The organism is Sunxiuqinia elliptica (genome assembly GCF_900113005.1).
Lineage (GTDB): Bacteria > Bacteroidota > Bacteroidia > Bacteroidales > Prolixibacteraceae > Sunxiuqinia > Sunxiuqinia elliptica.
This window is the reverse complement of record NZ_FONW01000014.1, coordinates 57,672-109,545: the sequence shown is the minus strand read 5'-3', so window position 1 is coordinate 109,545 and position 51,874 is coordinate 57,672. Positions and strand designations below refer to the sequence as shown.

Here is a 51,874-nt window from a genome sequence, read left to right as displayed (position 1 = left end):
GACACCGGAGGTTCATCCCGCTACTGCCGGATTCCTCCATCTTATTTACAGCATGCAGAACGATAATTAGGCCGATGTTCTGCTTCTCGGCACACCAAGTTGTCGTTGCGGATTTCGGAGCGCGTTCCTGTCCGGCAGGACGGAACGATGTTGCGAGAATCCAGCGAACGACACACCACACCCCCCGCAATGCAATTTACAATTTGTTATGTGCTGGCTTTTATATCTTGTCATATTCTGAATTCAATAAATTCTTATGTTCTCTTTTATTGAGAACCTTTTGATACTTCCACAAAATTTGCTTTATGGTATGAGCTTTAATTTTTTCATCATCGTCGTTTTCATCCGCGAAAATGTACTCATCTCGTTTGTAATCTATCAGCTTGCTAATTATCGTTGGTTTTATAGCTTTAAATACATTAATATCTAACTTCTCAAGTTCTTTAAATATTTTGTTTGCAATTGTCTTTTGCAGAAATTTGTCTTTTCTCGAGAAGTCACAATATATTACCAAATACGCATTTGCTAGCTTTTTAAAATCATCCTTGGATAAGTGTTTGAATAAAAATTGTACTAATTCTGAAGCATTGTTTTCTTCATCATAATTCCCAAGATTTTTTTCTAAATGATTAATGCAATTTTCTATTATAACTTTTTTATCCTCGGGGTCAATATTGTCAAATTCATTTTCAATCGTTTCTAGAAAAGAATGTTTTACATATTCTTTCCATTGAGTGCTTTTAAGTTTCTTTATAACTAGTTTTTTGAAAATCTCATTTTCTTCAGATATGCACTTTTTTATTAGAATGGAATATTTCTCTTGTCTAATTGAATTTGTATAAACAACCGGAAATAGGTTTAAAGTCTTTTTACTTAATTCTATATTATTGTGATAACAACTTTCAAGTTTAGCTGAAAACAAATCCGGTGGAGTAGTGTCGAGAAGCAAACTCGATATTTCATTCCAATTTGAGTCAAGCTGCGATATGCTTTGTTTTTTTCTATTCTTTGGAAGACTTTGAAATTCTGATGTGTTAACGCATTCTCTGTTTTTAGTTGAAGCTTCTTGGAATGCATACCAAATAAAATCTTTAATATTTACTTTCTCCTCGATTATATCCATAATATTGTCTTTACCATGGATTACAATACAAGTTTGCTTTAATCCATTTCGAACTGCGGATATAAAATTGTCAGATAGCTCGTTATATGAAATGAATAAACCGAGAGTTCCTTCAATTTTTGAATTTATTTTCCCCAGAAAACTGAACAATTTTGAAGCTGCCAAAGTTGAGGACTTTTCCCATTTTGATTCAATTAAGAAAATCTTAGATTTTATTTCAACTGCTCCATCAATTTGTTGTTCAGAATCAGCTGTTTTATAAGAATTAGATAATAGTATTCCTTGGTCTTCACAAATTTTGTTAAGTAGCTTTTCAAATTCAAAACCTCTCTTTTTGGCTTTTAATTTTTTTATCTCCTCAAATTTTGTCAAATAATTCATTTGTGATGGTCTTCAGGTTCTTTATTTAAGCTTGCACATAACGGTTTGGCTATGTGGAGTGCGGGACTTCATAGCTCCGCCCTTTCAATTACACACTGAGCCAATTCGTTTATTCATATTTTTGTTTTTATAGCCAAATCGTCAAAGACGAATTGGCGTTGTTGCAACGGAGAGCTGCGGTTGAATTACCCGCTGAATCCCGCATTACATATAGCTTTTGTTATGCGCTGGCATTATTCATTCAGTAATCCGTATTCCATTGCAAAAACTGAAATCCCTCTAAGTTCGTAAGTTATTTTCTTACCTTCTTGTCTACGCAAAAGCAATTGTTGTTCTCTAAATTTAATGAGCACATTTTGAGTAAAATCTTGCATCGTTTTTATTCCAAACTCGGAAAATTCTTTAAAATCTTTTGAATTTACTTTTCCTAGTTCTCCTATTCTTTTTAGTATTTGTTTTTCCTCAGTGCTGTGATAATAACCTTCAAATTCTTCTCGAACTATTACGTTAAGACAGGTATGTGAGAAATCGTCATCAATTTGATTTTTTATTAAATGTTGCCCCATTAACCTATTAAAAGACTCAACTGTCATTTTTTGATTCTTCTCAACCAATTCTTTTCTGATAAGCTGTACAAGTTTAATGCAGATATTTTGGCAATATTTGAAAACAAAACGAATTTCACCATTTGATGATTCAAATAGTTTTAAGTACACCTTTTTGGTAATTAGTGAAGAGCCATTGTTTTTTGTCTCATGAAATGTTTTTACCCTTATGTCAACGGCTTTAATTAAATTTTCTACACTGATTGGTTTAAGTTCTATGCCTGCGGACAATCTTTGGAATACTTTAGGATTTGTTGATTGAATTAAGCTCGACAAACCACTTTGTCCGATTAATATCCACCATATGTTTGGGATTGTAAATAAGGTATCTCTAAATGTCGTAAGACATTGGCTTAATTCATCGTCTTGCAAATTTTCGATATTATCTAAAACAATAAAACTCCCTTCAAAATTTAATTTGTTCTTTACTTCTAAAGATAATGTTTCAATTATTTCGGCCAATGTCTCAAAGGTGGTAGACTGAACAGATGGCAAATGGACTTCTCTACCTGCGGTCACTCCTGTACCCAAGTAAGATAATCCAAAATTTATTGTTGCTGGTTTATTTTGATGTATCCATGCTGAGACTTTGGATGTTTCCGATGGCACAGATTTATTAGTAATATTACAATATTCTTCGATTGATTTACAAAAAGACTGGATGCATCGTTGAGCAATAAATTTTGGTTCATCATATTGTTGAATTGGACATAATTGTCTTGCAGCAAGTAATCTTGGTCCAAAATCAGCTTCGCCACTTTCTAACAAAAACTGTTGAACATTTAGGAAGCTAGTTTTACCAACTCCAGGTACTCCTGATAAAACAAAAATTCCTTGTTCTTCAGATTCTATTGCAGTTAGAAAGTCAATTTGTTCATTTTCACGCCCCATTAGAAGCTCAACATCTTGTTTTGAAATATTGAGAGGTTTGGTATTATATGGATTTTCTCTGAATCCAAGGCTTTCCCACATTTTACTTGGCATATATCTTTGTTTAGTTAGATTTCAATTTTCCATTGCTTGCGCATAACGGTAAATTGTATGGGTAGTGCGGAAAACACGCACCGATGCACAAACGAGAAAATAAACTTTAAATAAACTAATTAGAGAGCGATTATGAAAACAAAGGATTTAATTAATGAGCAGATAAGTAAGCTTCATACATCTAAAAACACAAAGCTAACTCCTAGATTAAATAGTGATTTAGGAGCTGATATTGTAGATGATATAGTTAAGATTAGAATAAGGGAAGCGAACGAGGTAAAAACGAGAACAGAACCCGCATTACCTATACAAAATGTTAGCCGCTGGGCTTACTTCTTTGACAACGCAAAACCTTTAATGATTGGATTTATTGCTGCAATACTATTAAACACCACTTATAAGCTAATTGAAACTATAATTATTAAAATTGCGCTAATTGTAAATGGTGGCTAGCCTTGCGGCTAACGTATCTGGAATAACACATTTATGCACTTTATTTTTTTTATATGTGTGACAAAATGTGTCATTTCCAATAAAATAGTATTGTAAATGCAACAATTCATGTTTTACTTATAATTTCATCTATCGGGTTAATAACTTTTTGAATCTCTAAATTCGAAACATGAGTATAAATCTCTGTTGTTTGAATATTTTCATGCCCTAGTAAATTTTGAATTACTCTCAAGTTGGTTCCTTGTTCGAGCAAGTGAGTCGCAAATGAGTGTCGCAACATATGCAGATGTACTCGTTTTTTGATGCCAGCCTTTTGTGCAGATTTTTTAAGAACCCGGGTGATGCTCGTACTCGAATATTGTTTGCCATCCCGCCCCTCAAAAAGCCATTTCTCGGGTTTATATGCTATGAAATATTCACGCAGATGCACTAAAACACTCTTGGACAATAGTGAATAACGATCCTTCTTCCCTTTTCCACCTCTTATTTTTATGAGCATCCTTTTCGAATCAATATCATTGATTTTTAGGTTCAGAACTTCACTTCTTCTTAATCCAGCAGAATAAGTTAATTCTAACATACACCTGTGTTTATTATTTGGCGTATTCTTAAATATTGCCTGAATATCACTTTTACTCAAAGTATCGGGTAAAACCCTTTCTCTACGAGGACGTTCAATATGAATCAATTGTCTTTCACGCCCTAAAACTTTTTCATAATAAAACTTGATGGCATTAATTCGCTGGTTTTGTTCACTACCAGATATATCTGACAGTTGAATTAGTGATAAAATATATTCATTGATCTCTTGAACTTCAATGTCATGCAAGTTCCGGTCTTTGAAATGATAAATAAAGTCTTTTAAATAAGCAGTGTAAGTTGAGATCGTACTTTGGCTGTAGCGTTTTTGTACCAATATCTCCAGGTATCCTTGGGGCAAAGTTATTTGGTGTCGGTAAAAATAAGCTTTTCGCTTATTTAATTTTGAATCAGTTTGGGGCCGTTGACTTTTAAAAGAATGATCGATTTCTGCTATTCCTTGAAATATCCTGACAAACAATGGCAAATCAAATTCCTGCTCGGGGATATACCAACTCTTCATGGTTTGGCTCCAGCTCGCCCCTTCAAGCTGTTTCATCCGGTTAGTCAGCTCAACATCATAATTAAAACGCAGCAATACAACATCCTCCCCTCGATGATGGGCTTTCTTTAGCGTAATGATTTTCGAAGTTAGGGGCATCGATTCGGTTTTTCTTCCTGCAATTTAGTGAAATATAATTCATTTTGTCAACTTGCGAACGGGAAACGAAACCTGTTTTAGAGCCTCTTTTTGAATATATATATATATATTGACTTTGACCATTCTGTTTTGAGCTAATAAGCATCATTGCTCCATTAAATTTAAGACCTGAGTTAGTCTCCGAGCCGCATTTCTTATCTAATTATGTCTGCGACAGAAAGCCTCCATTCTTCCGGCTTTCAGTCTCGGATGCAAGAACAAACATGTTGGCTCCATTTCATTTCGCAAACACCTTTGTTTATTTTTTAAGATCCAGCTTATTTCAATTCATCAACTCCTAAAAAGAACACTCAAAATAACCAGTTCGTTACTTAAAAAACACAAGACCAAGACGAGTGTCCTGCCATTTGATGCTGTATTATAAGATTTGCAAGCAATTAATTCAGTTGGCAGGACAGCCTTTATTTTTTTCCGAACTGGCATTTCAATGAGCCTCCTTTTATTTTTTTGACTACTTTTTCTTCGAGAACTATTGAGTACAATATTGAGAAAGCAAAAGAAGTACACTCCACTACGAAAATAAGTTCATTTTTCACCAGTTACTCGAATAAATATAGGATATAAACACACCTGCATTGCAACTAGCATTAACAACTTTTTCAATACATAATTGATATATAGCATTTCTTATAAGTAGAATTCGAATCCTAACACAAAACAGAGCTAAATAATAATCTATTTTCGTATATTTGATACTGGAAATAATATCATTGAACTAAAAGAGAGACTTTACCGAGAACAAAAAAAACAGGCAAATACAAGAATCTGATTTTAAGCGCATAACAAAATACAAAATCGTCCTTTACTGGGCACAAAAAGCTGCATTTTTTGCAGCTTTTGTTGTTTTCATACGCTCCTATCCACACAAAAAGTCAGCGAACTTGCGCTGACTTAAATGTTTAAAAGCGTAATCAAAGCTAAAATGAATTCGTAATTCCAGTTTGGTGCGATTAATAGATATCCTCCGGCTTCGTTGCTTCCTTCAATTCCGTCATTTCAATTCCAGCCTGGTGCGATTAAAAAAGGCTCATCGATTCAAGAAAACAGCTCATTACTAACGTAACTATGATCAAAAAGCAGTCTTTTTTCCAATTTAGCCATTCTTATTTTAGCTCATCAGTCCAACAATCATTACACTACACTTGATTCGAGTTTAGGGAGTTGATCATCTCTGTATTTTAACTACTGCTTCTCTTTCAAACCAAGTCTCTTTGTGATTAACCTGTATTTTTGATTTTTACTGATTTGATTTAAATGAAGAGTCCATTCATTTAAGCTGAGTAAACACAATACAGAACAATCTTCTTTAAATCTATTCACTCCATCCAACTTGTCCAAATTCGGCTTCCTCGTTCTTCTTGATTATCAATTCGAAGGTGAACTTCAATTTCCTGCTGCATTTCTTCGACATGTGAAATAACACCAACAATACGATTTTCTTTTCGCAACGATTTTAGCGTATCAAAAACAACTCCCAGCGATTCTTTGTCCAGGGAACCAAATCCTTCGTCGAGGAAGAAAAAGTTCTGGTTCGATTCGGTAATTTTCTGGATGTTATCGGCCAGTGCCAAAGCCAAAGATAAAGCGGCCTGAAATGTCTGCCCACCGGAAAGTGTTTTCACACTTCTGATTTTTCCACCATTCATAAAATCGCGCACCTGAAAATTATTGTCGGGGGTGATTTCCAAGCTCAGCTTTTGCCGTGTAAGTTGGAAGAAACGATCATTGGCTGCATTGCATAAATTTTGCAGGTATACAGAGGAGATATAATTAACAAATCCACTGGCTTTAAACAACGATTTCATTGTTTTGAGATTCTCTGCCCGAAACTCCATCTTTTCCAATTCTTTACGAAGTACAGCCTGGCTTTTCAAATCTTTTTCAAGTTTTTTTAGCTGTTCTGCAATTTTCCCCTGCTCCTGGTTCTGCCGAGCAAGCTGTTCCTTTAACAAAGCAATGTCTGCATTTAATTTCTGATGTATTTCCTTATCATATACACGTTCGCCTATTTCTTTCTGTAATTGCTCCAACAACGACTTAGCGCTTAAATGCTGATCTTTAAAATGAATTATGCGTTGTTTTTCCTTATCCGGATTAAACGATTCCGACAAAATCACTGTAACCTCTTCTATGGAATTGTAAGTCGATTTCTCCAGCTGTTCTTGTATTTGCTGTTTCAAGTTCTCCAAGCTGTGTTTATCCTGCTCAAGCTCCTTTTTGCCAGCCTGTACGCCACCAGACAAGGTATCGCGTAGTTTGCTTTTCTCCGTTATCTGCTGAGTGATTTCGGAAAAAGATTTTTCTAACCCGCTATGTTCCTTCTGCAGCTTACTTTTTTCTGCTTCAATCCCTTCAATTTTAACATCCTCATAAGTTTCGGCTTTTATCAATCGAAGTTGCTTTTCCAGCGTTTTTAGTTCAGTTTGCTGTACCGTTAAAATAGTTCTGATTTTATCGACTTCCAACTGAAACCGTTTGAAATCATTCCCTTTCTTATCAATATCTTTCCCTAGCTTCTCAAGTAAATCATCCTGCTTTTTCAATTCGCCCTGAATACGCCTTGCTTCCTGAAACGCCTTTTCCAGTTCGGTTTCCACACGATAATTCTCCCAGGTAAATTTCTTTGCATGAGCCTCGATTCTTTCCTGCTGAGTCTTTTGTTTTTGCAACAAAGATTTTTTTTGCTGCTGAATCATCTCTTGTTGTTTGCTGAGTAGATTTATGCGGCTTATCCAATCTAACAGCTGTTCCAATGCTTTTTCGTTTGCCTGTTTTTCTGCAGTAAGCTTCAACAGCGTATCATTCAGGTCTTCGGTTTTTAAAACATCCGGGTGATGCAACGAACCGCAAAGCGGACATGGCGCTCCTTCTTCCAAATTCTCGGAATAGGCTTTCAACTGTGCTTTTACCCGCATATGACTTTCCTGCTCATTCAGCACGTTCTGCTTTTCCTTTTCTTTCTTAGTTTTATCCTTTAAGCTCTGAACGATATTGGAATATTCTGTTTCTGCTTGTTGCCCAAGGCCGGCTCTTTCCAATAGTTTGGCCACGGAATTTTGCAACGTAGAAGTAGCATTCTTATTTTCTTCCAACTCCTTTTGAATTCCCGGGAGTTCCTTTTCGAGAAGATTTTTCTCGGTGTACCAGTTTTTAACCGCGGATAACAGTTCCAGATCGGGCATCTTCCCTTTTGAGACTTTAATCAGTGCCTCCACCTCTTGTTTCTGAATCTTTAGTTGTTCCAGATTTTTTTCATATTCACCACAAACTTGCATTCCTTTCTGTAGCCGTTCATTTTCTTTTGAAATGGTTTGCTCCAGTGTTTTCATTTGTGCTAATCGGCCAAACTCATCTGCTTTTTGCTTCAACTCTTCCCGTTTTTCATAAGCAGGCTTTAATGCCTCTAATTTCCGGTTCAGGGCTCCGATTTCGTCATCCTGCAACTTGAGTTTTTTCTCATCCTGCTGAAGCTGTTTTTCGCGGGCCAGCACTTTTTCGTTTGTCGATTTTAAGCCATCCAGTAAATGTTTAAACTGAATTACACACTGTTCGTAACGCAAAATCCTTTGTTCCAACTGCTTAACAATTGACTCTTGGTCGTGCAACGATTTGAATGCTTTTTCAGCCTCTGATTTTCGCCGGGCCAAGTCCTGAAGTTTCCGAAGTTCTTCTTCTCTTTTCTGATATACTGAGAGTTTCTGATTCTGTTCTTTAAGTTCATTTTCAAGTTGCTCCAGTTGTGTTTTGTACACTTCTAGTTGTTCAGGATCAACAGCTCTCAATTGCTGCAACTGGCCTTCGAGGTTCTGCTTTTGTGCATTATTTTTGTTTTCGAGCGAGGTTACTTTATAATAAAATTCGAACTTCCCGAGATTAAAAAGTTCCTTCATCATTTGAGTGCGGTCCTTATTTCCTAATTGCAAGAACTCCTGAAACTGTCCCTGTGGGATGATGATCGTACGTTTAAAGTTGTCGTAACTCAACCCGATCGCCTGTTCGAGCGCTGATGTTTCGATAGGGATCCACTCGTTACCATTTTTCTGGTAAGCCGATCGGTCCAACGCTTTTACATCTTCAAAATTTCTTCCGTTGCGTTTGCCTTTTACTGTCGCCCGATAAGCAGTTTGCTCTTTACCTGTTTCAAAAATAAAATCGATGAGTAGTTCATTCGATTTCAGGTTCATCATGTTGTAGTAACGATTGTCTCCTGAAAGATTTAGCCGGTCAGTTCGCCCATAAATGGCAAAAGTAATAGCTTCCAAAATGGAGGACTTTCCACTACCTACTGTTCCGAAAATCCCAAACAGATTGGCAGCTGTTAGTTTTGTAAAATCGATGGTTTGTTTTTCCTGATAAGAATACAAACCTTGTATGGTAAGTTGTACTGGTATCATTGTTCCTCTTCAGCTAAAATTTCAGTGAATAAACGCTTGATCTCATCGTTCGGCTCCTGGCCCTTCTCGTACTTGAAATAATCGAGGAACAGTTCCTCCATGCTACGGCTCAAATCAATCTGTTTTTGCTGGTTACCATCCAAATTATCAGAATTTGTTACTTCGGGAATGATTGACACTATTCCGGCATGAGCTTTATTTAACTGCTTACGGTCGTTTGCGGTCAGATAGTTTTCAGTAACCAATGTTAACTCCACTAAAGCCTCCTGATTTTCCGACAACCACTGTAAAGCTTCTTCCATTCCTTCGGCACGTTTTCGTAACAATCTCTTTCCGCTACTTAATTCTACTTCTCTGACTTCTGCAGTTTGTCCGGGTTCGATATCAATCAACAAAACGTACTTCTTTTGATTGGCTTCAGCAAAGCTATATGACAGAGGACTGCCGCTGTAATAAACAGAATTAGATTGATCATCTACACAATGCATCCGGTGAAGATGCCCTAAGGCTGTGTATTTTATTTTCGAAGGAATATTCTCGGTGTAAACCGCCTGCGCTCCTCCTACATGCAAAATGGGTTTTTCATCTTCGGGCTCCTCCGGCAATTCATCTCCTTTTCTGACCATAAAAAGGTGTGAAACCAGCACATTTACACCAGTTTCATCACAATATTGTTCTGCCTGGGTTTCCCATTTTTCCTGAAGGACTGTTCTTAATTCTTCTTCGCTGTTTTCCACTCCCAAGCAGGTTTTCAGGCGGTATTCGTTGGCATAAGGTGTAAGCAGAATTCGCAATGGAACAGTAGTTTCAGGAAGCTGCAATTCCAGAAAACCTTCTTCAGTCTGTAAGACTTTTTGCCCGGAATCAAGTTCAAACGGAGCAACCCGGGAATTTGGATAACCGGCAAAAATTATCCCGCACTCACGGGCCAATGGATCGGGTGCCTCAATGCGGTCGGGCGAGTCGTGGTTGCCGGCAATTGCAATTACCGGACGGTGCCCGTTGTTGGTTAAATGTTTCAGCGTTTTGTACAGTAAATCGACTGCTTCTGTAGGTGGATTAAACGTATCAAACAAATCGCCTGCCACAAGTACTGCATCTACTTGTTCTTGATCCGCAATTTCACATATTTCCTGCAAAACTGCTTGTTGTTCTTCCAGTCTGGAAAAATCATCGAGCTTCTTACCCAGGTGCCAATCGGAAGTATGGAGTATTTTCATAGGATGCAAATTTAATTTTTATTATTAAGCTTAACTATCAGCTTCCAAGCAGAGTTGTTAGAGAGAATTCTAATTGCTCAGGTTTGATCGTTGGTTCTGAACCAATCATCACCGTTTGCACATCTGCAAAAACTCCTCCTCAAAAACCACTTGAATGTTGCATCCCTGAGCATTAAACTGATCTATCTTCTTCATTTTGGAAGCCCCAAGCGCTGAACCAGTGATGACAAAAATCAGTCCATTTGGTAATCGAAGTATCAATGTCTTCACATTGAGTTTCTTAACCAGATCGGCAGCCTCTTTCTGTTGAATGGTTTTCAGCGCACCTGTAAACACCACCTTCTTTGCATAAAACGGACTGCTACTGTCTGAATTCTCCAAATCAGGCTTTAATACATTTCCACAAAGCCGTTCGTGCCCTTCCTGCTGGAAAAAATTGTCATGTTTAACAGGTGGAGGAGTGATTTTAGAGAAATCAGGTTCTACTTCTTTTCTTCATTCTTTCACAAATTCTGCCTAGCGTTTCATTATATGCAAATAAATATATTAGAGTATAATGAATTACATGCAAATGCGTATAACTTTCATTTTAAATTTGGACAGCATACTAAGTGGTATTGTTCTTGGTTTGTTGATAATATTCAATATTTCTATCTTCTCTTATCTAGACTTGCTTTATCAAACACCACCAATTTAAACATTTCACGCATTCAGCTCCTTTACTGTCCACAAAAATCTGAATTCTCCTCTCAAGATAGGAACTTTATTCCTCACAACAAAAGTTATTGCCTGCCCTAACCAACAACAACTCCGTAAAACTTAATATACAATAAATAATATTAAAAAAAATACCTAAAAGACTTTCATATAAGAACAGATGTTCTTAATTTTATTAAGAATTCACCTCTAACATAGAGGTAAATACGATATCTGTCCTTCTTTAAATAGTGATCAGAACATATACAAGCTAGCATAATGATACAGAATTGCCCCCTACGCTGCAAGCATCTCAAATTAAAATGTTTACACACCATATATTTCCTATCAAAATCATCTGCCAGTTCTAATAACAGACAAATTCGAGGACGTACATTTCTATATGACAAAAACGCTTCAGATACTTTTCAAAATCCAGACACATAAACCAATACAGTCAACTAACAAACTAACTAAAAACTAAGCTTATGGATGCATTTCTTTCTTTTATTGGCTTGTGGCCCCTAAGTTGGGCTCCAAATTATTGGTCTCTTTGCTGGGGGCAAACACTTTCAATTAACGACAACACTGCTCTTTTTACTTTGATTGGTACCACTTACGGTGGAGATGGTAGAGTTAGTTTTATGTTGCCCGATTTTAGAGGCAGAGTTCCTCTGGGTTATGGAAGTGGTATAGGTCTTTCTCCTAATCAAATGGGCTTGATGGCTGGTGTTGAGAAAGTGAAGTTGGTTTCATCTCAGATACCTACACATACACATACAGCAACTCTTTCGTCTGTAGGTGTTAAATTTAGAGCTAGTGCACTTCCTGGAACAGAAAGTGTTCCAGGTACCAATAATGCCAAAACTTTAGCAGCAACAGCAGGAAGATATCCTGATACCATTTACAATTCTGAAGAACCAACTGTAGAGTTGAGAGGGGTGGCCTCTAGTGGTGGTGATATTGATATTCAAGCAGCAGGAGGAGACCATTACCATACCAATATTCAGCCATCGTTGGTAGTGAATTATATCATTTGTATGAATGGTATTTATCCTCCACGACAAAATTAAAAAATAATGGGCTGGCAATTTTTAGCTAGCCCAATTTTACTTACTATCAAACCCTATTTTTTTGATGAACAATAATATTAAAATTGGTTTCCTAACGCCGTATTCTTCTATATATCCGGAAATGACACCTAGTCTCATCTCTGGATTTTATTCGGCTATTCCAGAGAAGTATCATAATCTTTTTCAATTTATACCAGAGTATGTCGGACAAGGAGGTGATAAATCCATTACAGAGGCGGTTAATAAATTGCTTAATTTCAACAAAGTTGATATTGTTTCGGGTTTTGTCAGTTATAAAGTTTTACCGTCGATTATTCCTAATATAGAAAAACGACAAAAAATGGCTTTGCTTTTTGATGTTGGAGAGTATATTCCTTATAATCATCATATTTCAGAATCTGTTTTTAATAATAGTTTTCAAATGTGGCAGTCGGAATTTGCTTTAGGATATTGGGCGTATAAGCAGTTTGGAGATAAGGGAACAGTGCTTACTCCAATTTACGATGGCGGCTATCATCTTCAATCGGCTTTTAGACAAGGGGCTGAAATGGCTGGAGCAAGTGAGATGGATTTTAAAGTACTCAATTATCTTCCCGAAGGTTCTCAGGTAAAAGGCAGAATACAAGAAGTTTTTTCGCAAATAAGAACTGAAAAACCGTCATTCATTCATGCACTTTTCTGTGGTAACGAAGCATTAGAATTCTATGACGAATTTTGTAAATCGGGTTTAAAAAATGAAATACCATTAATTGTAAGTGCTCACATGGCTTCAGATGAAATATTAAAGCTAGTGAGTAATCTGGATTTGAAATTTTATTCGGCCTCCATGTGGAATTATAATTCACAAGAAAAGGTTAATCTGTTATTTAAGAAAAGAGTAGACGATTTTGCAGGTCAAAAACCTGATTTTTATACCCTTTTAGGGTATGAGGTAGGGTTGGTTTTCGAAAGATTAATTCTGGAATTCCAAAAAAGAGATTGGCCAGAAATTAGAAAACGACTCAAAACAGAAACTATTGAAGGGCCAAGGGGCAAACGCTCATTTTTCCTTAACTCAGAATATGCTACCCCAATTATCGATATTGAAAAGATTGGGTTTAGTTCTAGCACAGTTACCAAGATTGTTATTGAACAAGGTAGTGCCTTAAAATACGATCACAAAACATACGAAAAAATTCACAAGGAGAATGTCAGTGGATGGCAAAATCCCTACCTGTGTATTTAAGCTTATTTTTCATTATCAATACTAAATTTACTATTTCTGTTAATTATAAAATCCTAAGTTATGAAACTATTATCTCTCCAACATCTAGTTCTTGGTATTACTAAAAACATATTGGCGATAGCTTTTCTGTTTGCTGGAAGTTTAAGTTTTGGGCAGACTACTGAAAACTATGATGGTGCAGGTACAGCCAACAATCAGGTTTTGGCAAATGGATTTGCGGCATTTAATTATGGAGAGTTTACCTATCAGATAGTCTCTTTTAATGGTTCAAATTCATCGTTGTTAGAAATTCTGAATTGGGAAACCTATGGGAATAATGGTACTGATGCTATTGGTGTAGTCGGTGATGAAAATAATAAGATAACAGTATTTAAGCTTACAAAAACTGATGGAAGTGCCTTTTCAACATCAAGTCTTTGGATGACATCTGCTGGAGATAGTTACACTATTACTGGCTATAATGATGGGAATACGACAGGCCAGTCGGTTAGTGTTTCAGCTAGCTTTAGCGGTATTAAAACTCTTAATTTTACAGGTGTTGATGAACTTCGGTTTGAGGGGTCAGAAATTATCGTTGATTTAGACGATTTTACTTACACTTTAAGTGCTGCTAATTCCGCCCCCACGGCTACAGTGCCAAGTGCACCAACTGTAAGCGAAGATGATACAAATGTTGCCTTGGCTAATGATATTCAAGTAGCAGATACCGACGGAGATAATCAAACAGTTACTTTTACAATAACTGGAGGAACGCTTACTATAGGTACTACTGGCATTACATTTGGTGGCAATGGAAATGGATCAGGTAGTTTTACGGCTGCAGGTACACTGGCTGCAATTAATACAGCTTTGGATGCTGCTAAATTTACGCCTACACCAAACCTTAGTGGTAGCAATGTGGCTACAATTTCGTTTACCACCAATGATGGAACGGACGATTCTAATACAGCCAGCGTTAGCTTTGACATTGCTGCGGTGAACGATGATCCTTCCTTATCCAACTTACCTACTGATATTATGGTAACGGAGGATGTAGCAAGCAATGTGGATCTTTCAGCAGCCACCTTTGGCGATGTGGATGCAGGATCTAATAGCATTGCATTAAAGTTGACTGTGGGAGCAGGTACGCTTACCGCTTCTTCAGGTGGTGGAGTCACAGTTGGTGGTTCAGGTACCAGTATCCTAACGCTTACTGGAACAGCCTCTAATATTGATACCTATCTTAACACAGCATCAAACATAAAGTATACAGGTGCTTCTAATGTAAACGGAAATGATGCAGCTACACTGTCTTTGACGGCCAATGACGGAGGAAATACCGGGTCCGGAGGAGGTACTGATGTTGCTCTCGGAACCTTAAATGTTGATATTGCGGCTGTAAATGATGCACCCACCGTTTCCAATCGTACTTTCACTGATATTCACAAAGGAATTGCCTATCCTAATATTGGTAATATAGCAATTGATTACGGGGATATGGAGGGCGACAACCTACAAAATATTCGTATATCGTCTTTACCTGGAAATGGTGTTTTATTTTTGGACCCGAATAACAATGGCGATATTGATGACGGGGAAGCAATAGTAGTTAATCAGCTGATTTCCCGTGATCATATAAATTGGGGGTATTTGCAGTATCTGAATACGGATGGGGTCAGCTCCAGTTTTACTTATGAAGCAAGCGATGGCATTGACTACAGTAATACCGCTACGGTTACCTTAACCGTAAAGCCTGCACCAACGGTTACATTTACAAACATTTCACAAACCATTAATGAGTCAACCGCAACAATAACTATCACAGCACGATTGTCTGAAGCTATTAATTATGCCGAGGTAAGCGTACCTTTCACTGTGAATGGCAGCAGTACAGCAACCGGCGCTGGTGAGGATTATTCTATTGCCGGAAATCCTATTACAATCATAGCGGGGCTTTCTTCCAATACCATCAATATTAGCGTTATCGATGATGATTTAGCTGAACAGGATGAAACCGTGGTCATCGATATGGGGGAACCTACTAATGCTGATAAAGGAGATAATACTACTTTTACCGCAACTATTCAAGACAATGATGATGCACCAACCGTAAGCACCCAGCCGGTTTCTTCCATTAAGGCAACTACAGCCACAGGAAATGGAAACATTAGCTCTTTGGGAACCTCCCCTGTGACTCAACACGGTTGTTGCTGGAATACAACCGGCTCACCATCCTTATCCGATAGCAAATCAGAGGAAGGAAGCGCCTCGCAAACGGGGGCTTTTACAACCGAAATAACCGGCCTAGCCCCCGGAACAACCTACTATGTGAGGGCCTATGCCACTAGTGCAGCGGGAACATCTTACGGACAGTCATTTCTTTGTATCACCAATAAGCTCCCCACTCTCTCCATCAACGACATTCCTGTGTCTTACACCGAAAATGGTGCTGCCACCCCAATTGATGGGGCTGCTACCCTTACCGATGAGGATGGGAATTCTGAATGGAATGGAGGAAGCCTGACGGTGCAGATCACTGGCAATAACGAGCCAGGGGATGAAATCAGTATCTTCGATAACGATGGTGCGTCACCGGCCATCACCATCAGCGGCACCAATATCTTTTCCGACGGCACTGACGTGGGCGACCTCTCCGAACCGAGTGGTACGGTTACGAATGACACACCCCTTACCATCACCTTTGACGCCGATGCAACAAACACCATCGTACAGGAGGTACTTCAGTCTATTTGCTACCGAAGTACATCAGATAACCCGGGCACTTCCGACCGAACCATCACCTTTATCGCCACGGACAGGAAATCGGACAGTGCCAGTGATACCCGTGCAGTTAGCGTTACCGCGGTGAATGATGATCCAGCCATTTCAGGCTTACCTACTGATATAACAGTTTCGGAGGATATTGCAAGCAATGTTGATCTTTCAGCTGCCACTTTTAATGATGTTGATGCAGGAGCAAACAGTATTGTATTAACTATTGCTGCATCAACAGGAACTCTTACTGCCAGTTCAGGAGGTTCAGTCACAATTGGTGGTCCTGGTACAGGAACACTAAGTTTAACAGGCGCGGCAGCCGATATTAATACCTATTTAAATACCGCATCGAATATTAAGTATACTGGAGCTACGAATGTAAATGGTAACGATGCTGCTACCTTAACCCTGACTGCTAATGATGGAGGTAATACAGGAAGTGGTGGTGGAACAGATGTTTCTTTAGGAACAATTAATGTTGATATCACAGCGGTTAACGATGATCCAACCATTTCAGGTTTACCTACAATTATAAATGTTTTGGAGGATATTGCAAGCAATGTTAACCTTTCTGCTGCCACTTTTAATGATGTTGATGCAGGATCAAACAGTATTGTATTAACTATTGCTGCATCAACAGGTACACTTTCTGCTAGTTCAGGAGGATCAGTCACCATTGCTGGTTCTGGTACAGGAACACTAAGTTTAACAGGCGCGGAAGCCGATATTGATACTTATTTAAATACTGCATCGAATATTAAGTATACTGGAGCTACGAATGTAAATGGTAACGATGCTGCTACCTTAACCCTGACTGCTAATGATGGAGGTAATACAGGAAGTGGTAGTGGAACTGATGTTTCTTTAGGAACTGTTAATGTTGATATAACAGCCGTTAACGATAAGCCCACAGCAAGTGATTTTACAAAAGCAATATATGAAGGAACACCCTATGTGTTTGCTATTGGAGATTTTGGCTATTCAGATGTTGATGATGATGCTCTGGTTAAGATTACTTTTAATTGGGTGCCTGAGAATGGTATATTATATATTGATGCCGATAATGGAGAAGATTATGATGCTGGAGAGGAATTAGCTAATGGAGCAAATGTTAGCAAGTCCAATTTAGATAATGGGAACTTACAATATTTAAATACTGATGGAATAAGCAGTTATTTTGAATTTGTTGTGAACGATGGTAGTACCTATAGTGCCTCAATTAACACTGCTACATTAACAGTTTCTTCTGCACCTACGGTAACGCTTAGTTTAGATCCTTCTTCTTCCATAGCAGAAAGCTCTGGAACAACAAATGTAAAAGCAACAATATCTAACAGTTTTAATAAAGATGTAACAGTAAATCTTCTTATTTCGGGAACAGCAAAAGGTTCAGGTACCGATTATACTTTACCGGCATCATCAATAGTAATATTAGCGGGTAATACATCTAACTCAATACAACTTTCTTCTGTTAGTGATGATTTAGATGAAGATGACGAGACCGTGATAATTGATATATCAACAGTTATAAATGGTTCCGAATCGGGGACGCAACAAGTTACTGCGACAATACTTGATGATGATGTAGCTCCTACTATTGAATTTATTGCAACAAGTTCTAGTGGAGCAGAATCAGTAAGTAGTAAAGATTTACAAGTCGATCTTTCAGCAGTAAGTGGATTGAATGTTTCAGTTGACTACGCAGTAACAGGAACAGCAACTGGTGGTGGGACTGATTATACTCTTGCAAACGGAACATTAACAATAAGTGCAGGGTCAGTATCCGATAATATCACAATAGCAAGTATTATAAACGACCTTTTAGATGAGAATGACGAAACAGTCATTGTTACATTGTCAAATCCTGTAAATGCAACCCTAGGAACAAATACAGTTCACACTTATACAATACTTGATGATGATGTAGCTCCGACTATTGAATTTATTGCAACAAGTTCTAGTGGAGCAGAATCAGTAAGTAGTAAAGATTTACAAGTCGATCTTTCAGCAGTAAGTGGATTGAATGTTTCAGTTGACTACGCAGTAACAGGAACAGCAACTGGTGATGGGACTGATTATACTCTTGCAAACGGAACATTAACAATAAGTGCAGGGTCAGTATCCGATAATATCACAATAGCAAGTATTATAAACGACCTTTTAGATGAGAATGACGAAACAGTTATTGTTACATTGTCGAATCCTGTAAATGCAACCTTAGGAACAAATAATGTTCATACTTATACAATTGATGATGACGATGTTTCTCCAACTGTTGCTTTTACCTCAGCTTCGCAATCAAGTTCAAATGAATCGGGAAGTCTTACTATTACAGCACAAATCTCTGAAATAAGTGGTAGAGACATAAGTGTACCTTTTACTATAAATTCCAATAGTACTGCTACTGGCGGTGGAACAGATTATTCTATTACACCAAGTCCTCTAACGATATTATCTGGTTCAGCATTTGCAGATATCATTATTACAATAGCTTCAGATGACATAGTTGAAGGAAATGAAACTGTAATTGTTAATATGGGCACACCAATCAATGCTTTAATTAGTGGAGAAAGTACTCATACTGCTACAATAACCGATGATGATGTGGCAGGATTTACCATTGCGGAATCCGAAGGAAACACATCTGTAGCCGAATCTGGTACAACCGATTCCTTCTCCGTGGTTCTGAAGGCACAACCCGTTTCTGATGTGGTGCTCAACGTTACCAGCGGGGAAACAAGAGAGGCTACCGTAGACAAAACCAGTCTGACCTTCACTTCCGCCAATTGGGATACTCCGCAAACCGTTACCGTCACAGGGATGGACGATGATCTGGATGATGGGGATCAAATTAATCTCATAACGATAAGTATAGATACCACTGGAAGTGATGATGATTTCGACGGAGTAGCCAATCAAACAGTGAATGTAACGACCACCGATGATGATGTTTTACCAACCATTACAACACAAGCGGTAACCAGCATTACATCAACAACGGCCACCGCTAATGGAAATATCTCCGGACTTGGGGTTCCGAATCCTACTGCTCATGGTGTATGCTGGAGTTCTTCGGAGAATCCTACAACTGCTGACAATAAGGAGGATAAGGGTGCAGCTTCTACAACAGGTGCCTTTAGTGCCAGTTTAACTTCACTTAATCCTAATACAACATACTACGTAAGAGCCTTTGCCACAAACAGTGCAGGTACCGTATATGGAACACAGGTATCATTTACAACACTTAAGAAATCCCAAAACATTACGTTTAGTCAGCTTACAGATCGAACATACGGGGATGCTGATTTCAACTTGACCGCAACAGCCAGTTCTGGCTTACCAGTAAGCTACTCCAGCTCCAACACGAGTGTAGCGACCATAGCTGGCAACACGGTAACCATCTTAGGAGCAGGTTCTACAACCATTACCGCTTCGCAGTCAGGAAATGCCACTTATAACTCAGCCACCAATGTAGTCCGAACGCTTTCAGTCAACAAAGCATCGCAGTCCATCGACTTCTCATTGCCTGGTAGTATTACCATTGATGAAGGTTCTGTTGCACTGGTAGCTTCAAGCACCTCTGGCCTTTCGGTGATATTTTCAAGTTCTGATGAAGAAGTGGCAACAATCGATAAGAATACCTTGAATCTAGTAACTCCAGGAGTGGTCAACATTAAAGCCAACCAAACAGGAAATAATAACTACCATCCTGCTCCTGAGGTTACCATCCAATTAGAGGTACTTCCTTCTGTCAACCAAGCTCCAGTCTTTGAAAATCAAACCGTATCTCTTCTTGAAAACAGTCCTGCAGAGACCTTGGTTCTGGAATTACAAGCAGAAGATCCGGACAACGACACGATCACCTTCTCCATTCTGGAAGGAAATGATAACGAGGCTTTTAAAGCTGAAGCAAATCAACTCTTGGTAAATAATTCCGACGCCCTGGATCTTGAAGATCATCCGGTTTTTGAATTAACAGTAAGGGCCGATGACGGTCAAGCTCATACCGACGCAATTATTACCATACAGCTTGAAGAAGATCCTAGCGTAGGAATTGATCCGGAACTATCTGTTCAGTTCACCCTTGCGCCTAATCCATGCAGCGATTTTCTCCGCTTAACGTTTGCTAATCCCATCTACGGGGAAGCACAGCTTGCAGTGTATTCTCTCAAGGGAGAAAAGGTCATCTCCAAGTCCTTCAACTTGAAAGAGTATCAAACCTTAAATGTTAGCAAACTCACTCCTGGAGTTTATATTCTAATAATTCACCAGGATCAACTAGTGATCCGTAAACGATGGATTAAAATTTGATTTGATATTACAGCAAGAGGCTGTTAGATCAATAACAGCCTCTTGTTTTTTTAAAATCTCCTTTTACCCCTTCAAATGTCCAATTTTTTCTATCTATAATTTCTCGTACCATCCTGTGATAACTGCTATGCTTTCAAGTGAATCCTAAAGAATGATAAAGACTATACAAATAGAAAAGTGGCTAAAGACTGAACTTCAACCACTTTTACCCATTTTGAAAACTAAACTAATACTCCCATAAAGGTTATACTAGTACTGCCTCTCCAATTAGCTATTGCTTTGACCACCAAAGTTTATTCATCATACTTTTATTTGCTTCTGGTACATTTTCATTAATAGCCACCTCGCTCTCCGGAACACGCATACGTTCTGGTAATTTATAATTCGTACTTCCTTGGGCATATTTTTCAATGGTTCTTGTTTCAGATGATCCATCTGCCTTTATCCAAGTCCCTGTAATTTTCATATCCTTATCCAGATACGCAAACTCGGGGTGACCTGTTCGTCTCAAAACAGCATAAGCCTGATGAGGGACAGTATATGAAGATACCCATCTTTCGGTAGCAATAATGGCATTCTTTTCTTCAACACTTGCATTATTAAACTTTTCAACCACATCTGAAGGAAAACTACCAGCTTCAGCATTCCAACGCTCACAGCTAGCTTCTAAGCCCTCCTGCAATAAAACGTCAGCAGATTTTCCATAGGTCACTAAACCTCTATTGACAGCTTCTGCCAAAGCCAAACAAACTTCAGCATAATCCAGGCTAACCGGATTCCAAGAGCCACCATCATACCATATCGACGGATGCATCCACGAGTAATTATGGACATCGCCCTCTACGGGATCGTTTTGTAGATTAGTTATAACTCCCTCTTCATTTAAGAAGAAAGAAGCACGAGCTGGTCGCCCTTTATGTTCTGAATCTGGGTGCCCTTTAGGACGCATAAAAAACTTATCCAGACGTGGGTCTTCAATTCCAGAAAGTGCGTTAATATCTTCAGTATTCGAACCGCCATTGCTTACTTCGGCAGCATAAAGCGGACTTCCCTTCATTACCTCAATAATTTCTCGAGCAGGAATAAAAGCACCAGGGCCAGGGGCCCACTCTACCAGATATTCATCCCAAGCATAAGAACCATTAGGCATCGCTCCTGGCCATGTTTTGAAGAATCCATAATACTGATTATGCAGGTCAGTAGAAGAAGTCGTCCGAGCAACCATTACATTGTCACTATTTCCTTCTAACAGTGGATAACTTACGATACTGGACAGTATCATTTTCGCTCCATCCGGATCAACATTTGAACGACGTAGAGCCATACGCAAACGCAATGAATTGGCGAACTTTCTCCATTTTGAAATATTTCCTTTGTAAACAAGGTCGTAATCTCCCATGGTACTAATGGTTACATCATCCTTTAAGTAATCCTCAACAGCCATTTTTAATTTAGCCTCAATATCATTATAAATATCCTCCTGCCCATCAAACTTTGGTGTCGGAATATTTATATCACCATGCTCTGAATACGGGATATCACCAAACAGGTCGGTTATTTTCAGAAACTGAAATGATCGTAATACATGGCATATTCCTGTAAATTCCTTGGCATGTGGTGCATCAGGATTAGCTTCATAATAATCTAACAACACTTGTGTATTCGCAAATAAAGCACCTCCATAACCGTTGGTAAAAGAAGATGAGTTATATGAGTCCCATGCAGCTGCTGTCCAGCCTTCATTGTAACTATACGAGTCACCTGGCCCCCACCAACATCCGGCATAGCCACCATCAACGTGACCTGCAAAACGCTCAGCATGCAGAACAACCCCTCTCCAAAATTCAAAACGATCTTCATGAAAAGCTTTTCGCATACAACTTGCCAAAACAGCCTCAGTTGCTGGATTTTCAGCAGAAGGAGAATTTGGATTGATATTCATTTGCTCAAAATCAGAAGTACAACTGAAAATTAGCAGAGCAATCAAACCTATCTGAATATATTTATTTAAGATTTTCATACATTTAAATTTTACTCTAGTTTACTATATTCAATGCTTTCAGAATTTTACCATCTCTATTAATACCGGTTTTTAAGAAACCTGAAAGATGTTTCATCTGACTATATTTACTTCAATTAAAATTTAACATTAACCGTAAATCCATAGGATGTTGTAGACGGAACATTATACAAATTGTATCCCTGTGCGTTACCTGTTCCCCAAGTTTGGTTCGGATCTATATCTTTGGCGTCCTTATCACGGTAAATAAAGAACAAATTATAGGCATTAAAATTCAGGCTTAAGTTCTTAATGAAAAAGTCAGGATTCATTCTAAAGGTATAGCCTAAACTTAATTCTCGTAAGCGTACGTTTGTGGCATCAACAATCCAAGGAGCTCCGTAGTTAGCAAGACCACCCCAATAATCCTGAGCATTCATTTCCACAGTAACTTGTTCTCCATCGGCATTAACACCAGAAACCTCAACTCCTGTGTCTCTATACTCTAGTGTATTTTCAGTAATACCTGCAGCAGAAAGCTCTCCTTTGGTCGCATTCATTACATCGCCACCGATTTTACCATCAATCAATGTACGCAATTTGAAGCGCTTAAAAGAGAATGTATTCAACCATCCGAATGTGGCATCAGGCGTAAAGTTACCCAACTCAACACGCTTCTCGCCAGGAAGAAAATTATTATTTCCCAATTGGTATTCTCCATCAACTTTATCAGGCATACCCATAATCACGCCATAACCATCCTTTCCTTTTTTGGCAATGATTTGAACGCCTCCTACGATATTGCCAAGATCAGCCAGAACTTGCGTATCAATCCCTTCTGCTAACTCTTTTATTTCCGTTTTGTTTTTGGCAAGTGTAAAAGTTGTTTCCCACTCAAATGATCCCGTTTTCACAGGAACACCTCCTAATGATAATTCGAAACCTCTGTTTACAACCTCTCCACCATTAAGATATTTGTTAACATAGCCTGTTGCAGCCGAAACCCGAGTTGTGAACAATTGGTTTTCTGTTGATTGAGAATAGTAATTCAAATCGGCAAAGAGTCGATTATTATAAGCTCTAAATTCCATCCCAAATTCAAATGAAGCAGTTTGCTCAGGTTTCAGGTTAGGCACTCCAGGAGTTCCATCAACATCCATCAACGGAATTCCATTATGATTTAAAAGAGGATTTATACCAAAAGTAGTTGCTAAACGATAGGGATCTGAATCATTACCGACTTCGGCATACCCTAGGCGAACTTTTAACAGGTTAATCTGGGTTAGCTTTGCAATTTCGTTAATCAAAATACTTGCTGACACTGCTGGATAAAAATATGACCAGTTTTCTTGCGGCAAAGTAGAGCTCCAATCATTTCTGAAAGAAGCATCTAAATACAAGTAGTCGCGAAACCCCAGATTCAAGGTCGCATAAGCCGAATTCACTTGTTTTTCATAGATGTTATAGCTTGCATTTTTATTCAAATAGTTCTGAATATTCCAGAAACCATTTGAAATAACATCATCTCCTCTATTGTAGGTGGATTCGCTGTTATTTTTCATGATATTTCCACCAAGATTGGCGCCGAAATCAAGATCTCCGAATTGTTTCCTGTAACTCAACAAACCATCAATATTAGTCTCACGACGCTTGTATTGGTTTAGAATCCATTGACCGGAGCTATTCTGTTTATGACCTAAGTTATAACGCTCTTCAACTGAATTGTCGGTATAATCAGTCCCAACCCTCACAAAACCAGACAAGTTATCAGTAATATCAAAATCTAATTTGGCAAACCCAATTAAGCGATCTTTCTTATTAATCATGTTATCATGAAGGCTTGTCCAATAAGGGTTCATTTGTGTCCCTACAAAAGGATCATTAGGCGTATTATTAAAATTATACTTTTTCAGTTCTCTTAAAACAGTATTGCGCGGCAAAGAGAATAACCCGAAAATTGCATTGCTACTACCTTCTCCTAACCAAGTACCTCCTTCAATTTCTTGATTTAGATAGTTAACTTTTGTGTCGACACCTAACCAATCAGCTAATTTGAATTCTGCTCTTATATTGAAGTTATGTCTATGTTGAACATTTCCTGGTACGATACCATCTCCGTATAAATTAGTATATGAAAAACGAGATGAGCTGTTTTCGCCTCCCTTTGTCAAGGCAATGGTATTGGTTGTTTTAAAACCTGTTTCAAAGAAATCTTTGATATTATCCGGCTGAGGAGAATAATTCAAATTTTCCTCAAAACCACTCCAGGAAGGCAAACTTTGACCAGCCATAGCCAGCCCCCAACTATTATCAGTAGCTGTTGTAGAATAGGTTGGCACATTATCAACATAATGTCCCTGTCCATATTTATTTTGAAGTTTCGGCAAAAATTGATCGGTAACAACATCAAACATATTTGAACTTGAGAGTTCTACTCCTAACCCCTGACCTCTTTTGCCAGATTTAGTCGTAATGATGATGGCACCATTTTGAGCACGTGATCCGTAAAGAGCCGCAGCATTAGGACCTTTTAAGACCGTTACATTTTCAATATCATCCGGATTAATGTCCATTGAACCTGATCCAAAATCTTTTCGGTCCCATACACCTGTAGTAACTTCCACAGTGGAGTTATTAACGGGCACACCATCAACAACGTATAATGGTTGATTATTGCCCGAGATGGAACTATTCCCACGTAATACCACACGATTTGAAGAACCTAAACCACCTTGAGAAGAACCAAGTTCCAAACCAGCAACCTTTCCTTGCATCGAACTTAAAACATCGCTACCAGCCGAAGACTGAATTTCTTCACTATCCACCTTAGATACCCCATAACCAAGCGATTTTTCCTCACGCTTAATTCCCAAAGCGGTTACAACCACTTCATCGACATCCACTGCATCAGGAGCCATTTGTATATCAACAATTGCCTGAGTACCTAAAACAACTTCCTGGGCCTTCATTCCCACAAAAGTGAAGGAGACTATTGCCCCAGAAGGGGCGGTAAGCGTATACATCCCTTGCAAATCGGTAATAGTTCCATTAACCGTACCTTTTTCAACCACTGAAACACCGGGTATAGGCATTCCATCTTCAGCGCCAGTTACGGTACCTTTTATAGTCACATCCTGTGCAAATGCCATACTAATTGATATTAAGATCAATACAACACCTATAAATCCCCTCTGAAACCATTTAATTTGTTTTTTCATAAAGAGTAATTTTTGAAGTTAGTTTACATGTTATTAAATAAATGAGACCAATAGCAACAAGCTTAACATCAAAATTAAGAGCACAACAAAAACAGCGCGTATTAAAAAATAGCGATGGGCGGTATGCCTTATTTTCGATGTTTTATTCTTGCTACTAGTAAGTAATTTCATGGGAGTAAATCTAGCGGGATACCCTTATCCTGAGTTTCATCTTTGCACATATAAATTGAACTTTTAACCTCTGTATTGAACTTTTGAGGCATTATTGAACTTTTGAATCAAGTACCTAATGAAAAGGATATTAATACTTCGCATAGGCCCTATCCAACCGTTGAAAATTATAAGAACTGGTGACAGCCAAATGGAGACATAAGCAATCAAGATTGAGCATCAAGTATACAGCTCTTTATTGCTATTGGCTTACCCAATTCGATTCTCCTTTCGAGCTCCTTTCAAAATGGATATACGATAGCAGCTAATAGCTCTAAATTTTATACAAGTACAAAAAAACCAACCGAGAGGCCATACATGCCGAATAACATAAACATAATTTAAAAGCTATAATAGTAATACATAAATAAACCCCAACATTTTTTTATTATCTTCACCACAACTAAATGTGGTTATTATGCCTCGACTAAAATTTCTTATAAGCCTTCTGTCTCTTATTAGTTGTTTTTCAGTCTATGCAAACGAAAACTATACCGGATTTAGTGGACTAGATACAGAAAACGGATTAAGTAATAATTCAGTTAACTGCATTCTTCAGGATAGTCGGGGTTATATGTGGTTTAGCACCTACTATGGACTTAATCGCTATGATGGTTATAACATTATCAGCTTTTACAGTATCTCTGAAAAAGAAGAAACCCTTAGCAGTAATTTTACAACAAAACTCATTGAAGATGAGCATGGTCACTTATGGATAGGCACTAAATTTGGTCTTAATAAATTCAATAAAGATACAGAACGATTCAAGCGCTATTGGGCAAACACAAAACAAACCAATGCCCTACAAAACAATCACATTGGCGCTTTGCTTATGGATCATCAAAAGCGAGTGTGGGTAGGCACCATGGGAGGTGGCCTTCACTGTTACCAACCCTCAACTGATTCCTTCGAGTGCTTTGCTCAAAATTATAGCCACCTGCCATATATCAACTTTATTTCGGCTCTAACGGAAACTCCCGACAAGCAATTATGGGTAGGTACCCATGGAAACGGAATAAGTTTGTTTACGCCTGAGACCAATTCCTTTACCAATTTCAATTTTCCGGCGATGGAAGTCAACAGTCTGCTGGATGATGGTAATGGGAGTATCTGGATCGCCACGGACAACATGGGGCTTTACCGTTTTGATAAATCCCGGCAAGTGTATGAACGCTTTGATATGAAAGGTAGTGAGATGCACTCCAACATGAACATCATCCTCTCGCTAACAACCAACACTGACGGGACCATTTTGGCAAGCATTGATGGCGGAGGCATTGTAATTATTGATCCAATACAAAAGACTGTAATTAATAACAGCGAACATGCTCGAGCCTTTGAGCACCTGGATACCAAAGCTGTTTTTTCAATTTGCATCGATAATAAGGGACTGTACTGGGTTGGTACTATCGGCAAAGGGCTGCGTCTAATTAACATGAAAAGAAATCGGTTTCAACATTTCAAACATCAGCCCAACACGCCCAATAGCCTTAGCGACAACGCAATTCTAAGTTTGCTTGAAGATTCAAAAAGCAGAATATGGCTAGGAACTGATGGTGGTGGCTTACACCTATTTAATCCACAAACACAAAACTTCAAAAACTATAACCAACTAACATCTAACTTAAAGAGCGATGTAATCAAGCGCATTTACGAAGATTGGGATCATCAACTATGGCTTGGGACCTACGGAAGTGGCCTCGCATGGCTTAATGAAAGCAAGAACGAATTGGTAGCCTTTACCCCAAACACTCCTGACAACAACAAACCACTTTCAATATCAGTTTGGTCTATTACCCAGCAGAAAGAAAACAAGCTATGGATAGGAACTTTAGGCAACGGGCTGTATGAATTTGATACACAAACAAAAACATTCACACACCTGGGGACTATCTTTCCCAAGCTATCCTCTGTCATGAATGATTACATCCTCAGCCTGTTTGTTGATTCTAAGCAAAACCTCTGGATTGGTACCAGTAACGGCATATATGTTTGGTATCACAAACAACAGAAATACATCCGTTATCTTTTTGATGACAGAAATGACAGTGGTGTAGGTAAAAATGCCATTTTATGCATTAACGAAAGTAGCGACGGGAACATTTGGTTAGGTTCTAACGGAGGAGGTGTTTTTAACATCGACCCGATAACTGGCACGATAGAAAATCTTACTTTAAATGAAGGGCTAGCTCAGGAACAGGTGTATGATATTACTGAAACCCATCCAGGGATACTGTGGTTTGCCACACATGGAGGCCTATCAAAATACAATACTAAGCGCAAGCGTTTTCAAAATTATGACAGTCGTGATGGCTTACTCGGCAGTACTTTTAATGCCCTCTTATTCAACCACAAAGAAGACCTGATGGTAGGAGGTGTTAAGGGACTGAATATATTCGACCCCACTGTGTTTAAAGTAAATAGTCATATCCCCGAAATAACGCTTTCGGAACTTTACATTAATAACATACCTGTTAAAGCCGGTGATCCCAATAGCCCTTTAACTAAAAATATTGCGGAAACTAAAAGCATCGTCTTAAGTCATAAGCAAAATAATATTGGACTTGAATTTGTTGCCATTAACTATTTTAGATCCGAAAAAAACACCTACAGCTACAAGTTAGAGAATGCCTCCGAAGAATGGAGTAAAGCCAGTACAGACCGTTTGGTTAAATACAATAATCTACAACCCGGCACCTATACCTTTCATGTAAAAGCTGCTAACAACGATGGAATATGGAGTCAATCGAATCCCATTCTCCAAATAAAGGTACTCGCTCCTTGGTGGAAACGTTGGTATGCCTATCTGACTTACTTTTTACTAATAGGCGGATCCATCTATGCCTATATTCGTTACACCGTGCTCTGGATGGATATGCGCCGGAAGTTAGCCTTTGAAAAGATGGAAAGTGAAAGGATAAAAGAATTGAATCAGATGCGTTTGCAGTTTTTCACAAACATTTCGCATGAATTTAGAACGCCTCTTACCCTTATTTCAGGCCCTCTGCAAACCTTAAAAGAAAGTCTAAAGCTGGATCCCGAAGAGCAGCAACTTTTTTCCATCGCCGATAAAAATACTAGTCTGTTGCTACGACTTATTAATCAACTAATGGATTTTCGAAAAGCAGAAACAGGCAGTATGAATTTAAACGTAAGCAAAGGAAACATCATTGCTGTTATCAAAACTTGTGCAGAATCTTTTCGATATATGGCCATTGAACGACAAATGACTTATACAATTTCAAGTCAGACAGACTCATTAATCGTGCAATTCGATGCTGATATTATTGAAAAAATTGTGTACAACCTCTTATCCAATGCTTTTAAATACGGCAAAGAGAACGGCGAAGTAAAAATAAATATTCGTTTATCTGAGGCCAATCAAGAGAATGGCAGCAGTCTTTCCATTCAAGTTGCCGACAATGGGGAGGGCATTGACAGCCACCATCCGGAAGAGGTATTCAAACTCTACAAACGTTTTGAATCCAAGCACAGTAATATAACCGGGACTGGTATTGGACTGGCACTAACCAAGTCATTGGTTGAATTACACGGCGGTAATATTGGAGTTGAATCTCATAAAGAACAAGGAACCACCTTTACCGTAACCATTCCTATCAGCGAAATACATGAAGAATCTCCTTCCATTGAAACGAGCGAAACTCTTGTTGACAGGGACGAATTCAATACCTCATACTCCCAGGAAACTTCACAGCCCAATACCGGCCAAAAACGTACTATTTTGCTAGTGGATGATAATCCTCAGGTGATTCAATACCTGCATTCCATACTCCACAAAAACTATCAGCTGAGCAGTGCCAACAATGGTGTGCAGGCTTTTGATCTACTAATGAAGCGTAGCTTCGAGCTCGTTATTACTGACCTTATGATGCCCGAAATGGATGGAATTGAACTGTGTGAAAGAATAAAGAAAGAGCTAAGCACGAGTCATATCCCTGTTATAATGCTCACGGCCAAATCGTCCTTGGCTAACCGCATTGAAGGCCTTAACACAGGAGCTGATGCTTACCTTCCCAAACCTTTTAATCCAGACTTACTAAAAGCATATATCAACAACCTGTTCCAAAACAGAGATAAGTTAAAAGAAATATTCACCAGCAATGCGATTGTTCTGCCTTCTGAAGTTACCAGCAATTCGGTTGACGAACAGTTTATTGCTAAAGCAATCAAAATAGTCCGCAACAACCTGGATGACATCGCCTTTGGAGTGGAAGAAATGAGTAAAGAAATGGGCATTAGTCGTAGCAGTCTTAGCCGCAAATTAAAAGCCTTAACCGGTCAATCACCAAATCACTTTGTTCGCACCATGCGTCTAAAAGAAGCTGCAGCACGGCTTATCAGTAGCAATGATCATATCAATGAAATCGCTGATAAAACTGGTTTTAACAGCACTTCCTACTTCATTCGATGCTTTAAAAAAGAATATGACATGTCGCCTGGCCAATATAAACAGGCTCATCGTCGCTGGTTTTAGCAAAAACAAAACGTGCTTACCTCATAAGCTAAAAGCTGCCATATCAAAAATCGCGAGTCGAAGCTAGCTCCTCCATAAAATTTAGGAACACAAAAGTGCCATCGGTAATTCTTCCGAATGAGTCTCAAATAATAACAAGCGAATGTTTTCTGTTATTCTTAATGAAAACTATGAAATTGACTAAAGGATAAATTCTTACTGATTCTCTTTTCTCTTCAAAAAAATCAACCACAAAACCAATAAAAGAAGTAACTTTGAACTAAGAAAAGCAGTAAGTTCTGATAAAACAGCTTGGCGCATTACTCAAAGATGTAACAGATTGGCAGAAGAAATAAGAGATAAAATGAAGAGTATATCAAAAGAGTTGGTTGGAGCATCAGCTGTCCCAATTATTCTATCGGTATTAAAAAATGGAGATAGTTACGGGTATAAAATTGTTCAGCGTGTTAAGGAGCTCACAAATGGGGAAATAGCCTGGAAGGAAGCAAGCATTTATCCTGTTCTGAAAAAACTGGAAAATGCTGGGATGATAAAATCATACTGGAAAGTAGAAGAGAATAAGCGTCCCCGCAAATACTACACAATTCTTTCGGAAGGCGAAAAGCAACTTAAACAAAACATGCACGAATGGAACCTCGTTTATTCCGTTTTTAATACCCTTTGGAAAGTAAATAGCTAATTCTCCTTTTTTCGTGCAACTGCGTTGAAGTCCTTCAATGCAGCGATACGAAACACCATAAAATCACAAAAACAACTTAAGTTACCCCTCTCTCCCCCCAACGCGTGAAGACGCGTTCATATCAAACGCTACATTTCTACTAAAATACAAGTGTTACCTGCTAATTCAGCCAACTTGATCAAACGCAATTCCAGGCTAAAGATGTCATACAAATGCAAAAAATTTTGAAATAAGCTAAGCAGCATATTTCCTTTTTTCATATATTGCAGTCCAATATATTTATGGAAAGCTAAGCAAGGAATTGTTTCCCCTAAAAAACAAAACATCGCGATATGCTGTTAGTGTTTCTTACGTGTCCGTGATAGCGATGTTTGTTTGATCATCCTTTAATTAAAAGTGGAAATTTCTTCCCCAATTTATAGTTAAAAGCAACCAAGCTACCCTAAGCAGGTACCAACTGCAAATAAATTTAGCTGCCCTCCATCAGATTTTAATGTCTAAAAGAGGTCAGTTTTGTTTACTTACAAGTTTTCTGCTGAAGGGTAGCTTGTAATTTAGAAGCTTCTCGTCCCTTTAAACTAGTTATATTAACCAGAAATAAAAGTCAATTTATTTTTGAATGAAATAGAAATCAATAAATTTGATAAGCAAACAATCAGTTAAAACTCATTTCTCTTGAGTTATAAAACTGCAAATACACCATAAATGGGCAATAAACTCGCCAAAAAGCTTCAAGTCATTCTGGATAAATCGATAGACAAAAAGCGAATTTTCGGAACAAGTTTTTATATTCAACATGACAAGTTTTCATGGATTGGAGGAAGTGGAAATCTAACCCCTGATGCTCCCTTTTTTATTGCCAGTACGACAAAACTATTTATAACGGCATTGGTACTCAACCTTCAACAGAAGGGTTTATTAAAGCTCGACGATCGTATTTCGAAGTACCTACCCAAAGAGGTTCTCCTTGACTTACATACTTTTGAAGGAATTGATTATACCTACATTTTGAACATTAAAAATCTATTAGCTCATTCGTCTGGTATCCCAGACTATTTTCAAATTAAAGGGCCATCTGAAAAAAGTTTAATCCATCAACTTCTTGAGGGGAACGACCAAAGCTGGACTCCAGCAGAAGCCATCTCAATTAGTAAATCAATGCGACCGTTGTTTATTCCCAACACCGTTGGAAAAGCACACTATTCCGACACCAATTACCAATTACTGGAGTTGATCATTGAGAAAATAACCGGTCAACCACTAGCAAAGCTCCTCAACCAAACACTGTTTGATCCATTGCAACTCCAATCGACCTACTTATACACCAATCCGAGAGACAATACTCCTTCTCCATTTTATTACAAAGACAAGCTGTTGGAAATTCCCCAAGCCATGAGTTCTTTTCGAGCAGATGGAGGCATCGTTTCGACAACCAAGGAGCTAATGCAATTTGTGCGAGCATTTTTCAATGGAACTTTTTTCCCCGAATCACAAATTGCTCAACTTGCAAAATGGAATCCCATCTTTTCCCCTTTACAAGCAGGAATAGGAATTCATCAATTTAAGTTGCCTTGGATATTCGATCCAGTAGGTAAAATTCCGGAACTTATTGGACATTCAGGCTTGACAGGGACAGTAGCATTTTATAGCCCAAAAGAAAAGCTATACATAACGGGCACAGTCAATCAAGTAGCTCATCCGGATTTAGCATTTAAGCTAGCCATCAAGCTAATCAAGGCGATTCAAAAAGGAAGTAACGAATAAGAAAATGTCATTCAAACAAGAGCGCTGTATTTCGATTTTAGAAGTCAGGAAATTCACTCAAAAACATTTTGTTATCAAAATAAAAAAATAACTTTGGCGTTTGATGTTAAAACCGGCCCAAACGGATGAAAACCAAACGACTCTTTTTTCTGATCTTTATTTTAGCAAGCTGGGGAGCAAAAGCTCAAATTGGAGGAGAATCAACCTACGAATTTCTAAACCTTCCCAATTCAGCACGTATGGCTGCTTTAGGTGGCAACCAAGTAGCCATCAACGATTCCACCGATCTGAATGTTGCTTACAATAATCCGGCACTGCTACATCCAAGCATGGACAACCGGCTTTTAGTAAACTACGTAAACTACTTCAACGACATCAAGTTTGGTTATGCCTCCTATGCCAAAGATTACGGAGAACTTGGGGTATTTGCCCTAGGCATGCATTACATCAACTATGGGAAGTTTGTTTATGCTGATGAATTTGGCGAACGAAATGGAACGTTCAAAGCTGCCGAATATGCCCTGAACATTTTATGGTCAAAACAATTTAATCGCTTGCACGTGGGGGCAACCTTAAAACCAATCCTTTCTTCATTTGAGGCCTACCAGTCGTTCGGGATTGCTTTTGATGCCGGAATCAGCTATGCTAGCCGTGACCAATTGACGAATATTGCGCTGGTACTAAAAAATATAGGGACTCAGGTTACCACTTACTACGATGGCGCTGAACGAGAAGACATCCCGTTTGATTTACAATTGGGATTCTCCAAACGATTGGCGCACGCACCGTTGCGATTATCTGCCACACTACAGCATCTGCAAAAATGGGAACTTGCTCAACCAAAAGAAGAAGACAATGGATTTGAAACCACAATAAAAGAGGACAGCTTTGGAAAACAATTTCTAAGACACCTTTTGCTTGGCGTTGAGCTTTTACCCTCTGAAAATTTCACCATTCGAGCTGGCTACAACTATCAGCGACGCCAGGAACTAATGTTTGACGATAAAGCCTCAACAGTTGGCTTTTCCTGGGGCTTTGGATTCAAAATCAACCGGTTTCACTTTAACTATGGATCAGCGCGCTACCATTTGGCTGAAACCAGCAACCACATTTCAGTAGCAATTAACCTAAACGAAAGTTTCCACTAGCTTACACACCAGTGATTCAGAAGAGATCATTGATCCCCTCTGATAAACCTTATCTACGACGATTTGTTAGTCTGGCTAGCGTGGTTACTTCAACCGAAAAACAATATATTTGCGATCATGAATCCAAAAACGGAGAATAAAAAAATAGTTATTGCCATCGATGGACATTCATCTTGTGGCAAAAGTACTGTTGCCAAACAATTAGCCCAACAGCTAGGATATATTTACCTTGACAGCGGCGCGATGTATCGTGCTGTTACCTTATTTGCACTTCGAAATAAGCTGGCTTCCAATGGAACAGTTGACGAGCAAGCCCTAATTAGTCGCTTAGCTGAAATTAAAATTGAATTTCGGGTTAACGCAACAACCAAGCAAAACGAAACCTACCTGAATGGCGAAAATGTAGAAGAGGAAATCAGACAACTACCTGTAGCCAACCATGTCAGTCCTGTTGCCACCATCCGCGAAGTGCGGGCCGAAATGGTAAAACAACAACAGCTAATGGGGCAGGAAAAAGGAATTGTGATGGATGGAAGAGACATTGGCACTGTTGTTTTTCCGAATGCAGAACTAAAAATTTTTATGACTGCCAGCCCTGAAGTTCGTGCACAGAGACGCTACGATGAGCTAACCGCAAAAGGACAGCAAGTTAGTTTTGAAGAAATCCTCAATAATGTTGAAGAGCGCGACCGGATAGACTCCAGCAGAGAGGTAAGCCCGTTAAAACAAGCTGACGATGCCCTGATTTTGGACAACAGCCATTTAACACGCGAAGAGCAATTGCAATGGGCAATCACTAAAGCTCAGGAACGCATTGCGAAATAAATTTAACAATTAGAGTATCAGATACCAGATACTCTAATTGCACATCAACGATAAAAAAACATTTTGAAGGTAGAAATCGATCATAAATCAGGCTTTTGTTTTGGAGTGGTTAATGCCATTAAAAAAGCAGAAGAAACGCTGGACCAAGGAGAAAAACTGTACTGTTTAGGAGATATTGTCCACAACGGGATGGAAATAAAGCGGCTGGAAGCTCTTGGATTAGTTACCATTGATCGTGAAGAATACCTCAACTTGAAAAACTGCCGGGTTCTCCTTCGAGCACATGGCGAGCCTCCTTCAACCTACGAACATGCCCGAGCAAATAACATTGAGTTGATCGATGCCACCTGCCCCGTTGTTTTAAAATTACAGCAACGCGTCAAACAAGCCTACGAACAAATGGAAGCTGAAGATGGGCAAATCATTCTATTTGGCAAGAAAGGCCATGCTGAAGTGACCGGACTTAATGGACAAACCAAAGATCAAAGCATCATCATTGAAGGAGAAGAAGATCTAAAACAGGTTGATCCGAACAAACCGGCTTTTCTATTCTCACAAACGACCAAATCCATTGATCAATTTCAGCAGTTGGCTCAAAAATTACAGGAAAATGCCAAGCAACCGCTGACCGTGAAAGATACCATCTGCCGGCAGGTAGCAAACCGGGTTCCGCGCATGAAAGAATTTGCCAGCCAGCATGATATTTTGATTTTTGTTGGCGGAAAGAAAAGCTCCAATGCGCGCTTCCTTTTTGACGTCTGCAAGCAAACCAACCCCGATAGTTATTTTATTTCAAACCTTGCTGAATTGGATGAAAAATGGTTTAAGAATAAACAATCAGCAGGAATTTGTGGAGCTACATCTACCCCACAATGGCTCATGGAACAAGTAGCCGAAAGAATTAAAACTCTTTAGTCTGAAAAAAACATCTGGCCTGGTTGTAACCAAACGTTCAGAATAGCGAATTCTGAAGGAAAAGCGCTTCTACTAGAGCAAAGAAAAAAACAGCTATAGCTGACACACCGGTCAGCCTGTCATCAAGCTTAACGATAATTTGTTCCGAAAAATTCAAAAAGAAGCTTGTATTGTGCTAATTTGCGCAGCAAATCCCAACAGCTACCTGTAAAATGCAAATTACCCCTGTTGGGCCATTGCTAAAATCAACACCTTACAGTTATGTTAATTTTATAGATTCATCGCATAAAATCCGAAATCAACATACTGCTAAGCGAATAATAAAAACCTTTTTTTGAATAAATAAACAGATGAAACAGGAAACATCCCAAACTACGCAAAAGACAAATAAGGGGATCAAAAAAATTGGCGTATTGACATCAGGAGGTGATGCTCCCGGTATGAATGCGGCTATCCGTGCTGTAACACGATCAGCTATTGCCCACAATCTGGAAGTGATTGGTATTCATCATGGGTTTAAAGGACTAATTGAAAACGAATTTACACCACTCACCTCTTCCGGCGTTAGCGGAATTCTACAAAATGGAGGAACGATCTTAAAAACGGCTCGCAGTCGCGAATTTCTAACGGAAGAAGGACGTGCCAAAGCTTATCAGAACCTTGTCAATGCTGGTATTAATGCAGTTGTTGTTATCGGAGGCGACGGTTCATTTACGGGCGCTCTGGTATTTTCTAAAGAGTTTGACATTCCATTTGTGGGAATCCCTGCAACAATTGACAACGATATTTTTGGAACAGATTACACCATTGGGTACGACACTGCTCTGAATACAGTCGTACAGGCTGTCGATAAGATAAAAGATACCGCAGCTTCACATGGTCGGGTCTTCTTTATTGAAGTAATGGGCCGCGAAGCCGGCTTACTTGCTCTTAATGGAGGAATCGCCGTCGGTGCAGAGGTCATTCTAATTCCAGAGTCAAATACTGAACACCAAGCTTTCGATCGCTTTATCAGCAAAGGCTATAAGCGCAAAAAGACAAGCGGTATTGTGGTTATTGCAGAAGGCGAAGAAATGGGTGGAGCATTGAAGCTGGCTAAAAAGGCAGAACAAGAAAACCCGGATTTAGACATTCGCGTGTCTATCCTTGGTCACATGCAACGAGGAGGCAACCCGACAGCCCAGGACCGCGTTGCCGCAACTAAAATGGGAGTTGCTGCTGTGGATGCTATACTAGACGATCAAAAAAGTATTATGGTTGGCTTGCGCTATGGAAAAATTGTGCATGTTCCATTCAACAAAGCAGTTAAGTTGAACCACAGTATCGATCAGGATTTACTGGAAATTCAACGTCTCATTACGATTTAATCGATTAAAAACATCATAAAAAAAGCCCGGATATTCCTTGATATTCGGGCTTGCTTTATAGTCAATCTTATAACCTCAAAAGGGTTACACTTTAGGTAAAGTCCACGGTGCACGATAATGCGCTTTAACCAAATGGTTTGCTTCATCATCGTTTTCGAACTGTTGAAGTTCCGGGTTCCAATTCACCTTACGTCCTACACGGTAAGCAATATTTCCAAGATGTGCAAACCGCGCAATATGAGCAGCAGTTTCAACATCACAATTCGGCTTGTTTCCAGTTCGAATACAATCTAAAAAGTTCTTCACATGTAAATCCAAGCCACTTCCTGTTGCAGGTTGTACTGGCAAACCTTCATAGCCTTCTTTTTTACTGGTACTCTTTGTTTCAGGAATCACTTCCCATCCACTACGGTCAACCACCAAAGTTCCATACTCTCCAACAAAGGCGACTCCATGTCCGCGTTTCCCATAGTTTGCACCATAAATTCCAATGGTATTATCCCAAACCAATCCAAAATCGCCAAAGTCGTAAACAGTTGTCATAGTATCGGGCGTTTGCATGGCATCCTCAGGGAAAGCATATTTTCCACCAACAGCCATGATCGATTTGGGCACATACTGATTCATTCCAAACAAGGCAAAATCCAACAAGTGTACTCCCCAATCAGTCATTACCCCGCCAGCATAATCCCAATACCACCGGAACGACGCATGAAAACGGTTCTTATTATATGCTCGTTTTGGAGCAGGACCAAGCCACATGTCGTAATCAACTCCTTCTGGTGCTTCACTATCGGGCACAACCGGAATAGACCGCTTCCATCCCACATTGGACCAGCAACGTACCGAACGAACTCGGCCAATGTTTCCTTCATGCAGATAGTCCACCGCATCATTCCAGTGCTGATGGCTCCGTTGCCATTGCCCCGATTGCACCACATTGCCGTAACGTTTCTGTGCTGCAACCATGACATTACACTCTTCGATGGTATTTCCAATAGGCTTCTCAACATATACATGCTTTCCTACTTCAGAGGCATAAACCATCGGCAAACAGTGCCAATGATCCGGTGTTCCTATTATAACCGCATCAATATCCTTATTATCGATTACCTTTCTAAAATCCTTATGCAGCAATGGTCTTTTACCGGTTAGCTTTTCTACATCCTCAGCCCTTTTGTCAAGCACACGCTGATCGACATCACAAAGAGCAACACATTCTACTTCTTTGTTTTTCAGGAAGGATTGCAGGTCAGTAAACCCCATCCCACGGCAGCCAATCAGCCCTACCGTGATTTTTTCATTAGGCGAGGCACAGCCTGCATTCATAATTGTAGGCAAAGCTGCAACACCAGCTGCCACCACGGCTGATTGTTTTATAAAAGATCTTCGGGTATCATTCATAGTAACGAGTTTAATAGCGTTTAATTTGTTTACAGTTGTCCCGTAAAGATAATTGAAATAGTTTAACCAATCGAATAAGTACCGAAACCACAAGGAAAAGCGCTGCACTCCAAGGTTACTTCATACTAAAAACAGGAAATGACCGGCCGGTCATTCTTAACTTTAAATTAACATGGTTTTTCAGGATATCTAAGCAATAGGTTTTACTTTTGACCGAACGTTCAGTCATAAACAAACGAATTATGCCTCGAAGCCCAAAACAATTAGAAGAACACAGAAAACAGAAAAAGAAACTAATTATGGATGTTGCATTGGAACTCTTTGCTAAAGGAGGGTTTCATGCAACCTCAATTAGTCAAATCACAAGAAAAGCAGGCATATCCAAAGGACTCATCTACAACTACTTCTCGAGCAAACAAGACATGCTTGAAGAAATTACGGAAACAGCTTACAATGAAGTTTACAAAAACTTCGATCTTGACAAAGACGGCGTACTGACCAACGAGGAGTTCATCTTCTTTATCAAAGAAACCTTCCGCATCGTTCGAGAAAATATGAGCTTCTGGCAGCTCTATTTCGCCCTCATGGTTCAGCCAGGAATTCAGGAATCATTCAGTGAAAAATACCAGGAGAAATCAAAGCCAATCCTCAACCAGATCTATGCCTTTCTACAAAAAAATGGAAGTACCGATCCTGAAGGAGATCTATTTGTCCTGTCATCATTAGTCGAGGGAGCCATCCTTTACCTCGTTGTGGCACCCGACATTTTCCCTAGTGGAAAAATGGAAGATAAAATACTGCAAGCTTGCTTCCGGCTAATTAGCACCCCGGAAGCACCACCAAAAAACTAATCAACCATGAAAACACTAATCAACCTTATCGCATTCACCTTCCTTTCACTCGCAAGCACTGCACAAACAGCTGACATCAAAGAAATCGTCAAAAAAGCGGACGAAAAACTTCGTGGGACTTCCAGCATTGGAGAAGTTACCATGACCATTCAACGACCATCGTGGGAACGAACATTATCGATGAAAAACTGGACTCTGGGAACTGAGTATTCTTTGATCCTAATTACTGCTCCAGCCAAAGAAAAAGGGCAGGTTTTTCTGAAACGAGAAAGCGAAATGTGGAACTGGCTTCCAAGCATCGATCGCATGATTAAGATTCCCCCTTCCATGATGATGCAATCTTGGATGGGCTCCGATTTTACCAACGATGACCTTGTTAAAGAATCATCGATCGTCAAAGATTACACCCACAAATTAGTTGGAGAGGAAACAATTGAAAATTACCCCTGCTATAAAGTGGAATTGATTCCTCTGGAAGATGCTCCGGTAGTGTGGGGAAAAATTTACATGTGGATTAGCCAAAAAGAATTTCTGTGGTTAAAAGCTGAGTTTTTTGATGAAGATGGTTTTCTGGTGAATACCGAAATCTTGACTGATGTCAAAAACATGGATGATCGAATCATTCCGACTCGCATGGAAATGATTCCGGCAGACAAGGAAGGACATAAGACAATTATGACTTTTGACAACATTGACTTTGAAGTACCAATCAAAGACTCTTTCTTTTCGATTCAGAATATGAAACGAATTCGATAAAAATAATTGAACACAACCGATGCGATGTGTTCAACAGGCAACGAACTGACATCTCTGTACGAATAGTGTAAAATATAAGGTTCTCTGGCGCTGACTCACTCAAAAGAGGCAGTGAACCGGCAATTCAACCATCAACTAAAACCAGAACAATGTCAACAAACATCAAAATAGCCTGGCGCAACCTCTGGCGCAACAAGCGCCGAACATTGATTACCGTAGCTTCTATTTTCTTTGGCGTTTTGCTCTCTGCTTACATGACTTCGATGCAGGAAGGCTCCTATGAAAAGATGGTAGATATGGTGGTCAAATATTACTCGGGTTACATGCAAGTTCACCACGAGAACTACTGGGAAAGTAAGAGCATCAACGATACGTTTGAGGATACACCGGAACTTCGGCAATCCATTTTGGATCATCTCGAAGTGGATTTTGTCATCCCCCGGCTCGAGTCCTTTGCCTTGGCTTCATCCGAAGAGTTAACCAAAGGCGTGCTGGTTATGGGCATTGAGCCCGAAAGCGAAAACAGGCTAACTTCGCTGAAAGGAAATGTCAACCAAGGCAGCTACTTGCAAGCAAATGATCAAGGCTTACTCGTTGGCGAAGGGCTGGCCAATTACCTGCACCTGGGAGTGAACGATACGCTTGTAATGATCAGCCAAGGCTACCACGGAATTAGTGCAGCAGGCAAATATCCCATTCGCGGAATCATCAAACATGCCTCGCCACAACTCAATAAAATGATTGTGTACATGACATTGCCCAATAGTCAGGATTTTTTTTCAACCGGAAACAGACTCACATCTTTGGTGGTCAATATTACGGATACAAACTTGCTCAACCGAAGCCTAAAACAACTGCGAGCCGATTTGAAACCACCCTACTCCATCATGAGCTGGCAGGAAATGTCGCCCGAAATGGTTCAGCAAATTGAGAGTGACCGTGCTGGAGGAATTATCATGAAAGCAGTGCTTTACATTGTCATTGGCTTTGGAATTTTGGGCACCATTATGATGATGATTGCTGAGCGCAGACGGGAGTTTGGGGTAATGATTGCCATAGGCATGCAACGCATTAAGCTAGGAGCCATTCTCTTTTACGAAACGTTATTTATTGGGATGATCGGTGCTTTATCGGGCTTACTGGTCAGTATCCCCATACTGATGATCCAAGCTCAAAATCCCATCCCTTTAACCGGGCAGGCAGCTCAAGTGATGGACGACTATGGCTTTGAACCCTACATGTTCTTCTCGCTAACACCATCGGTATTCTGGCACCAGGCCCTTACCGTTTTTATCATCACCATGGTTATTGCGATTTATCCAATTATCTCGGCAAACCGGATGAAATTAATTAACGCTTTACACGCTTAAATCAAAACCCGATGATTACCTCTGTTGCATGGCGAAATATTTGGCGAAACCCCTTACGGTCCGGAATTATCATTGCGGCCATTACCATTGGTATGTTTGCCGGGGTTTTTAGTGCCACCTTTCTAAAAGGATGGATGAATCAACGTCTGGAAGTTGGTGTTGAAACGGAAACGTCCCATATCCAAATCCATCATCCCAAATACCTTGAGAACTTTGATATCAATCAATTTATACCGAATGGAGTCGAGCTTAGCAAGCGAATTGCGTCCCAACATACCATCAATGGTGTGAGTCCTCGAATTACCATCCAATCCATGATTGCTTCTGCTGAAACCGGTACAGGTGTCAAAATCATGGGAATTGTTCCTGAAAAAGAAAAATCGGTCACCAACCTCAGTCAATTCATCAGCGAAGGAGATTACTTTGAGGGTGTGAGCCGGAACCCAATCGTTATTGGCAAAAAGCTAGCGGAGAAACTCAAAATAAAACTTCGGTCGAAAGTTGTAATCACCTTGCAGGATAGCCAAGGAAACATCACCGGCGGAGCTTTTCGGGTTTGTGGAATTTTTGATACCACCAACAGCATGTTTGAAGAAACAAACGTATTTGTTCGCTTTTCCGATCTTGCGCGCTTGAGCCAGATGCCCGACGGGGCAGTTCACGAGGTCATTGTTCATTTAAATGATCAACAATTTCTGGAGAAAACCACCAACAACCTTCAAACTAAGTACGACCAACTGGAAGTTTTGAACTGGAAAGAACTTACGCCGGAGCTGGGCTACCTCAATGAAATTGGGAACTTATACACCTACATCTTTGTCATCATCATCCTGCTAGCCCTGGGCTTTGGAATCATCAACACCATGCTCATGGTCGTCATGGAACGTGTAAAAGAAATTGGGATGCTTATGGCAATCGGGATGGGCAAAATTCGAATATTCTTGATGCTCATGCTCGAAACCACCCTCCTCACCTTAACTGGTGGAGCAATCGGTATTTTGCTGGGCCTAGGAGCCTCAAAAGCTTTGGAAGAACATGGCATTAACCTGTCAAACTATGCACAGGGTCTCGAAGACTTTGGCTATTCTTCCATTATTTTCCCGGTCATTGAACCCGAAATGGTCATTGTCATCATTATCCTCGTTATTCTCACTGGCATTATCGCCTCCATCTATCCGGCTCGAAAAGCCCTCAAATACAATCCGGCTGAAGCCATCCGGACGGAATAACATTTAAAAAGCCGCCTTTTACTGAAACGAAAAAACAATTCCAATCATGACAATCATTGAAATCAGCAAACTGGTAAAAACATACAAGGATTCAGAAATACAGGTTCATGCCGTAAATGGTGTTGATCTGACCATTGAAGAAGGAGAATTTACCGCTATCGTTGGTCCTTCCGGATCAGGCAAAACCACCCTGCTAAACATGCTTGGCGGATTGGATCAGCCCACTTCGGGCCACATCCGCATTGATCAAACCGATTTGGGAGCTTTGAAAGCCTCTCAACTCATTGATTTCAGGATGCGAAACATCGGCTTTGTTTTTCAGTCGTATAACCTGATTCCTGTCCTCACAGCTAAAGAAAATGTAGAGTTCGTCATGCAACTTCAGGGACGTTCCAAAAAAGAACGGGAAGAACGAACCATGCAACTGCTCGAAGCAGTAGGACTGAAAGGACGTGAAGATAGTCGTCCCGCCAAGCTATCCGGAGGACAGCAACAACGCGTTGCCGTTGCCCGCGCATTGGCTTCAAAACCCAAATTTGTATTGGCTGATGAACCCACTGCCAACCTCGATTCCAAATCAACAGAGAACTTGTTAAACATTATGGAAGAGCTCAATAAGAAAGAAAAAATCACGTTTATATTTAGCACACACGACCAACGGGTAGTCAACAAGGCCCATCGTGTAATTACCTTGGAAGATGGCCAAATCATTAGTGATATACAAAAGAATCCGCACCATGATTAATCAGGCAGTCATTCTATTTAACCTTTGGCTGGTTCCTGGTGCAATTTCATTTCTTCAGGCTCAAACAACAGGAGCGGAACTTAGCTATCTGACTGCTTTTGAGCAACAGGTTCTGGCAGAACTCAACAAGGTTCGAACCAACCCAAGTCAATATGCCGAAGAGTACCTGGAGCCAATGCTGACAGCCTTTGAGGGGAAGATTCTTCACCTTCCGGGTAGCGTGCCTCTTCAAACCAAGGAAGGTAAAAAGGCTTTAGTTGAGTGCATCCGCGAAATGAAAAGAACTCCAGCTCTCCCCTTGTTAACGCCTTCTGAAGGACTGAGTAAAGCAGCCAGAATACTTGTTCGAGAGCAAGCAAAAAACGGCCGGGTCGGCCATCTGGGGGCTGATGGCTCAACACCACAAGACCGAATAGAACAAGCCGGACAGTGGAAAGGGAAAATTGCTGAAAACATTGCCTATGGTGATCAGTCGCCATTTCGGGTCGTTACCAGCCTACTCATTGATGATGGTGTTCGCGATCGAAGTCATCGAAAAAATATTTTAGACCAGGAATTAAAAACAGTGGGAATTGCCTCCGGAGAACACCCTCATTATTCTCACATGGTTGTCATGGAAATGGCCAGCAGCTTTCAAACCAAAAACCAATGAAACACTTAATCTTATTCCTGATAAGTTTTGTTGTAGTCTATTCAGCTTCGGCACAAGAAAAGAACTGGGAGCTCAATGGTTATATAAAAGAACTCTTCATGTATTATCACCCCGAACAACAACTTCCGGGAACCGACACCAGAGACCTGACAACCAATACCATCCATAACCGTTTGAATTTTAAATGGTATACCTCTGATCAGGTTACGGCTGTCGTTGAAATGCGTAACAGGCTGCTAACCGGAAGTCTTATCAAAGAATTTCCCGATTATCAGGCTGTCATCGATCAAGACAATGGTTTTCTGGACCTTTCTTTTGTTCCGATTGAAGGCCAACACTGGTTTCTACACTCGGTTTTTGATCGCGCTTACCTCGACTGGACTTCCGGCAACTGGCAAGTACGGCTGGGGCGGCAACGCGTTAACTGGGGCATCAACCTGGTTTGGAATCCCAATGATGTTTTCAACTCCTTTTCCTATTTCGATTTTGACTATGAAGAACGGCCAGGAACCGATGCCATTCGTATTCAATACTACACCGGGCTGACCTCCTCGGCTGAATTGGTTTATCAATTTGGTGAAACAGCCAATGAAATGGCCTTAACTGGACTTTACCGTTTTTCTCGCTGGAGTTATGATTTCCAGTTGATGAGTGGCTGGGTTGGCCCCGACTATGTTTTTGGAGCCGGCTGGGCTGGCGACATTGAAGGAGCCGGATTCCGAGGAGAGATTACCCATTTTACACCTCGTGAAAATGACTCGACCTCCGAAAAAGCAACAGTAGCTTCCATTTCAGCAGATTATACTTTTCCGAGTTCACTTTACATTCACTCAAGTGTTCTGTACAACAGTCATGGGAAAAAAGGCAATGCCGGAGGCTTGAATCTTCTGCTTACAGATAACCTGTCTGCAAAATATTTATCTTTTGCCCAATACGCTCTGTTCGGACAATGTTCTTTCCCGGTAAATCCATTGTTTTCAACCAGCCTTTCGGGTATTGTTAATCCCAATGATGGCTCCTGGTACTTTGGCCCATCGCTAAGCTATTCGTTGCACAACAACCTGGAATTGATGACAACCGGTCAGCTCTTTTTCGGGAAAGACGGCTCTGAATACGGCGATATCGGCCAACTCTTGTTTGCCCGCCTCAAGTGGAGTTTCTAACTCAAGTTCGGAGTTTCAGGTTCCTGTTGTGTCTTTTGTTCCAAGTTGCCGGAAAACCTTGTTCAAAGTCCAAATTTTGAACTTGTTTAAAATAGTTTGAAAGAGAGGCAGAGTTCCAATTTCAAAGTTGTTGAACATCCGAGAGTCAGAACATCTAAGAATCCGAATAGCAAAATTGCCTAATTCCGATTTTCGTTCTACTTTTGTCGGTCAATTCATTACATCAGAAATTAGAAATGAAAAAGGTAGTAATAGGGCTTTCAGGTGGGGTAGATTCAAGTGTAGCAGCATACTTATTAAAACAACAAGGGTATGAGGTAATTGCCTTGTTCATGGTCAATTGGCATGATCGGACAGGCACCTTAACCAGTAGTTGTAGTTGGGAAGATGATGCCTTGATTGCCAAAATGGTAGCCCAAAAGTTAGACATGCCTTTTCATATTGTTGACTTGAGCAAGGACTACAAAAAACGCGTAGTCGATTATATGTTTGACGAATACAGCAAAGGACGCACGCCGAACCCAGATGTTCTTTGTAACCGGGAGATCAAGTTTGACATCTTCATGGATGAGTGTATGAAGTTTGGCGCTGATTACGTCGCAACTGGCCATTACTGTCAAAAAACAGAATTTGACAAAGACGGGGAAACCATTTACCAGCTGCGGGCAGGAGAAGACAACAACAAAGATCAAAGTTACTTTTTGTGCCAGCTCAATCAGGATCAACTAAGCAAAGCGCTGTTCCCCATCGGACATTTGGATAAACCTGAAGTAAGGCGAATTGCTGCCGAGCAAGAACTTCCAACAGCTACCCGCAAGGATTCGCAAGGAATTTGCTTTGTGGGGAAAGTGGATCTACCAACCTTTTTACAACAACAATTGGAACCTAAAACAGGCAATGTAATTGAAGTTCCAGCGGAATTTATGGCTAAAAAGAAAGCCGTTGAAAAAACGCCAGATAATTTTAAAAAGCTCTGCTTTGCCTATCCTTATAAACCTTGGAACGGCAAAGTAATCGGCGAACACCGCGGGGCTCATTTCTATACCGTTGGGCAGCGCAAAGGACTAAATATTGGTGGACACGAAGCCCCTTTATTTGTGTTGGGAACCGATGTAAACCGGAATATCATTTATGTTGGAGAAGGTACAGATCATCCAGGACTTTATCGTCCGGGACTTTTCATTGGCACCGAGGAGATACACTGGATTAGGAAAGACATGAAAATGGAAATTGGCGAAAGCCGCGACTACCTCGTTCGCATCCGTTACCGTCAACCTCTTGAAAAAGCAACCCTTTACCAACGAGAAGAAGGGCTCTATATTCTTTTTGAAGATGAACAACGTGGAATTACAGCCGGACAATTTGCTGCGTGGTACGATGAAAATGAACTCTTCGGATCTGGCGTAATCGCCTGATTCTATAACCAGTAGCATCTTCGTTATTGGAATACTGCGCTTTTTTTTGATAAGATTTCTGCCAGAGCTATTTGCTATCCAAAACATTTTCAAGAACTTGTATAGGATTTTTCTTGGAAAACTGAACAAAACGAGAACTTGTTTAGTTTTAGTAACAGAAAATAACCTGTAAAATCAATATTATGGCAGATCTAACAACGAACTACATGGGGCTCAAACTCAAGAACCCCTTAGTACTGGGAGCTAGCAACCTGGTAACTAAACCCGAAGTCATCAAACAACTGGAAGAGGCAGGTATTGCTGCAATTGTCTATAAATCGTTGTTTGAAGAACAAATTCAGCTGGAGTCCCTTCAGTTTGACGACGAACTTCACGAGTATGAAGAACGCCATGCAGAGATGACCAGTATTTTCCCTGATTTGGAACATGCGGGTCCCAAAGAACACCTATTCAATGTAAAAACCCTGAAAGAAAACACATCGGTACCGATCATTGCCAGCCTGAATGCGATTTATGAAATCTCTTGGGTTGAATATGCCAAAGAACTCGAGAAAGCTGGGGTTGATGCGTTGGAAATTAATCTTTATGCCACCCCAGGTTATTTTGAAATACAGGGAGCCGGCATTGAAGACAAACAGGTTCAGGTTGTCAAAAGTGTTAAAAAAGCGGTAAAAATACCCGTAAGCGTAAAGCTTAGCCCTTTCTATACCAATACGCTCAACTTCATCAAAAAGCTCGATGAAGCTGGAGCCGACGGCTATGTCCTTTTCAACCGCTTCTTTCAACCAGACATTGACATTCAGGAAGAGTTGTTTTACTATCCTTGGGATTTAACTCAGGAAAAAGACTATAAATTAGCGCTGCGTTATGCCGGCTTGCTTTACGGTAATATTGATGCCAGCATCTGTGCCAGCCGTGGAATATCAAGTTCTGAGGATGTGATCAAGATGCTTTTAGCCGGAGCTGATGTTGTTCAGGTTGTTTCGGCAATATATCGTTACCAACCAACGTTTGTAGACAAAATATTGAACGAATTGAATGGTTGGATGGATCAAAAAGGTTATAAGTCACTCGCAGACTTCAGGGGCAAATTGTCTCGCAAAAATCTCAAAGATCCCTTTGCTTATCAACGAGCTCAATACGTTGATATCTTAATGAAATCAGAAGAAGTTTTCAAAAAATACCCAATGATTTAGTGCGTATAATTTTGTAACTAAAATAACGCCGAAAAGGCTTTAGGCATCTGCTTAGAGCCTTTTTTTGTACACTCTTTCAGAAGGCTATGCCAATAACCCCCTACACAAGTTCAACCACAACATTTTTCAAGAAACGTTCTTCCAGCAAACGCACAATGCGTTTTACCACCACCTTTCGGATCTCCAAGTCCATCGATTGATCCGGATCCTGATGAGCCCAGTTTATTCGGGTTCCCACGATGATATGAATGATATCATGTTCCATTAGCAATTTAACCACCTCTTCTGGCGGACTATTGCCCAAACGGGTATCGCTGGTGTAGCTTTCCAGGATTTCCTCTACCTTCCCCATAGTCAGAATCCCTTCGGTTACCATTTCAAATCCCTCCATATCAGCAACCGGCGGAATGGCTGCCTCGTAATAACGATGCTGAATCTGTACTTCCAAATCCAACTCCCTCGCAACAATTTCAGCCGTTGTTCCTCCACAGATAATCTTCTTCCCCGGAAACTCAGTAATGCGTTTTACAAACTCAAAATCCTTGATTTTATAGAAAGGAGGTCCGGTAATGAGCATAAACTCCCGGGGCTGCCTGAAATGAATAATTCCACAGCTGGTGTCGTCTTTCAATTCAAACAAATCATTCATAGCTGCCTGGTTCAAAATTTTCTTCGACAAGCGTGTGGCTGAAATCTCATTTTCCCGGGCAATTTGATTCTGCACAAACTCACGCACCTGATCCAGCCCCCAGCCCATCGGATAACGCTTCCCTCCCAACCCGCTCTGGACAACACCATCGGTCATAAAAATAATCCGATCGCCTTTGATTGGCTTAAATTCCCGAATCCGCAATATCTTCCCAACATTTTCAGCTCCCCGGATATTGACTTCAATTTCGCGTGGTGCGAAAAAGTCTCCATTCCGAAAAATCAGTGTGGGTGGATTATCGTAATTCACAATACGAACCATCCCATCAACTTCAATTTCAATAATGGTAAAAGTGGCATAACTCTCCTTTCCATCGCGGCTGCGGGGCAAGGCACGCATAAAAATGTGAGCCGCAATATCAGGTTTGGTATGCAACGATGAGTAATTCAAAGCCATGGAGGCTGTGAGCGTTGCCAACACGTTCGCTTTCACGCCATGCCCAATTCCATCTGATAAAACCAGAATTACACGACCTTCTTCCTTAATTCGACGGGTATAAAATACATCGCCACAAACAATCTGCCCCAAGGGCATTTTCTGTTGAATATCGACATCAAAATGGTAATCAGCCATCAGTTATTGTCCTCCTCGTATTTATAGGATTGAATAATTGAATACAATAATTCCTCTGTTTGTGCTGCATTTTCACCCAGCAAGAATGCAATCTGCTGTACGGTCTCCAGGTTTTGCTTATTCACCCGTTGGGCCCGGCTAATAATCTCTTCCCGAACAAGTAAAGGAGCAGACATATCTCGAATTAAAGCGCCAACCACCCGATTTTTGTATATGGTAATCACAGAAATATGCAACAGTCTGTTTTGAATCTTCAGATCACGTTCCAACATATTTTCACCGGAAGCCATCAACGAAGCAAACATTTTAAAAACAACCTCAGGAATCAGCTCCTTTAAGTCAGCACCTTGCAATCCGGGAATTGTTTCATACAACTCTTCCATCTCCTGTCCAAAGAGCTTGGCAAACCCCTCATTCGAATCAATGACTTTAAAATCACTATCCACAATGACAATTCCAGCTCGAATTTTGTGCACCATAGCCGAAGCAATAACCGAAGCTTCTTTGGCTTTTTCCAGCTTCCGCTCTGCCTTTTTCCGATCGGTAATATCAAAGATTGAACCTACAATTCCAATGATTGTTCCTTCATCATCGCGAATAACTGCCTTGTTGAAAATCACATCATGCAAGGAACCATCAGACAGGCGAAACTTAGTTTCATAACTCTGGTCTCCCGGACTATCGAATAACTCCTGATCGCGCCGGGCATAAATTTCAGCAATTTCCAAGGGTTGTACATCAAACACCGTTTTCCCGATGATCTCTTCCTTTTTCAGACCAATAAAATTTTCATGAGCCTTATTGGTGGCTTTATATATTCCTTTTACATCGCGATAAAAAATAGGAATTGGCAAAGCATCAATAATTTTCTGATGCAACTTAGGATTTTCAATCATGTCTGAGTGAAGAGATTTGTCATCGTAAATCATCGTTTTTCTTTTTTAAGCTTAATTTTCAAAGTTACTTCCAGTCAGAAAGAATATTTTGCTTGCCTTCCCGGGCAACCATCCAAAAGGGTACACCCAGCTTCAAGTTCTCTAAATTATCATAAATATCCCTCGATTCCACCAACTAATTTAAACATTATGCCGCGAATAGGCTTATTTCAACTCAGTCTAAATTTTGATTTTCAAAGCATAATCTAACAAAAGTATGCTTGCATTTCCCAGTTTTAAATAATCTTTGTAAAAATCGTTATAAAAACATGCAGGTCAGTAAAATTTGTGAGCTTCTAGCCGCTACCATTATCTGCGGAGAAGAACATGCATCGGCAAAAATTGAACGGGGATTCAGCTCCGATTTAATGAGCGATGTGTTAACGCTTGACACCGATAACCTACTTTTAATAACAGGTCTTTGTAACCTGCAAACCATTCGGACTTCTGAAATGGCAGACATTCGGTACATCGTGTTTGTTCGCAACAAAAAAGTCACAGCGGAGATGCTGGCCTTAGCCAACGAAAATAACATGTGTCTGCTCGAATCGCCTTACACCTTGTTTAAGGCCAGTGGACTACTGTACCAAGCCGGATTAAACCCCGTGTACTAAGTTATGAATCTGGAATTTGAAATAGCAGGAGGTGATTTCACCAAAGCCGGCTACGCTTCGAGTCAGGTTAAAAAGATGCTCAAGCAGCTGGGAGTTGAAGCTCATTGCATCAAAAACATTGTTATTGCCCTCTATGAAGCTGAAGTAAACGTGGTAGCCCACGCTTATGAAGGACAGATATTGGTTCATATTGAGTCAGATAAAATCACGACCAAAATCATTGATAAAGGACCGGGAATCCCCGATATTGAACAGGCGATGCAAGAGGGGTATTCAACAGCCAGCAAAAAAGTACGCGAAATGGGTTTTGGAGCTGGAATGGGCTTACCCAATATCAAAAAAAATACCGATAAACTTCAGATCCAATCAAAGGTAGATGAAGGAACAACAGTAGAAATGGTTAACTATTTTTAATGGCACCAGCAAGAACATATCATGCACTCACCATCGACGAGGATAAATGCATTGGCTGCACCCACTGCATGAAAGCTTGTCCTACCGAAGCGATCCGTGTCATTAACGGACTGGCTGAGATCTGGAGTGCGCGGTGTGTCGACTGCGGACATTGCATGCGGGCTTGCCCCGAAAAAGCCATTTATGTAGAACAAGATGATTTACAGAATGCCAAAGCCTTTAAATACCGGGTGGTCCTGTTTCCCGCTGTAATGATTGGCCAGTTTCCGGAGAAATATACCGAAGACCAGATTTACGCGGCTCTTTTAAAAATAGGTTTCACTCATGTTTTTGAAGTTGAACAGCCCATCGGCGTGTTAAAAAGTTCGATTCGACAATATTGCCGGACAACAGAAAATATAAAACCACATATTTCAACTTTTTGCCCGGCCATTGTCCGGCTCATTCAAATTAAATATCCGTCGTTGATCGACAACATGATTCAGCGAAAAGCACCCCATGATCTGGGAGCTCATTTTGCAATCAATGAACTAAAGAAACAGGGAGCCAACGAAGATGAAATTGGCTTATTTTACGTCACTCCATGCAATGCAAAAATAACATCGGTGAAAAGTCCTGTTGGTGAAAAAGAATCAATTGTTGACGGTATCATCAACATGAATACCTTATACAATAGGGTCATGCAAGCGATTGATGACAAAGAAGTGCC

34 protein-coding genes (1 of these 34 running past the window's edge) are annotated in these 51,874 nt (G+C 40.0%); 23 read left to right on the top strand and 11 right to left on the bottom strand.

Annotated elements, in window-relative coordinates:
• Positions 1–220: 220 nt before the first annotated feature.
• Complete coding sequence (locus BM156_RS18710) at positions 221–1,504, bottom strand: hypothetical protein (protein ID WP_093921432.1); 1,284 nt, start codon at positions 1,502–1,504, stop codon at positions 221–223.
• A gap of 233 nt (positions 1,505–1,737) precedes the next feature.
• On the bottom strand, positions 1,738–3,093 hold the full coding sequence (locus BM156_RS18705; protein ID WP_093921431.1) for a P-loop NTPase fold protein: 1,356 nt from the start codon (positions 3,091–3,093) through the stop codon (positions 1,738–1,740).
• 132 nt (positions 3,094–3,225) lie between these two features.
• On the opposite strand from BM156_RS18705, the gene BM156_RS18700 reads away from it, so the two are divergent.
• Positions 3,226–3,546: a hypothetical protein gene (locus BM156_RS18700; protein WP_093921430.1), complete on the top strand. Its 321-nt coding sequence runs from the start codon at positions 3,226–3,228 to the stop codon at positions 3,544–3,546.
• A 106-nt stretch (positions 3,547–3,652) separates the two neighbouring features.
• Here BM156_RS18700 and BM156_RS18695 read toward each other — a convergent pair whose 3' ends face one another.
• The 4 genes from BM156_RS18695 to BM156_RS18680 all read right to left on the bottom strand — a co-directional run bounded on the left by BM156_RS18695 (position 3,653) and on the right by BM156_RS18680 (position 10,841).
• Positions 3,653–4,684, bottom strand: a complete 1,032-nt coding sequence (locus BM156_RS18695; protein ID WP_244525761.1) for a tyrosine-type recombinase/integrase — start codon at positions 4,682–4,684, stop codon at positions 3,653–3,655.
• A gap of 1,478 nt (positions 4,685–6,162) precedes the next feature.
• A complete protein-coding gene (locus BM156_RS18690; RefSeq protein WP_093921428.1) occupies positions 6,163–9,240 on the bottom strand; it encodes an SbcC/MukB-like Walker B domain-containing protein in 3,078 nt (1,025 codons plus the stop codon).
• Entirely contained in the window at positions 9,237–10,460 is a 1,224-nt protein-coding gene (locus tag BM156_RS18685; protein ID WP_093921427.1) for a metallophosphoesterase family protein, read from the bottom strand. Before BM156_RS18685 ends, BM156_RS18690 begins: the two co-directional genes overlap by 4 nt.
• A gap of 108 nt (positions 10,461–10,568) precedes the next feature.
• The gene (locus BM156_RS18680) at positions 10,569–10,841 is read right to left on the bottom strand and encodes a hypothetical protein (protein ID WP_093921426.1); all 273 of its coding nucleotides are present in this window, start codon (positions 10,839–10,841) and stop codon (positions 10,569–10,571) included.
• An 803-nt stretch (positions 10,842–11,644) separates the two neighbouring features.
• Here BM156_RS18680 and BM156_RS18675 point away from each other — a divergent pair.
• The 3 genes from BM156_RS18675 (at position 11,645) to BM156_RS18665 (ending at position 20,519) form a co-directional block, all read left to right on the top strand.
• Positions 11,645–12,229, top strand: a complete 585-nt coding sequence (locus BM156_RS18675; RefSeq protein ID WP_093921425.1) for a phage tail protein — start codon at positions 11,645–11,647, stop codon at positions 12,227–12,229.
• Positions 12,230–12,293: 64 nt separating this feature from the next.
• Positions 12,294–13,454 (top strand): ABC transporter substrate-binding protein, encoded by a 1,161-nt coding sequence (locus tag BM156_RS18670; RefSeq protein ID WP_093921424.1) that lies wholly within the window; start codon positions 12,294–12,296, stop codon positions 13,452–13,454.
• Between the two features lie 60 nt (positions 13,455–13,514).
• Positions 13,515–20,519, top strand: coding sequence for a Calx-beta domain-containing protein (locus BM156_RS18665; protein ID WP_093921423.1), 7,005 nt, complete (start codon positions 13,515–13,517; stop codon positions 20,517–20,519).
• A 271-nt stretch (positions 20,520–20,790) separates the two neighbouring features.
• On the opposite strand, the gene BM156_RS18660 is transcribed toward BM156_RS18665, so the two are convergent.
• On the bottom strand, positions 20,791–22,539 hold the full coding sequence (locus BM156_RS18660; protein ID WP_093921422.1) for a SusD/RagB family nutrient-binding outer membrane lipoprotein: 1,749 nt from the start codon (positions 22,537–22,539) through the stop codon (positions 20,791–20,793).
• A 116-nt stretch (positions 22,540–22,655) separates the two neighbouring features.
• On the bottom strand, positions 22,656–25,736 hold the full coding sequence (locus tag BM156_RS18655; protein ID WP_093921421.1) for a SusC/RagA family TonB-linked outer membrane protein: 3,081 nt from the start codon (positions 25,734–25,736) through the stop codon (positions 22,656–22,658).
• 628 nt (positions 25,737–26,364) lie between these two features.
• Between BM156_RS18655 and BM156_RS18650 the strand changes: the two genes are divergently transcribed.
• The 7 genes from BM156_RS18650 to pfkA all read left to right on the top strand — a co-directional run bounded on the left by BM156_RS18650 (position 26,365) and on the right by pfkA (position 37,139).
• Positions 26,365–30,441 carry a hybrid sensor histidine kinase/response regulator transcription factor gene (locus BM156_RS18650; protein ID WP_093921420.1) on the top strand — a complete coding sequence of 1,359 codons (4,077 nt, stop codon included), beginning with the start codon at positions 26,365–26,367 and terminating at the stop codon, positions 30,439–30,441.
• Positions 30,442–30,784: 343 nt separating this feature from the next.
• Positions 30,785–31,120, top strand: coding sequence for a PadR family transcriptional regulator (locus BM156_RS18645; RefSeq protein WP_093921419.1), 336 nt, complete (start codon positions 30,785–30,787; stop codon positions 31,118–31,120).
• A 705-nt stretch (positions 31,121–31,825) separates the two neighbouring features.
• Positions 31,826–32,884, top strand: a complete 1,059-nt coding sequence (locus BM156_RS18635; protein WP_093921417.1) for a serine hydrolase domain-containing protein — start codon at positions 31,826–31,828, stop codon at positions 32,882–32,884.
• A gap of 125 nt (positions 32,885–33,009) precedes the next feature.
• Positions 33,010–34,032: a type IX secretion system protein PorQ gene (gene porQ, locus BM156_RS18630; RefSeq protein WP_093921416.1), complete on the top strand. Its 1,023-nt coding sequence runs from the start codon at positions 33,010–33,012 to the stop codon at positions 34,030–34,032.
• A gap of 117 nt (positions 34,033–34,149) precedes the next feature.
• Positions 34,150–34,857, top strand: coding sequence for a (d)CMP kinase (gene cmk, locus BM156_RS18625; protein ID WP_093921415.1), 708 nt, complete (start codon positions 34,150–34,152; stop codon positions 34,855–34,857).
• A 63-nt stretch (positions 34,858–34,920) separates the two neighbouring features.
• Positions 34,921–35,772 carry a 4-hydroxy-3-methylbut-2-enyl diphosphate reductase gene (locus BM156_RS18620; RefSeq protein WP_262987313.1) on the top strand — a complete coding sequence of 284 codons (852 nt, stop codon included), beginning with the start codon at positions 34,921–34,923 and terminating at the stop codon, positions 35,770–35,772.
• A 350-nt stretch (positions 35,773–36,122) separates the two neighbouring features.
• Positions 36,123–37,139, top strand: coding sequence for a 6-phosphofructokinase (pfkA, locus tag BM156_RS18615; RefSeq protein ID WP_093921413.1), 1,017 nt, complete (start codon positions 36,123–36,125; stop codon positions 37,137–37,139).
• Positions 37,140–37,223: 84 nt separating this feature from the next.
• Here the strand turns inward: pfkA and BM156_RS18610 are convergent, their stop codons facing one another.
• Complete coding sequence (locus tag BM156_RS18610; protein WP_093921412.1) at positions 37,224–38,543, bottom strand: Gfo/Idh/MocA family protein; 1,320 nt, start codon at positions 38,541–38,543, stop codon at positions 37,224–37,226.
• A gap of 242 nt (positions 38,544–38,785) precedes the next feature.
• Between BM156_RS18610 and BM156_RS18605 the strand changes: the two genes are divergently transcribed.
• The 9 genes from BM156_RS18605 (at position 38,786) to BM156_RS18565 (ending at position 47,920) form a co-directional block, all read left to right on the top strand.
• Positions 38,786–39,394: a TetR/AcrR family transcriptional regulator gene (locus BM156_RS18605; RefSeq protein WP_093921411.1), complete on the top strand. Its 609-nt coding sequence runs from the start codon at positions 38,786–38,788 to the stop codon at positions 39,392–39,394.
• A gap of 6 nt (positions 39,395–39,400) precedes the next feature.
• Entirely contained in the window at positions 39,401–40,150 is a 750-nt protein-coding gene (locus BM156_RS18600; RefSeq protein WP_093921410.1) for an outer membrane lipoprotein-sorting protein, read from the top strand.
• A gap of 149 nt (positions 40,151–40,299) precedes the next feature.
• Entirely contained in the window at positions 40,300–41,520 is a 1,221-nt protein-coding gene (locus BM156_RS18595; protein ID WP_093921409.1) for an ABC transporter permease, read from the top strand.
• A gap of 11 nt (positions 41,521–41,531) precedes the next feature.
• Positions 41,532–42,749: an ABC transporter permease gene (locus tag BM156_RS18590; protein WP_093921408.1), complete on the top strand. Its 1,218-nt coding sequence runs from the start codon at positions 41,532–41,534 to the stop codon at positions 42,747–42,749.
• Positions 42,750–42,795: 46 nt separating this feature from the next.
• On the top strand, positions 42,796–43,494 hold the full coding sequence (locus BM156_RS18585; RefSeq protein ID WP_093921407.1) for an ABC transporter ATP-binding protein: 699 nt from the start codon (positions 42,796–42,798) through the stop codon (positions 43,492–43,494).
• Complete coding sequence (locus BM156_RS18580) at positions 43,487–44,146, top strand: CAP domain-containing protein (protein ID WP_170847015.1); 660 nt, start codon at positions 43,487–43,489, stop codon at positions 44,144–44,146. Before BM156_RS18585 ends, BM156_RS18580 begins: the two co-directional genes overlap by 8 nt.
• A complete protein-coding gene (locus BM156_RS18575) occupies positions 44,143–45,309 on the top strand; it encodes a hypothetical protein (RefSeq protein ID WP_093921405.1) in 1,167 nt (388 codons plus the stop codon). Before BM156_RS18580 ends, BM156_RS18575 begins: the two co-directional genes overlap by 4 nt.
• Before the next feature lie 203 nt (positions 45,310–45,512).
• Positions 45,513–46,724, top strand: coding sequence for a tRNA 2-thiouridine(34) synthase MnmA (gene mnmA, locus BM156_RS18570; RefSeq protein WP_262987312.1), 1,212 nt, complete (start codon positions 45,513–45,515; stop codon positions 46,722–46,724).
• 182 nt (positions 46,725–46,906) lie between these two features.
• The gene (locus BM156_RS18565; RefSeq protein WP_093921403.1) at positions 46,907–47,920 is read left to right on the top strand and encodes a dihydroorotate dehydrogenase-like protein; all 1,014 of its coding nucleotides are present in this window, start codon (positions 46,907–46,909) and stop codon (positions 47,918–47,920) included.
• 100 nt (positions 47,921–48,020) lie between these two features.
• Here BM156_RS18565 and BM156_RS18560 read toward each other — a convergent pair whose 3' ends face one another.
• Together BM156_RS18560 and BM156_RS18555 are read right to left on the bottom strand one after the other, a co-directional pair.
• Positions 48,021–49,202 carry a SpoIIE family protein phosphatase gene (locus BM156_RS18560; RefSeq protein ID WP_093921402.1) on the bottom strand — a complete coding sequence of 394 codons (1,182 nt, stop codon included), beginning with the start codon at positions 49,200–49,202 and terminating at the stop codon, positions 48,021–48,023.
• The gene (locus BM156_RS18555) at positions 49,202–50,131 is read right to left on the bottom strand and encodes a PAS domain-containing protein (RefSeq protein WP_093921401.1); all 930 of its coding nucleotides are present in this window, start codon (positions 50,129–50,131) and stop codon (positions 49,202–49,204) included. Before BM156_RS18555 ends, BM156_RS18560 begins: the two co-directional genes overlap by 1 nt.
• Before the next feature lie 275 nt (positions 50,132–50,406).
• On the opposite strand from BM156_RS18555, the gene BM156_RS18550 reads away from it, so the two are divergent.
• The 3 genes in view from BM156_RS18550 to BM156_RS18540 are tightly spaced (at most 3 nt apart) and all read left to right on the top strand, a layout consistent with a single transcriptional unit that may run on beyond the window.
• The gene (locus BM156_RS18550; protein WP_093921400.1) at positions 50,407–50,751 is read left to right on the top strand and encodes a hypothetical protein; all 345 of its coding nucleotides are present in this window, start codon (positions 50,407–50,409) and stop codon (positions 50,749–50,751) included.
• A 3-nt stretch (positions 50,752–50,754) separates the two neighbouring features.
• A complete protein-coding gene (locus BM156_RS18545) occupies positions 50,755–51,165 on the top strand; it encodes an ATP-binding protein (protein WP_093921399.1) in 411 nt (136 codons plus the stop codon).
• On the top strand, positions 51,165–51,874 hold the 5' portion of the coding sequence (locus BM156_RS18540) for a [Fe-Fe] hydrogenase large subunit C-terminal domain-containing protein (RefSeq protein ID WP_093921398.1). It continues 667 nt past the right edge of the window; 710 of the gene's 1,377 nt are visible here — the first part of the coding sequence; the start codon lies at positions 51,165–51,167; the stop codon falls past the right edge of the window. Before BM156_RS18545 ends, BM156_RS18540 begins: the two co-directional genes overlap by 1 nt.

Bases quoted from the DNA above. Each gene is read 5' to 3' on its own strand.
- BM156_RS18710 (WP_093921432.1), bottom strand. From the start codon at position 1,504: ATGAATTATTTGACAAAATTTGAGGAGATAAAAAAATTAAAAGCCAAA.
- BM156_RS18705 (WP_093921431.1), bottom strand. From the start codon at position 3,093: ATGCCAAGTAAAATGTGGGAAAGCCTTGGATTCAGAGAAAATCCATAT.
- BM156_RS18700 (WP_093921430.1), top strand. From the start codon at position 3,226: ATGAAAACAAAGGATTTAATTAATGAGCAGATAAGTAAGCTTCATACA.
- BM156_RS18695 (WP_244525761.1), bottom strand. From the start codon at position 4,684: ATGAAACAGCTTGAAGGGGCGAGCTGGAGCCAAACCATGAAGAGTTGG.
- BM156_RS18690 (WP_093921428.1), bottom strand. From the start codon at position 9,240: ATGATACCAGTACAACTTACCATACAAGGTTTGTATTCTTATCAGGAA.
- BM156_RS18685 (WP_093921427.1), bottom strand. From the start codon at position 10,460: ATGAAAATACTCCATACTTCCGATTGGCACCTGGGTAAGAAGCTCGAT.
- BM156_RS18675 (WP_093921425.1), top strand. From the start codon at position 11,645: ATGGATGCATTTCTTTCTTTTATTGGCTTGTGGCCCCTAAGTTGGGCT.
- BM156_RS18670 (WP_093921424.1), top strand. From the start codon at position 12,294: ATGAACAATAATATTAAAATTGGTTTCCTAACGCCGTATTCTTCTATA.
- BM156_RS18665 (WP_093921423.1), top strand. From the start codon at position 13,515: ATGAAACTATTATCTCTCCAACATCTAGTTCTTGGTATTACTAAAAAC.
- BM156_RS18660 (WP_093921422.1), bottom strand. From the start codon at position 22,539: ATGAAAATCTTAAATAAATATATTCAGATAGGTTTGATTGCTCTGCTA.
- BM156_RS18655 (WP_093921421.1), bottom strand. From the start codon at position 25,736: ATGAAAAAACAAATTAAATGGTTTCAGAGGGGATTTATAGGTGTTGTA.
- BM156_RS18650 (WP_093921420.1), top strand. From the start codon at position 26,365: ATGCCTCGACTAAAATTTCTTATAAGCCTTCTGTCTCTTATTAGTTGT.
- BM156_RS18645 (WP_093921419.1), top strand. From the start codon at position 30,785: ATGAAGAGTATATCAAAAGAGTTGGTTGGAGCATCAGCTGTCCCAATT.
- BM156_RS18635 (WP_093921417.1), top strand. From the start codon at position 31,826: ATGGGCAATAAACTCGCCAAAAAGCTTCAAGTCATTCTGGATAAATCG.
- porQ (WP_093921416.1), top strand. From the start codon at position 33,010: ATGAAAACCAAACGACTCTTTTTTCTGATCTTTATTTTAGCAAGCTGG.
- cmk (WP_093921415.1), top strand. From the start codon at position 34,150: ATGAATCCAAAAACGGAGAATAAAAAAATAGTTATTGCCATCGATGGA.
- pfkA (WP_093921413.1), top strand. From the start codon at position 36,123: ATGAAACAGGAAACATCCCAAACTACGCAAAAGACAAATAAGGGGATC.
- BM156_RS18610 (WP_093921412.1), bottom strand. From the start codon at position 38,543: ATGAATGATACCCGAAGATCTTTTATAAAACAATCAGCCGTGGTGGCA.
- BM156_RS18605 (WP_093921411.1), top strand. From the start codon at position 38,786: ATGCCTCGAAGCCCAAAACAATTAGAAGAACACAGAAAACAGAAAAAG.
- BM156_RS18600 (WP_093921410.1), top strand. From the start codon at position 39,401: ATGAAAACACTAATCAACCTTATCGCATTCACCTTCCTTTCACTCGCA.
- BM156_RS18595 (WP_093921409.1), top strand. From the start codon at position 40,300: ATGTCAACAAACATCAAAATAGCCTGGCGCAACCTCTGGCGCAACAAG.
- BM156_RS18590 (WP_093921408.1), top strand. From the start codon at position 41,532: ATGATTACCTCTGTTGCATGGCGAAATATTTGGCGAAACCCCTTACGG.
- BM156_RS18585 (WP_093921407.1), top strand. From the start codon at position 42,796: ATGACAATCATTGAAATCAGCAAACTGGTAAAAACATACAAGGATTCA.
- BM156_RS18580 (WP_170847015.1), top strand. From the start codon at position 43,487: ATGATTAATCAGGCAGTCATTCTATTTAACCTTTGGCTGGTTCCTGGT.
- BM156_RS18575 (WP_093921405.1), top strand. From the start codon at position 44,143: ATGAAACACTTAATCTTATTCCTGATAAGTTTTGTTGTAGTCTATTCA.
- BM156_RS18565 (WP_093921403.1), top strand. From the start codon at position 46,907: ATGGCAGATCTAACAACGAACTACATGGGGCTCAAACTCAAGAACCCC.
- BM156_RS18560 (WP_093921402.1), bottom strand. From the start codon at position 49,202: ATGGCTGATTACCATTTTGATGTCGATATTCAACAGAAAATGCCCTTG.
- BM156_RS18555 (WP_093921401.1), bottom strand. From the start codon at position 50,131: ATGATTTACGATGACAAATCTCTTCACTCAGACATGATTGAAAATCCT.
- BM156_RS18550 (WP_093921400.1), top strand. From the start codon at position 50,407: ATGCAGGTCAGTAAAATTTGTGAGCTTCTAGCCGCTACCATTATCTGC.
- BM156_RS18545 (WP_093921399.1), top strand. From the start codon at position 50,755: ATGAATCTGGAATTTGAAATAGCAGGAGGTGATTTCACCAAAGCCGGC.